This window comes from Acidimicrobiales bacterium, assembly GCA_040219085.1.
In the GTDB taxonomy this organism is placed as follows: Bacteria; Actinomycetota; Acidimicrobiia; order Acidimicrobiales; family JAVJTC01; genus JAVJTC01.
The window spans coordinates 57,240-99,375 of record JAVJTC010000038.1 but is presented as its reverse complement, the minus strand read 5'-3'; the positions used below and the strand labels follow the sequence as shown (position 1 = coordinate 99,375).

General features: G+C 65.6%; 33 protein-coding genes (1 of these 33 running past the window's edge). 9 read left to right on the top strand and 24 right to left on the bottom strand.

Going from position 1 to position 42,136, the window contains the following annotated elements:
- Positions 1 to 127: 127 nt before the first annotated feature.
- On the bottom strand, positions 128 to 1,738 hold the full coding sequence (locus RIE08_16155; protein ID MEQ8719144.1) for an acetate--CoA ligase family protein: 1,611 nt from the start codon (positions 1,736 to 1,738) through the stop codon (positions 128 to 130).
- 194 nt (positions 1,739 to 1,932) lie between these two features.
- On the opposite strand from RIE08_16155, the gene RIE08_16150 reads away from it, so the two are divergent.
- The 3 genes from RIE08_16150 to RIE08_16140 all read left to right on the top strand — a co-directional run bounded on the left by RIE08_16150 (position 1,933) and on the right by RIE08_16140 (position 5,942).
- Positions 1,933 to 3,099 carry an acetyl-CoA C-acyltransferase gene (locus tag RIE08_16150; GenBank protein MEQ8719143.1) on the top strand — a complete coding sequence of 389 codons (1,167 nt, stop codon included), beginning with the start codon at positions 1,933 to 1,935 and terminating at the stop codon, positions 3,097 to 3,099.
- A gap of 181 nt (positions 3,100 to 3,280) precedes the next feature.
- Positions 3,281 to 4,036, top strand: coding sequence for a glucose 1-dehydrogenase (locus RIE08_16145; GenBank protein MEQ8719142.1), 756 nt, complete (start codon positions 3,281 to 3,283; stop codon positions 4,034 to 4,036).
- Positions 4,037 to 4,100: 64 nt separating this feature from the next.
- The gene (locus RIE08_16140) at positions 4,101 to 5,942 is read left to right on the top strand and encodes an amidohydrolase family protein (protein ID MEQ8719141.1); all 1,842 of its coding nucleotides are present in this window, start codon (positions 4,101 to 4,103) and stop codon (positions 5,940 to 5,942) included.
- 130 nt (positions 5,943 to 6,072) lie between these two features.
- Here the strand turns inward: RIE08_16140 and RIE08_16135 are convergent, their stop codons facing one another.
- From RIE08_16135 to RIE08_16115, 5 genes are all read right to left on the bottom strand, one after another.
- A complete protein-coding gene (locus tag RIE08_16135; protein ID MEQ8719140.1) occupies positions 6,073 to 7,035 on the bottom strand; it encodes a nitronate monooxygenase in 963 nt (320 codons plus the stop codon).
- 314 nt (positions 7,036 to 7,349) lie between these two features.
- Entirely contained in the window at positions 7,350 to 8,489 is a 1,140-nt protein-coding gene (locus RIE08_16130) for an acyl-CoA dehydrogenase family protein (protein ID MEQ8719139.1), read from the bottom strand.
- Between the two features lie 11 nt (positions 8,490 to 8,500).
- Complete coding sequence (locus tag RIE08_16125; protein ID MEQ8719138.1) at positions 8,501 to 9,691, bottom strand: acyl-CoA dehydrogenase family protein; 1,191 nt, start codon at positions 9,689 to 9,691, stop codon at positions 8,501 to 8,503.
- Positions 9,691 to 10,593 (bottom strand): SDR family oxidoreductase, encoded by a 903-nt coding sequence (locus RIE08_16120; GenBank protein MEQ8719137.1) that lies wholly within the window; start codon positions 10,591 to 10,593, stop codon positions 9,691 to 9,693. Before RIE08_16120 ends, RIE08_16125 begins: the two co-directional genes overlap by 1 nt.
- A gap of 96 nt (positions 10,594 to 10,689) precedes the next feature.
- Positions 10,690 to 11,166: a MaoC family dehydratase gene (locus tag RIE08_16115; GenBank protein MEQ8719136.1), complete on the bottom strand. Its 477-nt coding sequence runs from the start codon at positions 11,164 to 11,166 to the stop codon at positions 10,690 to 10,692.
- Positions 11,167 to 11,279: 113 nt separating this feature from the next.
- On the opposite strand from RIE08_16115, the gene RIE08_16110 reads away from it, so the two are divergent.
- On the top strand, positions 11,280 to 12,050 hold the full coding sequence (locus tag RIE08_16110) for an enoyl-CoA hydratase-related protein (protein ID MEQ8719135.1): 771 nt from the start codon (positions 11,280 to 11,282) through the stop codon (positions 12,048 to 12,050).
- Positions 12,051 to 12,109: 59 nt separating this feature from the next.
- Here RIE08_16110 and RIE08_16105 read toward each other — a convergent pair whose 3' ends face one another.
- The 13 genes from RIE08_16105 to RIE08_16045 form a co-directional block, all read right to left on the bottom strand.
- Positions 12,110 to 13,867 (bottom strand): thiamine pyrophosphate-requiring protein, encoded by a 1,758-nt coding sequence (locus RIE08_16105; GenBank protein ID MEQ8719134.1) that lies wholly within the window; start codon positions 13,865 to 13,867, stop codon positions 12,110 to 12,112.
- Positions 13,864 to 15,009: an NDMA-dependent alcohol dehydrogenase gene (locus tag RIE08_16100; GenBank protein MEQ8719133.1), complete on the bottom strand. Its 1,146-nt coding sequence runs from the start codon at positions 15,007 to 15,009 to the stop codon at positions 13,864 to 13,866. Before RIE08_16100 ends, RIE08_16105 begins: the two co-directional genes overlap by 4 nt.
- Before the next feature lie 116 nt (positions 15,010 to 15,125).
- Positions 15,126 to 16,157 (bottom strand): fumarylacetoacetate hydrolase family protein, encoded by a 1,032-nt coding sequence (locus RIE08_16095; protein MEQ8719132.1) that lies wholly within the window; start codon positions 16,155 to 16,157, stop codon positions 15,126 to 15,128.
- Positions 16,158 to 16,221: 64 nt separating this feature from the next.
- The gene (locus RIE08_16090) at positions 16,222 to 16,572 is read right to left on the bottom strand and encodes a DUF4286 family protein (protein ID MEQ8719131.1); all 351 of its coding nucleotides are present in this window, start codon (positions 16,570 to 16,572) and stop codon (positions 16,222 to 16,224) included.
- A 123-nt stretch (positions 16,573 to 16,695) separates the two neighbouring features.
- Positions 16,696 to 17,247: a hypothetical protein gene (locus RIE08_16085; protein ID MEQ8719130.1), complete on the bottom strand. Its 552-nt coding sequence runs from the start codon at positions 17,245 to 17,247 to the stop codon at positions 16,696 to 16,698.
- Between the two features lie 106 nt (positions 17,248 to 17,353).
- Complete coding sequence (locus RIE08_16080; protein MEQ8719129.1) at positions 17,354 to 18,571, bottom strand: amidohydrolase family protein; 1,218 nt, start codon at positions 18,569 to 18,571, stop codon at positions 17,354 to 17,356.
- A 362-nt stretch (positions 18,572 to 18,933) separates the two neighbouring features.
- Entirely contained in the window at positions 18,934 to 19,854 is a 921-nt protein-coding gene (locus RIE08_16075; protein MEQ8719128.1) for an alpha/beta hydrolase, read from the bottom strand.
- Positions 19,855 to 19,929: 75 nt separating this feature from the next.
- A complete protein-coding gene (locus RIE08_16070; GenBank protein ID MEQ8719127.1) occupies positions 19,930 to 21,030 on the bottom strand; it encodes a nitronate monooxygenase family protein in 1,101 nt (366 codons plus the stop codon).
- 132 nt (positions 21,031 to 21,162) lie between these two features.
- Entirely contained in the window at positions 21,163 to 22,560 is a 1,398-nt protein-coding gene (locus tag RIE08_16065) for an ABC transporter substrate-binding protein (GenBank protein MEQ8719126.1), read from the bottom strand.
- A gap of 116 nt (positions 22,561 to 22,676) precedes the next feature.
- Entirely contained in the window at positions 22,677 to 25,064 is a 2,388-nt protein-coding gene (locus RIE08_16060; protein ID MEQ8719125.1) for an acetyl-CoA acetyltransferase, read from the bottom strand.
- Positions 25,061 to 25,768: an ABC transporter ATP-binding protein gene (locus tag RIE08_16055; protein ID MEQ8719124.1), complete on the bottom strand. Its 708-nt coding sequence runs from the start codon at positions 25,766 to 25,768 to the stop codon at positions 25,061 to 25,063. Before RIE08_16055 ends, RIE08_16060 begins: the two co-directional genes overlap by 4 nt.
- Positions 25,769 to 25,845: 77 nt before the next feature.
- A complete protein-coding gene (locus RIE08_16050) occupies positions 25,846 to 28,608 on the bottom strand; it encodes a branched-chain amino acid ABC transporter permease/ATP-binding protein (GenBank protein ID MEQ8719123.1) in 2,763 nt (920 codons plus the stop codon).
- A 34-nt stretch (positions 28,609 to 28,642) separates the two neighbouring features.
- Positions 28,643 to 30,268 (bottom strand): NAD(P)/FAD-dependent oxidoreductase, encoded by a 1,626-nt coding sequence (locus tag RIE08_16045; GenBank protein MEQ8719122.1) that lies wholly within the window; start codon positions 30,266 to 30,268, stop codon positions 28,643 to 28,645.
- A 385-nt stretch (positions 30,269 to 30,653) separates the two neighbouring features.
- On the opposite strand from RIE08_16045, the gene RIE08_16040 reads away from it, so the two are divergent.
- The 5 genes from RIE08_16040 (at position 30,654) to RIE08_16020 (ending at position 36,776) form a co-directional block, all read left to right on the top strand.
- Complete coding sequence (locus tag RIE08_16040) at positions 30,654 to 32,762, top strand: acetate--CoA ligase family protein (GenBank protein MEQ8719121.1); 2,109 nt, start codon at positions 30,654 to 30,656, stop codon at positions 32,760 to 32,762.
- Complete coding sequence (locus RIE08_16035) at positions 32,759 to 33,865, top strand: nitronate monooxygenase family protein (GenBank protein MEQ8719120.1); 1,107 nt, start codon at positions 32,759 to 32,761, stop codon at positions 33,863 to 33,865. The genes RIE08_16040 and RIE08_16035 overlap by 4 nt, the downstream gene beginning before the upstream one ends.
- A gap of 175 nt (positions 33,866 to 34,040) precedes the next feature.
- The gene (locus RIE08_16030; protein ID MEQ8719119.1) at positions 34,041 to 34,508 is read left to right on the top strand and encodes a MerR family DNA-binding transcriptional regulator; all 468 of its coding nucleotides are present in this window, start codon (positions 34,041 to 34,043) and stop codon (positions 34,506 to 34,508) included.
- 33 nt (positions 34,509 to 34,541) lie between these two features.
- Positions 34,542 to 35,693 (top strand): amidohydrolase family protein, encoded by a 1,152-nt coding sequence (locus RIE08_16025; GenBank protein ID MEQ8719118.1) that lies wholly within the window; start codon positions 34,542 to 34,544, stop codon positions 35,691 to 35,693.
- A gap of 39 nt (positions 35,694 to 35,732) precedes the next feature.
- A complete protein-coding gene (locus RIE08_16020) occupies positions 35,733 to 36,776 on the top strand; it encodes an alcohol dehydrogenase catalytic domain-containing protein (GenBank protein MEQ8719117.1) in 1,044 nt (347 codons plus the stop codon).
- On the opposite strand, the gene RIE08_16015 is transcribed toward RIE08_16020, so the two are convergent.
- The 5 genes from RIE08_16015 to RIE08_15995 all read right to left on the bottom strand — a co-directional run.
- The gene (locus tag RIE08_16015; protein ID MEQ8719116.1) at positions 36,766 to 37,563 is read right to left on the bottom strand and encodes an SDR family NAD(P)-dependent oxidoreductase; all 798 of its coding nucleotides are present in this window, start codon (positions 37,561 to 37,563) and stop codon (positions 36,766 to 36,768) included. The two genes, RIE08_16020 and RIE08_16015, sit on opposite strands and share 11 nt — an antisense overlap.
- A complete protein-coding gene (locus RIE08_16010) occupies positions 37,560 to 38,600 on the bottom strand; it encodes an alpha-ketoacid dehydrogenase subunit beta (GenBank protein ID MEQ8719115.1) in 1,041 nt (346 codons plus the stop codon). Before RIE08_16010 ends, RIE08_16015 begins: the two co-directional genes overlap by 4 nt.
- A gap of 5 nt (positions 38,601 to 38,605) precedes the next feature.
- Complete coding sequence (locus RIE08_16005) at positions 38,606 to 39,619, bottom strand: thiamine pyrophosphate-dependent dehydrogenase E1 component subunit alpha (protein ID MEQ8719114.1); 1,014 nt, start codon at positions 39,617 to 39,619, stop codon at positions 38,606 to 38,608.
- A gap of 158 nt (positions 39,620 to 39,777) precedes the next feature.
- Positions 39,778 to 40,797 carry a cyclase family protein gene (locus RIE08_16000; GenBank protein ID MEQ8719113.1) on the bottom strand — a complete coding sequence of 340 codons (1,020 nt, stop codon included), beginning with the start codon at positions 40,795 to 40,797 and terminating at the stop codon, positions 39,778 to 39,780.
- Between the two features lie 195 nt (positions 40,798 to 40,992).
- On the bottom strand, positions 40,993 to 42,136 hold the 3' portion of the coding sequence (locus RIE08_15995) for an amidohydrolase family protein (GenBank protein MEQ8719112.1). 44 nt of this gene lie beyond the right edge of the window; 1,144 of the gene's 1,188 nt are visible here — the last part of the coding sequence; its start codon lies beyond the right edge, outside the window — the gene reads right to left on this strand; it ends in the stop codon at positions 40,993 to 40,995.

The following is a 42,136-nucleotide window of genomic DNA, read 5'->3' as shown; positions in this document are numbered from 1 at the left end:
CACGATCTTGAGCAGACGATTCCCCTCATCGTTGGTGATCTCTCGAACCCGGACGCGTTCAGCCATACCCACATCCAACGCGACTTCGACACTCAAGTGGTGGACGCGCCACCCCCGACGTTGCCGGTCACGGCACTAGCTTGACCGCCCCGACGTCGGACTTGTGAGCGAGGTCGTCGCCGTTTGCCTTCACCACCACCGGAAACCCCGTGGCCGAGGCGGCATCGACGGCAGCTTCCGTGTCTGCGGCGTGCACGGCCGGAACCATCGGCACGCCGAAAGCGTCGAGCAGCGCACGCGAACGCGCCTCGCTCCAGGTGCCCGTGCGGCCCTCTTCGATCACGGCCCCGGCGGACGGGCGGGCGGCCTCGCGCATACCGGTCTGCGCAGGTCCCAACCGTGAAGACCACCAGGCGGCGTGGCCGAGGGCGGGAACAACCTGCTCGATGCCGCCGAGGTGGATGTGTTGGCCACCTTCGCCGAACCGTTCACGCACGCCGGGGAGATCACTCGTGACCGCACCGGCGACGACTGCGGGGACAGGAAGTGCGGGGAGACGGTCGAGCATGGACTGGAAGACCTCGGTGAACGTGACCAGCTCGTTCGGGATGTCGTGCTGGACCAGCACCACATCGGCTTCGGCTCCGTCGCCCACGGCGGCAACCACTTTCGCGAACAACGACCGGTCGGAAACGGAGTAGATGGCTCCCGTCACGTCCAGCGGGTTGTTCACACCACCGAAGTCGGGTTGCATCGTCCGCAGCGCAGAGACCGTGCTCTCCGAGAAGGGCTGCAGCTGGAGTCCCACGTCGGTCGCGCGGTCGGCGATGACATCGCATGCGCCACCGGAAACGCCGACGACGGCGAGCCGGCTGCCATCGATCGGGCCGGTGTGTGCCAGGAGATCGGCCGTCGTGACCAGCTCCTCGAGGGAACCCACGCGGATCGCCGCGTGCTGACGCAGCACGGCATCGATCACGCGGTCGTCGCCGACGAAGGCTCCCGTGTGGGCCGCTGCTATTCGCGCCGTCACCTCGTGTCTGCCGACCTTGAGCACGATGACGGGTTTCGATCTCGCCCGGGCGAGCTCCAGGGCGGCTATGAACTCGGCAGGTCGACGGATGGCTTCGAGAAAAACACCGATGGCCCGGGTGTCATCGTCCTCGGCCAGGTAGGCGATCAGATCGGCCGCATCGACCACCGCCTCGTTCCCCACACCGACCGCCTTGCTGACGCCGACTGCGTGCGCGTAGCAGTAGTCCAACAAGTTGGTGTTGAGAGCGCCACTCTGCGAAACGAGGCTCACGTGCCCGCGCGGCAGAGGGCCGGGCAACATGTTGGGCTGGAAGTTGATGTTGCACTCCGTGTTCACGAAGCCGTACGTGTTGGGTCCGATGATCGCGAGGTCCGCCTCGGCGGAGAGTCTCACCATCTGCTCCTGGGCGGCCGCCCCCCGGCCGCCGGTCTCCGAGAAGCCCGCCCCCAGCACGAGAGCGTTTCGCACGCCGGATGCGGCGGCATCTTCGAGAACTGGTAGCGCGGCTTCGCCCGGGACGATGACGTACGCAAGGTCGACGGGTTCAGCGAGGTCGGACAGATGGGCTACTGCGGACCGACCGAAGACCTCCCCACCCCGGCCGTTCACCAACTCGATCCGACCCGCGTATCCGCTCCGCTCGAGCGCCGAGAGCGTCGCTGCCGACCAGGTGGACCGTTCGGAGGCCCCGACGATGGCCACGGACTCCGGTGCCAGGAGACGCCCCAGGCGTTCCGGTGCCCACCGGGTGGACGTTGCTTGGGCACTTTCCCGCTCAGAATCTGACATTTGACGTAAGATATGCTAGACCCCCACAACCGTCAAATCTGTGACCCCGCAACATCAGGAAAGAGGGGCCTCTCATGGGGGCAGGAGACTCAACTAAGCCTCGCCGCGTGTCCGAACCTGTGATCGTCGACACTTTGCGCTCACCCATCGCCCGCTCCTTCAAGGGGTCTCTCGTCGATGTCCGGCCTGACGACCTCGGAGCGTTCGTCGTGTCCGCTCTCCTCGATCGCCATCCGGAGATCGACCCCGGCCTGATCGACGACGTGATCGTCGGCTCCGCCAACGGTGTCGGCGAGCAGTCGATGAACCTGGGACAGAACGTCGCAGCACTCGCCGGACTTCCCGACACGGTCCCGGGAACCACTGTCAATCGCTTCTGCGCGTCTTCGCTGGAAGCGATCCGCATGGCCGCACACGCGATTACTGCCGGCGAAGGGGACGTCTTCGTCGCGGCCGGCGTCGAGTCCGTGAGCCGAACCGCAGCCGTCGGGTTCGACGAGAGCGACATGAATCCACGCTTCACAGACCATGAGCGCGATGACTTCGTCAGCGAGATGTTCATGCAGATGGGCATGACGGCCGAGATCGTCGCCGACCGCTGGAACGTGTCCCGCTCGGACATGGACGACTTCGCCGCGCTGTCCCAGACCCGAGCCGCGACAGCGAATGCTGCCGCTTTCTTCGAGCGCGAGATCGTCCCGGTTCCACTTCCGGACGGGTCCGTCTTCACCGAGGACGAGTCGATCCGACCCGGGACCGCAATCGACGCCCTGGCCCAGCTCGAGCCCGTGTTTCGCGAAGGTGGCCGGGTGACCGCCGGCAACGCCTGCCCGCTCAATGACGGCGCGGCCGCTGCGATCATCATGTCCAGCGAGAAGGCGTCCGAACTCGGGCTGACCCCGCGAGCGCGCATTGTCGGGTCAGCGGTCGCGGGAGTGGCGCCCGAAGTCATGGGAGTCGGACCGATCCCCGCCGTTCGCAAACTCCTCGACAGGCTGGGGATGTCCATCGGCGATATCGACGTCGTCGAGCTCAACGAGGCTTTCGCCGCCCAGGTGCTTCCCGTCTGCTGGGATCTCGGAATCGAGATCGACCACCAGCTGAACCCCCATGGCGGCGCGATCGCGCTGGGTCACCCGTTCGGCATGACCGGCGCCAGGATCCTCGGCACCCTCCTCAACGACCTGGAGACGCTCGACGCGACACTCGGCCTCGAGACCATGTGCGTGGGCGGAGGGCAGGGGGCAGCAATGCTCATCGAGCGGATCGCGTGAGGACCGACTCGTGGAAGATCCACGAAGGAACGCCACGGGTGCCCGCTCCGACGGCCGGACGGTCGGCACATTTCTCACGTTAGACGTCAGATCGCAGGGTCTCAGCACATCAGCTAGCGTCGCTGTCCGAGGTCAGATCTGATAGCAGACCTGGACCGCCGCGCACGGAGGGGGTAGTCACGTGTCACGTCTGGAAGGGCGCAAGGCGCTCGTCACAGGAGCAGGCCAGGGAATCGGGGAGGCCATCGCCCGCCGCCTCGCCGAAGAGGGCGCAACGGTCGTCGTCTCGGACATCAACCGGGCCACTGGCGAGACGGTGGCTGCGTCCATCACCGAGGGTGGTGGCGAGGCCGTCTTCATCGAGCTCGACGTCACCGACGAGCAGGCGTGGATCGATTGCATCGCCGAGACCCTCGACCGGTTCGGGGAGCTCGGCATCCTCGTGAACAACGCCGGCATCGGAGAGATGGCCAGCATCGAGGAATGCTCGCTCGAGGAGTACCAGTCGATAATCGCCGTCACCCAGACCAGTGTGTTCCTGGGGATGAAACATGCGGCGGACGCGTTGAAGGCATCCGGGCACGGCTCGGTGATCAACATCTCCTCGATCTTCGGTGCGAGCGGCGGCCTGGGAATCTCGCCCGCCTACCACGCGGCGAAGGGCGCTGTTCGCCTCCTCACGAAGAACGCCGCTCTCCTGTGGGCGACAGGAGGCATCCGGGTCAACTCGGTCCACCCGGGATTCATCGACACCCCGATCTTCGATCAGGTGCGCGACGACCGGGAGGTCATGGACCTCGTCATCGGCCTGACACCGATGGGCCGCCTCGGACTACCGGTAGAGGTCGCCGCAGCGGTCGCGTTCCTCGCGAGCGATGACGCAACGTTCTGCACGGGCTCCGAGCTCTACGTCGACGGCGGCTACCTGGCCCGCTGAGGTTCCAGGACACCGGCGAGGACCTTGCAGGGAAGAAGCGACCCGTCAAACGGGGGGAGAACCAATGGATGACATAGTGATAACGGGCGGACTCGTGATCGACGGCACCGGCCAGCCCGGCCGTGTCGCCGACGTCGCCGTCTGCGACGGGGTGATCACCCGGGTGTCGGATGCGGGCACGACCGGCGCAGGGACCCGCGCCCATCGCGTGATCGAAGCCGACGGCGCAATCGTGACGCCCGGCTTCGTCGACATCCACACCCACTATGACGGTCAGGCGACCTGGGACGATGCCCTCGAGCCTTCGGCGAGCCACGGCATCACCACCGTCGTCACCGGGAACTGCGGGGTGGGTTTCGCGCCGGTGATGCCCAGTCATCACGACGCGCTCATCGAGCTCATGGAAGGCGTCGAGGACATCCCGGGCACGGCGCTGCACGAGGGCATCGACTGGCGGTGGGAGACCTTCCCGGAGTACCTCGATCTACTCGCCACGAAGAAGTGGTCGATGGACGTCGGGACGCAGATCGCCCACGGCGCGCTACGGACCTACGTGATGGGCCAACGGGGCATCGCGAACGAAGCCGCGAACCCCGATGACATCGCCCAGATGTCACAGCTCACGGCACAGGCCCTCGCAGCGGGCGCACTGGGGTTCTCGACCTCGCGCATCCTGGGGCATCAGTCGGTCGGGGGTGAACCGGTACCCGGAACGTTCGCCCACCGCGACGAGGTACTCGCCATCGGACGAGCGATGCAGCCCTACGGCGCCGTGTACGAGCTGGTGCCCGGTGGATCCATCGGGCAGGGCGGCCTGACCCTGGGTGAAGGGGAGGCCCTGCTGCACCAGGAGCTCGAATGGATGGCGCAGCTGTCCCGGGAGACGGGTTTGCCGATCACATTCCTGATCGTCGAGTTCGGTGAGGACCCCGATGCCTGGAGGGCGGCCATGGACTTCGTGGTCGAAGCCAACGCCCAAGGAGCGCAGCTCTTTCCGCAGACGGCCTCGCGGCCGGCCGGGGTGCTGCTCTCGTGGGAGTCGAAACACCTGTTCAAACGCCGTCCCTCCTATGTCGCGATAGAGGAGCTACCGCTGCAGGCGCGGCTGGCTGAGCTCCGTCGGCCCGAGGTGCGGCGCGCCATTCTCGAAGAGACGAACCTGCCCCCCGCGTCGGAATCCGTCAACGACGTCATGCACGTCATGATCGCGAACAACCTTGAAAACGTGTTCCCACTCGGCCTTCCACTGAACTACGAGCCGGGCCCGGAAGACTCCGTCGCAGCCGGGGCGAGACGTGCCGGGATCCCGGTGGAAGCCGCCATGTACGACCAGATGCTCGAACACGACGGAGCGGCGATCCTGATGATGCCGGTGCTCGGCTTCGCGCGCGGGAACTGCGACGCCATCTACGACATGCTGGCTGACGCACACTCGGTTGTCGGCCTGGCCGACGGCGGCGCACACTGCGGCCTGATCTGCGACGCCTCGAGCACCACTCACCTCCTGACCCACTGGGTGCGCGACCGCCCGGGGCCGCGGTTGGGCCTGGAGTATGTGATCAAGAAGCAGTGCGCCGATACCGCGTCGTTGTACGGACTGGGCGACCGGGGCGTCATCGAGCCGGGGAAACGGGCGGACATCAACGTCATCGACTTCGACAACCTGTCGTTGGGAATGCCCTATGTCAGCCACGACCTGCCAGCCGGTGGCAAGCGCTTCCTGCAGCCGGCGAGTGGCTACTGGGCGACCCTGGTGGCCGGCGAAGTGGTGCGGGACCACGACGGGGACACCGGCGCACGCCCCGGTCGCCTCGTGCGCGGCAGGCGCCAAGACCACGACCGTGGAGACAATGCCCGGACTCCACAGAGCCGAGGGAACCCGTCCGCCCGCAGACATCTGGCATGACGCAATGACGTTCTCAGCTCGAGTCTGGACGAATTACGATCCACGTCAGCCCCAAGCTTCGACCTCGTAGATCGGCACCGCCACATCGGTGAGCCGAGCGCAGCTACGTTCGTACCGTTCACACCGACGCTCATCGATCTGACCCGAGGTATTTGGTAGCGAGCTCGTCCATCACGGCGAAGAACTGCTCGGCACACTCAGCGATGATCGCTCCGACCGGTTGGATCTCGTCGATCCGGCCCATCACCTGACCGCCCAATGCGATGGCTGCCTCGATGTCACCGCCGAAGTAGAGCGCCCTGGCGTCCCCGAAACTGCCAAACACGTCATGCTCTGCAAACCGGAGTTCATTGGTCAGATCGGTCTTGAGCGCCCGAAGCGCAGGAGAATGCCGCTGGTTGAGAAAAACGGTATCGGTCTCGCGGCTAGCGATGATCGCGTTCTTCCAGTTGTCGTGCACCGGACTCTCGGTGGCCGACAACATCCTCGTGCCCATCTGGATCGCCTCGGCCCCGAGTGCGAACGCTGCCGCCATCGTTGACCCGTCGACCATTCCGCCAGCGGCCACGATGGGGACTTCGACCTTGGATCGGACGAGGGGGAGCAACACCATCGATGCCACAGGATCGGGGTTCTTGAAACCGCCGCCCTCGCCCCCTTCGACGATCAAACCATCTACTCCGGCGTCAACTGCCTTCTGCGCTCCACGCAATGTCGGGACCACGTGGTAGACGATGAGGCCGGCCTCCTTGAGCTGGGCGGTGTAACGGGTGGGGTCGCCCGCCGAGGTCGAAACGAAGCGAACGCCCTGGTCGATCACGAACTGGACCATGTCAGGATCGCGAACGAAAGCCTGAGCGACGTTGACTCCGAAAGGCTTGTCGGTGAGGTCATGCATCTTCCGGATCTCCTCACGGATGGCATCGAGCTCGCCAGATGACGTCTCGATGATGCCCAGCCCACCTGCGTTGGAGACCGCCGATGCGAGCGGGCTGCGGGCGATCCAGCCCATCGGTGCCTGGATGATGGGGACCTCGATGCCAAGCTCGCGTGTGATGCGGTTGTCGAAGGTGGGGGTGGTCGTGCTTGTCATGTGGTGAGGATAGCGATAAAGGGGATAAGTCGTCCGAGGTCGGTCACCTTCGCCGTGGGTGAAAGGGGGAATTTCCTACCGCCTTCGCGTTGACTCTCGGAGGGCGCCTTCTGGGCAAGGGCCGCTGCAATCTGGCTCAACAGAAGCGCGTGCCGCAGTTCAGATATCTGCCATTCATTCCGGTGACGTTGGCGGAATGATGAGCCGCTATCCAGGGCTACGAGTGTCGATGAGCGAAGCTGGAGCCGGTTGGCTCTCCAACGTCCCTGTCGCATGGATCTGCGCCTAGTGCTTTATCTTTCGACACCGGCGCTTCAGTAGCTATTTAATCGGGCGAAGCGGTCCAAGTGGTAGCTGTAATCGCCGTACGTCTGCTGTGCCACCCGAGCCCGTTTGATGAACAGACCGATGTCGGCCTCATCGGTCATGCCGATGCCACCGTGCATCTGGATCGCCTCGGCGGTGACCAGCGTCGCCACCTCACAGAGCTTCGCCTTGCACGCACTCGCCAGGGCGCTCAGCGAGTCGTCGGCACCGTCGATCGCCTGCAGTGACGTGAGCACGATGGAGCGTGCCAGCTCCAGCTCCGCGTACATCTTGGCAGCGCGGTGCTGCAGAGCCTGGAACGAACCGATGGGAACACCGAACTGCTCTCGCACCTTCAGATATTCCAAGGTGCGCTCGAAGGCCTCAGCGGACAAGCCGAGCAGTTCTGCCGCCATGCCGACGTTGGCGATGTCCAGTACCCGCTGGAGCGGCGCGTAAGCCCCGCCCTCGGAACCGAGCAGACCATCGGGGCCGACCTCGACACCGTCGAAGCTGACGTTGGCGCTGTTGCGGCTGTCCACCATGACCACCCGCTCCACCAGCACCCCGTCCGTGTCGGCATCGACGACGAACACGGAAAGCCCGGTCTCGTCACCGGGCCGACCAGCGGTGCGGGCCACGACGATCATCTTGTCCGCGGTGTGGCCATCGAACACGAGGACCTTCCGCCCCTGCAGTACCCAGCCGTCACTCTGCTTCAGGGCGCTCATCGCCGTCTTGCGCGGCTGATGACGGCTGCCTTCCTGCAGCGCGAGCGCAAACGTCAGCTCGCCTCCCGCGACAGCCGGTAGCAAGCTCTCCTTCTGCGCTTCGGTCCCGAGCTCCGCCACAGCCGTAGCACCGACCAGAGCACTCGCCTCCAGTGGAGAGGCACTCAGGTTGCGGCCCACCTGCTCGAGGACGATGCCGAGCTCGGTGTAACCCATACCGAGGCCGCCGAATTTCTCCGGGATTGCGATCCCCGGCCAGCCCATCGTGGCCATCTCCTGCCACAGCTGCGCGCTGTAGCCCAGTTCGTCGTGCTCATCGCGCAGACGGCGCAACTGGGCGATCGGCGCCCGCTCGGCGAGGAACCTGCCCGCCGTGTCCCTGAGCATCAGCTGGTCGTCATCGAGTACGAGCGCCACAACTCCTCCGTTCAGCTCGGCAGACCGAGGACGCGCTTGGCGACGATGTTGAGCTGGATCTCCGAGGTCCCGCCCTCGATCGAGTTCGCCTTGGTGCGGAGCCAGGCTCGTGGCATCTCGCCATCGTCACAGTGCTCGCCCTCCCACGCGAGGGCCCTCTCACCGTGCAGGGACATCATGAGTTCGAAGCGGCGCTTGTTGAGCTCGGTTCCGCAGTACTTCACGATCGACGACGCTGCGCCGAGACCCTGGCCGGCCTTGGCCTCGTCACGAACCCGGTCCATGGTCGCAGCGAATGCCAGCAGGTCGACCTCCAACTGCGCCACGTCCCTTCTCAGGACGCCGTCTTCGAGACGGCCGTCCGCGCCGAGACCGATCTCCTCCGTGGCGACCTCCGCCAGCGTGCGGCCCGAGGAGTCCTGACCGAATCCGGAGATGGTCTCGCGCTCGTGGGTCAGCAGATACTTGGCGATCTCCCAGCCCTTTCCCTCCTCGCCCACCAGGTTCTCCTTGGGAACCCGCACGTTGTCGAAGAAGGTCTCGCAGAAGGAGGACTTTCCGGAGATCAGCTTGATAGGGCGGACCGACACGCCTTCGGAAGCCATCTCGACGAGCAGAAAGGAGATGCCCTCGTGCTTGGTACCGCTGTTGTCGGTGCGGACGAGGCAGAAGATCCAGTCCGCCTTGTCGGCGAAGGACGTCCAGACCTTCTGACCGTTGACCAGGTAGTGGTCGCCCGTGTCCTCGGCGCGGGTCTGCAGGCTGGCGAGGTCGGAGCCTGCACCTGGTTCGGAATACCCCTGGCACCAGGTGATCTCGCCCCTCACGATCTTCGGCAGGTGTTCCGACTTCTGGTCCTCGTTGCCGTACTCGAGCAGCGCCGGACCGAGCATCGAGATGCCGAAGCTGTTCAGAGGGCTGCGCGCACCGATCGCACTCATCTCGTCGCGCAGGATGGCCGCCTCCTCCCTGGTCAGCCCGCCGCCGCCGTACTCACTGGGCCAAGTAGGGGTCGTCCATCCCTTCTCCGCCATGAGGTCCGCCCACCGCTTCTGGTCGGGGTGGCTGAACTCAGGATTGCTGCCTCCGAGGTAGTAGTCGGCGTCGGAAAGAACCGGCGTGCGCATGCTCTCCGGGCAGTTGGCGCCGAGCCACCGACGGACTTCGTGACGGAACTCCTCGAGGTCACTCAGCGACACCATCAGAGGTCGGCCATTGTGGTTCTCGGCCTGGCCTGCGCGAGCAACGTCGGCACCAGATCACCGACGACCACCGGATCCGTGGTTGGTGCCGCCTGAGGGCCACGGCGCCATCCTTCCGCAACGGCAAGTGTCTGGCCGGACGCCTCGAAGACCTGGCCGGTCACCTCGGCCGAGAGCGGCGACGCCAACCAGACGACGACGGGAGTGATCCATCCAGGGTCGAGAAGGTCCGTGATCTCCTCGGGAATGCCGAGATCCGCCGTCATCCGGGTGAGGGCGACGGGTGCGATCGCGTTGGCCGTGACGCCGTACCTGGCGAGCTCCTCGGCTACGACCTGGGTGAATGCGGCGATCGCAGCCTTGGCCGCTGCATAGTTGGACTGACCGACGTTGCCGTACAGACCCGAGCCGGAAGTGGTGTTGATGATTCGGGCGTCGTTCTCCTCGCCCTCTTTGGCCCGGTTGCGCCAGTGCTGGGCCACGTGACGGGTGACACAGAAGGTCCCCTTGAGATGAACGGCGATGACGGCGTCCCAGTCCTCCTCCGACATGTTCACCAGCATGCGGTCGCGGATGATGCCGGCGTTGTTGACGACCACGTCGATGCGCCCGTACTTCTCCAGCGCGCCTTCCACCAGGCGCTGCGCACCATCCCATGTCGAGATGTCATCGGTGTTGGCCATCGCCTCGCCGCCGCCACTACGAATCTCCTCGACGATCTGGTTGGCGAGAAGGCTGTCGGCTCCTGAACCATCGCGTTCACCGCCGACGTCGTTCACGACGACGCGTGCTCCGTGCCCGGCGAGACCGAGGGCATGAGATCTGCCTATTCCCCTCCCGGCGCCGGTGACCACACAGACGCGGCCGTCACAGATCCGCTCGGCGGCTGCGTTCTTCGTCATCGTCTTCGCTCCTTCATCTCGGGATTCACGGGTTGTCGGCCCCGACAAGCCAGCGTCTACCTGGTGGCCCGGTTGCATGGGAGTCGCGTGGAATCCTCACTCGAAGACCATCCGCCCGATCCACTCCGCAACCAGCGCCGGCTTCTCCTGGCCTTCGATCTCGACCGTCATCGTCTGCGTCAGGTCGACGACGCTGCCCTTCAGTTCCACGTTGCTCACCTGGGCCACGGCACGAATACGCGAGCCGACGGGAACCGGGTTGATGAAGCGCACCCTGTTCATGCCGTAGTTGATGCCCATGGCCATGCCGTCCAGGCGAGGCATCTCCGTCGAGATGCTGGCCGAGAGGTGAACCAGCAGCGACAGGGTCAGGAACCCGTGGGCGATGGTCCCGCCGAAGGGAGCTTCGGCTGCGGCCCGAGCAGGGTCGACGTGGATGAACTGGTGATCGAGGGTGGCGTCGGCGAAGGCATCGATTCGATCCTGGGTGATCTCGAACCAGTCACCGGCCAGAGGCTCGAGGCCGATCCTCGCCTCGAGGGTCTCATGGGCTCGTGCCGCGTTCTCGCTCATCGTCGTGACCTTCCATGTATCGACATCGGGGGAACAACTGGTGGCCCGTCGTCGGGTCGTGGAGTCGACCCGGTCGTGCAACAGGCCTTACTCGCGCTGCCTAAGGTGAAGTGATGGATGACATCCTCGTGCAGCAGCAAGGCGGCGTTGCGACCGTCACCCTGAACAGGCCCCACGTGAAGAACGCTGTCAAACTCGAGATGTGGGGCGAGATCGCTCGCCATTTCCGCCGCCTCGGCGATGATCCCGCCGTTCGGGTCATCGTGTTCACAGGCGCCGGCGGTGACTTCAGCAGCGGAGCCGACCTCTCTGCTCCGGAGGGCCCCGAGATTCCGTTCTTCACGGCGATGCGGCAGGTGAACGAGGCGGCAAAGGCCGTCTACGAGGCCCCCAAACCCACCATCGGCCGTGTCGAGGGGGTCGCCGTGGGCGCCGGGGCCAACCTCGCGCTCGCGTGCGATTTCGTCATCGCCGCCGACACGGCGCGATTCGGCGAGATCTTCGCTCGCCGCGGGCTCGCAGTGGACTTCGGAGGGTCGTGGCTCCTGCCGCGCCTCGTCGGTCTCCGCAGAGCGCTCGAACTCGTCCTGCTCGCCGACATGATCTCCGGCACGGAGGCAGCCGACATCGGCCTGATCACCCGCGCCGTTCCCTCCGACGAGCTCGGCGACGAAGTCGGGCGCCTTGCCAAGCGACTCGCAGGCTCGGCGACCGTCGCCCTCGCCGAGTCGAAGCAGTTGTTGCGACGATCCTTCGACCGCACTCTCGACGAGGCACTCGAGGCGGAGGCGCACTCCCAGGCGGTCTGCTTGGCGAGCGAGGACGTGCGCGAGGCCATGGCGGCCTTCCACGCCAAACGCAAACCGGCCTTCAAGGGTTGCTGAGCCCGGTCGTCGCACTAGTGCCATCCGGTGGAGCTCCCGCGTGTTCGCTCCCTGAGATCTCACACGCACTCCACATTGAGTAGAGCCTGGCGCCCCTCATCGCGCACCGCGCGCACCGCCCGTTCCATTGCGGGCAGCAGTTCGGCACGCGTCGAGACCCGCTCGCCGAAACCACCCGATGCAATGCAATACGCCTCGAACGCCGGCGCCGGTGAAAGGTCGGACAACCGACGCTCGCTACCGGTGACCGCCGACCCCTGCGGGTACATGAGGCGGGTGGCGTAGTCGACAGCGCCCCAGGTCGCGTTGTTCGCCACGACCGTGAGGACCGGAAGGTCGTGTTTCGTCGCAGCGTGGTGACATGCCGCAGGGTTGGCAAAGAAGTACGCACCGTCTCCGACGGTCGCCACGACGGTCCGATCCGGAGCTGCATGCTTGGCGCCGAGTGCTGCCGGTAGCGCCCAGCCGAGCCCACCAGCCCGGGGAAGGAAGAAGTACGTGCCCGGACGTCTGCGGTTGAGCAGGTCAGGGCGTCCCCAGTACTCGTTGAAGACGATGTCATCCTCGTCCAGGACACAGGCGAGCGTTTCCGACATGAAGGCCATGGTGATGGGAGCGCCGGCGGGAGCTTGCTCGTCGCTCATGCGATCGGCGGCGGCGGCACGATTCGACGTGGCCCGTGCTGCGATGCGCTCGCGCCGGTCATTGTCGGTCGCTCCAGCGCGCTCGGTGAGCGCCTCGGTGAGCCTCGTGACCAGGGCCGCCGGGGTCGCAACGATGGTCAGGTCCGAGCGGTGTGTCCGCATCGGGTAGCGGACATAGAGCGGGTCGACTCCAACGTGGGCGACAAAGGTTCCAGCGCGAGGCGCGGCACACGCCTCTATCCACGGCACGTCCGACTCGAGCACGACGATGACGTCGGCCACTTCGAACACACCATCGAGCTGGTGGCCGAGGTGCAGATCGTGGCGAGGGTCGACGTTGACGAATCTCGGCGCGATCTCCGCGACGCCGATGGCGAACCGGTCGCACAGGTTGCCGAGCAACTCCACGGCTGTCGGGTCCACGCCCGCCGCAGAGGTGACGACGACGGGGAAGGACGCAGCGGCAAGCCTGTCCGCGAGCTCGGCGACCGCATCGGCGTCGGGTTCGATGGTTACGGGTACCGAAGTGACCGGAGTGACATGCGCGTCGGCGGGCACCGGCTCGGCGAGCACTTCGCGCGGGAGCGTCAGGTAGACGGGGCCCCGCGGGTGCGAGGTTGCGACGCTGAACGCCCGATCGACCACGGCGCCAACCTGTCGGGGATCGCGCAGCTCGTAGTCCCACTTGACCAGCTCTCGGAGCATCCCGGCCTGGTCGAACATCTCCTGTGCCCAGTGGATGCTCGTGTCGCGAGCACCGAGCGCACCGCCCTCGAGGATGGGGGAACGACCAGCGGTGACCAGAAGGGGCACGTTGTCTCGCGAGGCGTTGGCGACTGCGCAGATCGCGTTCGCCGTGCCGACGCTCACGTGGAACATGACCGCCTGGGGTCGCCCTGTCACCAGATAGGCGCCGTGGGCCATGCCGGTCGCGAGGTTCTCGTGGGCGCACACGACTGGTTCGGGCAATGGCACGTCGTGTTCACCGAGGGTGGCGTATGCCTCCACCAGCGGTGCGAAGTCGGTGCCGGCGTTGATGTAGAGCGCGCTGATGCCACGCTCGGCCAGGAGCGCGAGATATCGGCCTGCCACGGAGGTGGAGGCCTGCTGTTCATGAGAGCCTCCTGCGCCACGCGTGCCGAGTCGCCCTCGCTGATCTCGCTTCTGACTCACTCGTACATGAACACGCCGCGTATGTTCCGCCCAGCCAGCATGTCGTCGAAAGCCTGGTTGGCATCGTCGATGTCGTACTGAGCCGTCACCATCTCGGCGAGCTTCAGCTTGCCGGTCTCATAGAGGCCGATCAGGTGGGGAATCGCCTGGCGGGGGTTCAACGAACCGTACAGCGTGCCCTTGATCGTCTTGTTCGACATGGCGAAGTCGAGAATCGGCACCTGGACGTCCTTGTCCTTCCACGAGGCGGCGCCGGTTATCACGAGCGTTCCACCCTTGCAGATGGTCTGGTAGGCCTCGCCGATCATCGCCCCCGTGACCACACCCGGGGTCATGATGGTGACCTCGGCCCCCTGGCCGTTCGTGACGGCGTGGATCGGCTCGAGCACCTCCTCCATCGACTTTCCGTCGTTGTTGATCACATCCGTGGCCCCGAAGGACTGGGCGTACTCGAGCTTGAGATCGTTCGGGTCGACGGCGAAGATCCGCTTCGCTCCCGCCAACGCCGCACCCTGGATGGCCGAAGAACCGACTCCGCCGCAACCCCACACCACGACGGTGTCGCCGGGCTTGATGCCGGCCCGCTCCGCGGCTGACCCCCACCCCGTTGTGACGCCACACGACAGCAGGCAGGCGTGCTCGAAGGGGATGTGCTTCGGGATCTTGACGATCGACATCTCGGGCACGACGGTCTTGGTCGAGAACTCGCCGAGCATCCCCAGCTGGGTCACCGCGGTTCCGTCCTGCGTGTGGAAGCGGTGTGTGCCGTCCATCTGCGTGCCGCTGTAGAGCAACCTTCCGTTGTCGCACAACCACATGCGCCCCGTGGCACACCACTTGCAGTATCCGCACGAGGGGATGAAGGAGGTGGCGACGTGATCCCCCGGCTTCACGACGGTCACGCCGGGGCCCACGGCCTCGACGACTCCCGCCCCCTCATGCCCGAGGAGACAGGGGAAGCCGCCGCCCCCGACGTCCTCGGTGACCGGGACGTCGCCGGTTCGAGCGTGATCGTCGGAGTGACAGATCCCACATGCCTTCAGATCGATGAGGACCTCGTTGTCCTTCGGTGGATCGAGCTCGAGGTCCTGGACGACGAAGTCGCTGTGTTCGGCTTCGAGCACCGCGGCGCGTACCTGCATCTGACTGCCTCCTGAAAGTGGTCTACTGAGGGCCGATTGGTCGGTTCTCGTCGATGGGATCCCTGGCGTGCGCGTCGTCTGGGCGGAATGGACCGCCCGGAGCCGCACCAGGTCGATCAGTCATGGTCGGGATGCACCTCGGGCGACCCCTGGTAGCTGGCCAGCCCCACATCCGGCCGGTGATGCTCCTTGGCGCCCACCGGGTTCCGTAGTACTCCGACCCCCGACGCCTCGAGCTCGATGACGTCACCTGGCTGGATCCACCGGTCGAGCTCGTACCCACACCCGCCCCCGACCGTGCCCAGCCCGAAGAACTCACCCGGGTAGAAGTCCTCGTCAAGCGACGCCCATGCAAGAACCTCAGCGAAGGAGAACTGGCGATCGGCCGTGGTGCCCGATGCCCACAACTCGCCATTGACCCGGGCACTCATCTCGACCGACCACTCGTCGACCTCATCCATCGTCAGGACGCACGGACCCATGGCAGTGGAGAAGTGCTTTCCCTTGGACGGGCCGATCGTCAGACTCATCTCGAACACCTGGATGTCGCGTGCGCTGACATCGTTGAAGATCGTGACCCCTGCGATTCGCCCCTCCGCCTCACCGGGAGTCAGATTGCGGCCGCCGGTCGACGTGAAGAACCCGAGCTCGAGCTCGAAGTCGAGTTGATCCGTGTACGAGGGCCACAGCAGGGGCTCATCGGGCCCGACGATCGTCTCGGAGTTACACTGGTAGCAGATGGGCATCGCCTCGAACGCCGGCGGAATCGTCAGACCGCCACCGGTGGCGTGGGCCCGGTAGGTGAGGTAGTCACGCACCCGGCGTGGTCGGGGGACCGGCGCCAGCAGCCGTACCTCGTCGATCTCGTGCACGACCGGACTTCCGTCCGCGCCGACGAGGTGGTTCCCCGCCTCGCGCTGGGATCGAGCGACGTCGAGCGCTCGTCGTGCGTTGTCGAGTCCGGTTCTCCCGCTCTCGAAGAACGCCACCATCTCGTCGGCCACCACTGGCGCTCGCTCCGCGGCCGCCTCGCCGTTACGTGACCGCTCGTCGGCCCGGAGGACAGGTCCCGGCTCTACGACGACAACGTCGTCGAGAACTCCCAGGCGCGGCTTCACCGTGCCCGGCTGGAAGGTCACCAGTCGCATGTCGCCTCCAAGCGCCAGAAACCCCGAAAGTGCAGCCCGGCGGTCACGGGGCGGTCTCCCCAGGTCACTCCGGTGCGAGGACCGCGGGGCCTCGCGGCGCCCACAGCGAGCTGATCGTCGTCGAGACGTCGTAGCTGTCGCTCACCGGCATGCGCCCGTCCTCGCTTCGCGCCCCCATGTCGGCTGCGATCGCGTCCAGGTCCCCGTCGAACTCGTAGACGGCAAGGTACATGTGCGGGCTCGGCCCCCCGTGGGCCATCGGACTGTCCACGAGTTCGAAGCGTCGCGCCGCGTGGACGCCGTGGACCGCAACGACGTCGTGGAGGTGCCGGTTGTCGTACCAGTCGTTGAACTCATCTTCACGACCGGCCACGGGATTGCTGAAGACCAGCAACCGCATTCGCTTGTCATCCATGTTCCGCTCCTGCTCGGTTTTCCGTTGAACCTTGCTGATCGCTCTTGTTCGAGCCCTGCCGTCGCGCCTCATCGCGACCACGTGAGACCTCGACTGGCCCACGGCACGGCGCGGGTGCTGCTGTCAGCGCCAGGGCGTGAAGGAATCAGCTCGGAGGATCCGCGGCCCGTGCACCCACCGGTAGTACCGGTATGACAACTTCCACCGGTCCTCCTCGAAGCGGAACCGCTGGAGGCAGTCCACGATCGGCAGCGCTTCGACCGACTGCAGTTCATCCGGAGAATCCGAGGCGACCTGGACTCTGTTGTCGAAGTAGACCATCCAGTGAAGGCACTCGACTTCGGTGTCGGACAACATCTTCCACTGGAAGTTGGTCAGAGCATGAAGGCGCCAGTAGCGATGATCGGTGGGCAGCGTTTCCACCTCTCGCTCCTGTTGCGCCGTGTGCTCCTCAATTCCTTCAACTCGTCTCACGGTCGGCGGGTCTGCAACGTCGTCGACGATCTCGCGGACGAAATCATCGGTGACGTAGTTGAGCTCGTCGAGCACGCGGCGGTACTCGCCTAGGCGATACATCCCATTCAGAAGGTTGCTGCAAGCCGCGAACGCGCGCAGAGCGCGGTCCGAGGGCTCCTTACCCATATCCTCATGGGGCAACGCGAAGTAGTCACGCATATCTGTCATTGGAGAGCCAATCTTTCTATCAGTAATGAGCCGTCTTCAGGGAAGCGATACAACCGAGCTCTGCGTTCGCCGTACGGCGGACGTCTACTGCTCGACATCACGTTGACTTCGCACCCAAAGCCAAGAAGTCGTCATCGAGACCAAAACACCGCATCGCGTTGCGGTACAGGACCTTTTCCTTGTCCTCTGGGCTGAGCGACGTCATGCGGTTGTCGATCGCATCTTCGATCTCATCGCCGAACAGACACGTGGGATGCGGGTAGTCGGTCTCGAACATGAGGTTGTCAACGGGGAGAGTCGTTGCCGACTGATCCTGGAGCCGCTCGTACCAGGTGTTGACGAACATCTGGCGATGGAAGAGCTCGCTCGGCAACTCGTCGGACTTCATCTCCGATCGTGTCCGCCATGGCTCGAAGCGCTTGTAGTGCTCATCCAACGCTTCCAGAGCGAAGGGCACCCACCCCACGCCCGACTCCACGATCGCGAACCTCAGCTTCGGAAAGCGCTGCAGCACGCCCGACAGCAATATGTCGATGGCACTGATCGCGTTCCCCAGGAAGGCCTCGACCGTCGATGCGATCTGCATGATCGCAAATCCCATTATCCGCGTGTGGTATTCCCCGCGATCGAACTCTCCGCCGCCGGCATGGAAGCTGATCGACAGGTCGGCATCCTGCGCTGCCGCCCACAGCGGGTCCCAGGCGGTATCGGTGAATGCCGGGCATCCGTGGATCTCCGGCACGCCGCTCATCACGAGCCCCTTCATGCCGAGGTTCGCACAGCGGACCACCTCTTTCACGGCCATTTCGATATCCCAGTAGGGGACGTTCGCCAGGGGGATGAAGCGGCCCGGCTGCTCGGTGGCCCATGAGTTGACCCAGTCGTTATATGCAGCGACGACGGTGGCCTGATACTTCTTGTCGTCGTGGCCTCCCGCCATGTACACCTCGGGATTCACCAGGCCGAGGTTGGGATACGTCGCGGCAGCGCGGACGCCGAAGTCGTCCATCACTTTCGCCCGCTCGTTCGGATCGTACGACGATGGATGCTGCTCTTCGAACCGTCGCGGGAACAGGGCCCACGCTGAGTCGTCGCCTTCGACCGTCGAACGGCGCTCGTAGGATCCGTCTTCGGCCTTGTACACGACGCTGGCCGTGACCATCCAGACCTTCTTGTCGCCTACGAACCAGTAGTCAGCGTCCTCTTCGGGCACATACCTGATGTGCGGGATCAGGTCACCATATTTCGACGGCATCCGACTCGTGAATATGTCCCTTGGTTCGCAGATGTGACAATCAGCATCGATAATAATCATCGATATACCTTCCCATTGATAGAAGCCGCTCTCGGCGAAGCGTGGCTGGATGCGTTGACAGCTGTTGAGTAGATGGCGCGCGTGCAGTGCATCGAGGCGCTCCCCGTCCTCGCCCAGACATGGGCCACACCTTCTTGTCCCCCCGAATTCATGAGAAGCGTCCTCCCGAACTTGATCTGACGCTTAACGTAAAGGATAGAGGTCTGACAGTTGCGACGCAAGCGATCGACGCGGTCGGCTCCCCGACAGGAGTCGTGGCGTGAAGGTGGGCGGTCGGCGCAGACGGATCTGACCCCAGATCTGTCGCCGAACGTGAATATTGACAGGGCCAGCCTGAGCGGCGGGGCACGTTCGCCGAGCCACTACAGGGCTGCGTCGACGGCCTCGACGAACTCGTCCATCGCCCGTGCGCTCCCCGGCAACATCAACAGCGCGAAGTAGCCGTGCATCTGCCCGGCCTGACGGCTGAGCTCGACGGGAACACCGGCGGCCTTGAGCTTGGCAGCGTAGGCTTCCCCTTCGTCCCTCAACACGTCGTACTCTGCGGTCTGGACGTGCGCCGGCGGTAGACCGGACAGATCGGCCCGCAGCGGGGACGCCTCGGGCTCGGCCCGACGTGAGACATCCGGGCAATACAGGTCCCAGAACCACTCCATCCCCTCGCGGTTCAACATCAACTGATTCTCCTCGGCGGTGTATGAGGCGGTGTCGAGGCCGGAATCGGCCACGGGATAGATGAGGCCCTGCCAGGCGATCCGCGGTCCGTTGCGATCCCGAGCCCGGAGGGTTACGGCGGCAGCCAGGTTGGCCCCTGCGCTGTCACCGCACACCATCAACGGAACGTCGGCGCCCGCGACCGAATCGATGTTCGCTGCGGCCCACTCCAGCGCGGCGTAGCAGTCGTCGACTGCAGCCGGGTACGGGTTCTCGGGTGCGAGTCGGTAGTCGACGTTGACGACGGCACATCCGGTGCGGTTCGCCATGATGCGACAGAGGTGGTCGTAATCCGCGGCACTGCCGATCACCCAGCCGCCCCCGTGGTAGAAGACCAGGACCCCACGGACCGGCACGTCCGGGACGAGCAGAGTGACGCCGAATTCAACGCCGTCCGAGGAGGTGACGGTGTGGTCCTCAGAGCGGGCCACATCGGGCCCCGGTCCGAGCATCTCGGTCATGGCGCCTGCCATCTCCCGTGCCTCCGCCGGGGCGAGCTCGTGAAGTGGGGGTGCCCCGGCCTCGGCCATCTGGTCGATCAACTCGGTCGTCGCCTCGTCGAGCGGCATGTCAGTGTCCTTTCGTTAGCGGGCTGGATGAACAACCACGATCGACGATGTGACGCGGCACGGACATGGGACCTCTCATCGCAGCGACGAAGAGGTCCGGGCGAGGACGTCAGCGCACTCTTCGATCATCTCGGACATCACCTGACTCACGGACTTGAGCTCATTCATGGAGCCCACGACCTGCCCGACGTAGTAGGTGATCAGGTCGGCAGCGCCCGGGTGGTTCGGAGCAGCTCGTCGTATCCGTTCGCGCGCCTCCGCGGCAAGGGTCCCCTGAAGGGGCATGGGGAGCGCCCCGGGGGAATCGTCGCCGTCCCATGCCTCCGTCCATGCCGAACGCAGCTGGCGAGCGGGCTTGCCCGATGTCGAGCGTGATCGCACCGTGTCGCGAGACGTCGCGGCGAGGAACTTCTGCGTCAGGACCGGTTCTGTGTTCGCTTCGTCGGTCGTCAACCAGACCGAGCCGGTCCAGGCGCCCTGTGCGCCCAGCGTCAACGCCGCTGCAAGTTGTCGGCCACATGCGATCCCACCGGCAGCCAGTACCGGCAGGGGCGCAACCGCATCGACAACCTCCGGAACCAGCACCATCGTGGTGACTTCGCCCGTGTGGCCCCCGGCTTCGTGCCCCTGAGCGACGATGACGTCGACACCTGCGTCACGCTGGCGCTCCGCATGGCGCGTAGACCCGGCGACACCGGCAACGACAGCTCCCCGCTCATGAACCATGTCGACGAGTTCAGCGGGCGGGGCACCCATCGCACTCGCCACGATCCGCACGGGATGCTCGAGGGCCTGCTGGACCTGAGACACCGCGTGTTCCCGGCCGGGTGGCCGCGTCAGGAGAGGACCCACATCTGACAGCTGCGGCACGCCGTGGCTCTCGAGCAGATCCTCGACGAACCGGCGGTGCTCGGTGGAGATGAGGCCTTCCAGGGGGCGTTCGGCGCTCTCTTCGACCGTGATGGAGGGAAACAGGACGTCCACGCCATATGGGGCACCGTCGAGTTCGCCATCGATCCACGACAGGTCGGCTTCGATCTGCTCCGCTGTGAGCCCGGCGATGCCCAGGACGCCGCATCCTCCCGCACGACTCACGGCAGCGACGACATCGCGGCTGTGCGCGAAGGCGAAGACAGGTACCTCCATGCCTAGTTCCCGGCAGAGCTGTGTGCTCATGTAGACCGTCCTCTACTCGCGTTGAGGCATGGCGCTACCGAGCCTCGGTGTGACCGACGTGGGGCGGGCAGGCGCCCACCCCACGTCGACGTCCGGGGCGGAGGGGGTCCTCCCCGGGGGATCATGGGGTGATCAGCCGGCCTGCACTGCCTCGGTGCTGTCGAGGAACTCCCCGGTCGGCACGAACTCACCGTCTTCGATCAGATCGAAAGTGACCTCGAGGACCAGCACGCGGGGGAACCCGGGCATTGGACCCTCCGCGACCGAAAAGTCGATCACGGGCCCCCACATGCTCTGGTAGGCATCCTGCTGACGGAGCGTCTCGAGGAAGGAGTCTGCGGTGATCTCACCGTCGATCATCTCGACGATGTCGGTGAAGGCCACATACGCGGCCCAGGTCGACAGACCGGCGAGGCTGTTGAGCCGGGTGTCCTCGGGCACGCCGTACTCGTCGATCGCAGCCCTGGTTTCGTCCCAGACCCCATCGACGAGGTTCGGGTACGCGTTGAGCACTACGGCACCCTCGGTGAGGTCTGGGTACTCCTCGACGATCGAGGGGTCGAGGTTGCCCTGCGATCCGTAGATGCGCTGGTCGCCGCCGACGGTCCGGAGACCGGCGAGGAACGCCGCGAACGGGTCCTTACCCAACGAGACCCAGATGCAATCGGTGCCGTCGCTTGCAACAGCCGCCTGCGCGCTGAAGTCACCGGGATCCCCGGGGACGGAGGTGATGATCAGGTTGTCCTCGAAGACGCCGTAGTAACTCGTCGCCTGATTGGCGAGTCCGGTGAGGTAGTCGGTGAAGAGCTCCAGGTAGACGATGGCCGGGCTCTCACACCCGTCATCGGCCATCCTCTTGATTGCGGCGTGCTGCATGGTGTTCGTGGAACCGAAGATGAAGTTGTTGGGGCTCGAGAACTCCGCGGGCGTAACCGGGCAGCAGCTGCCGATCAGGGCGATGCCCGCCTCTTCGAGGATCGGGATGGCCACGGACATGTCGTATTCGAAGTGGCTCACGATGGCCACGACACCTTCGTTCACAGCCTCGCGAGCGCACGCGGCGGCCTCGTTCGGGTCACCCCTGCCGTCACAGGTGATGACCTCGAGCGGGCGACCGGCGACTCCGCCGCGGTCGTTGATGTACTGCTCGTAGACCCCCGCATAGGCGAAGATCTCAGGAGACGGGCCGAGGGTCGTCTCGACCGGGGTGATCGACATCACCTTGATCGGCTCACCGGAGGGCTCACCACCGTCGTCGCCAGCAGCCCCGTCGTCGCCAGCAGCCCCGTCATCGGCAGCAGCCCCGTCGTCGCCAGCAGCCCCGTCATCGGCAGCAGCCCCGTCATCGGCAGCAGCTCCGTCATCGCCACCGTCGTCGCCAGCAGCTCCGTCATCGCCACCGTCATCGGCAGCAGCTCCGTCATCGCCACCCGCACTGGTGTCGTCATCGTCGTCCCCGCATGCCGCCGCAATCAGCGACAGCGCGGCGAGCACCGCGATGAGCATCATCCATCCTCGTTTGGTCTTCACTATGAATTTCCCCTCTGGTTCGGTTCCATATTGTTCGTTCGACTGCTGGACTGCTGTATGCGCTCCGGATCGGGCATGAGCCCCGCGTCCCGTTCTGTTCGTTTCGCCGGCGCCCCTTACCGGTTCTGCCATTCGGGGGGTCGCTTCTCCGCAAACGCCTTCATCCCCTCGACCATGTCCGCCGACAACAAGAGGTTGTCGATCGCATCGTCGCCGGCGTCAATCGCGTCGATCGCGTCGACGGTCGTGTCTCCCGCCTTCATGGCCTGAAGCGAGACGCGTACCGACGTCGGCGAGACCGCCAGGATCTCCTCCGCCAGCTCACGTGCGGTCTCGAGCGCTTTGCCTTCGGGAGCGACCCTCGCGACGAGTCCGTGCCTGTGCAGCTCCTCGGCGCTGGCCGGGCGTCCGGTGAGGATCAACTCGTTCGCAAGGTGGCGCGGTATGGCCCTCGGGAGCCGCACGACGCCGCCGGCGGCGGCGAAGAGCCCGACCTTGACCTCGGACAGGGCGAAGGTGGCAGTCTCGTCGGCGACCACCAGATGACACGCGAGGGCCATCTCGAACCCGCCGCCGAACGCGAAGCCGTTCACGGCGGCGATGACCGGTTTCGACATCGACCGACGGCTGGTCAGACCCCCGAAGCCGCCCTTGGGGACCCAGACTGGCTTGCCGGATGCGCCGTACTTGAGATCTGCGCCGGCGGAGAACGCCCGGTCGCCCGCTCCCGTGAGGATCGCCACCCAGAGATCATCGTCCGCGAAGAACGTGTCGAAGATCTGCCCCAACTCCTCGTGCGCCTGTGGTGTGAGGGCGTTGCGGGCCTCAGGTCGGTCGATCGTCACTTCGAGAAGGTGGCCGTCGCGGCGCACCTGGACGTTCTCGTAGTCGTCGCGCAGCCTGAGCGGCTCGGGCGGATACTCGTGATCCATCCGCTCCGAAGTCGTGGTGACCCGGTTTCCCCGGCCGAACGACCGGACGTGGATCGGCGTGTCGAAGACGGACTCCGAGGTGAGCAGCTCGACCATCGTCTCGTCGTCGCGCAACGTCGTCGAGAGGAATCGGCCGCCGCTGCCGGCGAGGCGACCGACGACGATTCCCTTTGCCGTGTCCCGGGAGTGCACGACGGTGAAGGTCTCGACCAGTGCCTCGCCATCGGGGTGACGTACGAGCTTCTCCTTCTCGACGGTGTCGAGTCGGGCCTGCACGTCGGCGCTGCGATTCGCGTGCCATGGACGCGGCTGAGCGGAGTAGACGCCGACGCTGCATTTCGAAAGCACGCCACCGTTAGCGGCGACCACTGCCCTGGCGCCCTCGTGTTCGCGGACGAAGGCCACCGCCTCGGCGATGCCGTGGAGCGAATAGTTGTTTCCCGGACCCCCGAAGAACGGCAAGCCACCCGTGAGCGTCAAGCCGCGCGGATCGTCGATCGCGAGGCCCAGACCGTCGCAGAGGGCGAGGACGGGGGCCGGGAAACAGCTGTAGAAGTCGAAGGCCCCGACGTCATCGAGCCCGATGCCGGCTACCTCGAGAGCGTGCCGCACGGCAGCCACGCCAGCGGGGTACGCGCCGAGGTCGGGACGCTCGAGCAGCGGAGGGGAGACCAGGTCCGCGTGGCCGTGCAGAAAGGTCCATCGGTCGGGCGGAACGCCGAGTTCGCGCGCCCTGTCCGCAGACATCATCAGCACCGCCGCCCCCTGGTTCACCTTGTCCCTCGCGATGAGGTAACGGGTGTAGGGATGCGCAACCATCCGATTCTTGTCAGTCGCGGTGACGAGCTCGTCCGCCGATCGGCGGGTCGGCGCCGCAGAGTGGGGATTCGCAGCGGCGATCTCGCTGAAACGGGCGAACAGCTCGCCCATCTCACGAGCGAGTTCCTGAGACGACATTCCCTTCGCCCGACGGCGTGCGTTCTCGCACACCGCGTACATGGCTGGAGCTGTGTTGAGACCGTGCATCGTCTCCAGCCGGGACAGCATCCCGGCGATGCCGAACCCCCGATCCTCCAGCTGACCGCCGACCGTCTCGGCCCAGCTCGGCGGATCATCGAGGCTCTTCAGATGCGCGGCCGTCGAGATGGCCTCGGCACCAACAACCAGAGCGGTAGAGCACTCGCCGGCCGCGATACGGGCGGCGAGCTCGCTGACGAGGTGTTGCGGCGACTGGCCACCGGCGATCTCTTGGATCGCGTGGGCCGGCTCGGCACCGATTCGACCTGCGACAGCCCGTGGGTAGTTGTCCGCCCGACCAAGCGGGGCCACGGCCATCGGGTTGGAATTCTCGAACTGCCGCGTCGCGGCGATCACGGCTACCGAGCTGGCAGGAACACCGGCGTCGGTCAACGCCTCGCGAGCCGCATCTCCACCGAGGTCGGCAGGCGATCGAGAGCCGTAGTTCTCCTCGCCGATGCGCTCGGAGACCTGGCCGACACCGACGATCACCGGCGTCGACCCGGACGGGATCGTCGTGTCGGATCCGCTCGCGCCGTTTGGTGTCGCGCTCACTGGCCCGTCTCCTCGCTGTTCACGACTTCATCTGACTGCCGTGCTCCCGAAGCGAGATAGCTGGACTCGATCTCCTTGATGCGGCCGCGCAACTCGATGGCGGTTCCTTCCAGCACGACGCGCCCCTGGCGCAGGATGTAAGCCCGATCCGCGTACTTCAAGGCCTGCTGGACGTGCTGCTCGACCAACAAGACGCCGGTGGCGTGGTTGTCCGCCGCGGCGCGTACGGCCTCGAGGAGCCGCTTGACGATCAGCGGCGCGAGGCCCAACGACAGCTCGTCGGCCAACAACACCTTCGGGTTGCGACACAGCGCCCTTGCGACGCTGAGCATCTGTTGCTCACCGCCCGAAAGCTGCCCGCCTTTGAGGTCGATACGCTTTTCGAGCTCGGGAAACAACTCCATGGCGGTGTCGAGGTCCACGTCCGCGATCTTGAGATTCTGGCGGGTGGTGAGACTCATGAAGACCGACTTCTCTTCGGTCACGTAAGCCATCCCGGCGCGGGCACGTTGGAACAGTGGCGCAGAGGTGACCTCGTCGTGGAGACGTACCTCGCCCGCCATCGTGGGTAGCTCCCCGGACAGGGCCAAGAGCGTCGTGGTCTTGCCGGCGCCATTGGCGCCGAGAAGGGCGACCACCTCACCCGGACGGACCTCGAGACTGATCTCATGGATGACCGGCTCGGAGCCGTACCCAGCAGTGATTCCGCGTGCATCCAGGACGGGCCTCGCTTGACCCGGTCCGGGTGAATCTTGGGTGTTCGCAGCGCTCGCTGTCGTAGTCATGACCTGACCGCCGACGCTGTCGTGATATCGGTCGACTCGGCGTCCTCTTCGGGCTCACCGAGATACGCAGAGATCACACGGGGATCCTGTTGGACCTCAGTCGGGGTCCCCTCGGCGATCTTGCGTCCGAAGTCGAGGACATGGATGTAGTCGCAGACATCCATGACGAAACTCATGTCGTGCTCCACGAGCAGCACGCCGATCCCCCATTCGTTCACGAGTCGGCGCAGGAGGTGGGCGAACTCAGCCGTCTGGGCCTCACCCAGCCCGGCGGTTGGCTCATCGAGGAGCAACACGCTCGGATTCGTCGCCACAGCTCGCGCGACGGCGAGCAGGCGTCGCTGGCCATAGCTGAGATCTTCGACGTTGCGATTCAGGTCGTCGCCGAGCTCGAACTCGGTGATGGCCGCCAGGACCTGCCCGGGGAGCGGGGGGTTGACCGGATACACGAGATCCCGCAGGTAGGACAGTCCGTCGCGGGGATCCGAAGCCGCTCGGAGGTTGTCCAACACCGTGGAGTCCTCGAACAACTCGAGTGATTGGAACGACCGCGACAGGCCCACCCGCGACCGTCGCGCTGCGCCGAGGCGTCGGACGTCCTCGTCGCCGAGCAATACGTCCCCGGTCGCCTTGGTGAACCCGGTGATCGCGTCGATCGCCGACGTCTTGCCAGCACCGTTCGGGCCGATCAGGCCGACGACCTGTCCCGGCTCGACGCTGAAAGAGACGTTGTCGACCGCCACGACCGCGCCATAGCGGACCGTGAGATCCCGCACGACCAGCGTCTTCGGCTCGACCGGCTCACGGCGGGCGTCGGACAGGTCGATAGCCGGAGACCTGACCTCGGGACCGGAACGACCACGGATGGCCCTGCGAAGCCTTCTGCCCACCGCATTGACCAGCTCACCGAAGTCGCTCGCCAATCCATTCTGGTGGAAGAGCACCAGGAAGATGACAGTGACACCGCCGATGAGCTGCACATACCCCGATATCGAGGAGAACAACGCGTCCGATATCCGCGTTCCGATCCCCCCCGCGGTCAACGTCGAGCCGAGAACCGGGCCGAATAGGAATCCGATACCGCCGACGAAAGCCCATCCAACGAAGGTGATGGACGTGAGATTGGCGAACTCGCTGCCGAAGGTGATCGTGTCCTTGCGGAAGGCCAACATGACCCCCCCGACCGCAGCGATCCCCGCCGACAGGCTGAAGGCGTAGAGCTTGGCCCCGACGACATTGATGCCGAGTGCAGCCGCAGCCCGCTCGTTCGTCCGTACCGCGATGAGGCGACGGCCGGAACGGCCGCGCCGCATGTTCGCCACACCCAGTGTCAGGACGACCAGGAGCCCGAGACACACGAGCGCGTACCGACCGGGGTGGGTGGTAGCCGTGATATCCCAGCCGAAGAAGGACGGCCGACCGACGACGGTCCCCAGGAAACCGCCCGTGTAGCTCGCGTTCTTGAACAGCATGAGCTCGAGCGCAGCGCCGAGACCCAGCGTCAACACTGCCAGGTTGATGCCCCGGGCACGTACCGCCGGGAGAGCGAAGAGCGCACCGAGTGGAACGGCGGCGAGGACACCCACAAGGAGCGCAAGAAGGAACGGCCATCCCTGAGTGTCGACGAGCCGCCCGGCGACCCATGCGCCGAAACCGGCTATGGCGAACTGCCCGAGCGAGAGCTGGCCCGCGAAACCGGTGAGCACCACGATCGACAACAGCACGATGGCCGTGGCGAAGGTGACCACGAGCGAGTCCTGCCAGACGAGCGGGACCGTGATCGTCAGCGCCACCGCACCGCCCACTCCGATCAGCAGGCCGACCCAGTTGACCCGCCCGGTACCTACACGGGGGAGTCGCTGCAGAAAGTGTCCCCGCACCGGGAGTGCCCGGCCACGGACGAGAAGGACGAGCACGATCACGGCGAACGGCAGGGATTTCGGGACACCAGGTTGATCCACGTAGCGAATCAGCCAGCTCTCGCCGACCCCGATCGCCATGCCGGCTCCGAGCGCGATCGGGAACGAGCGGAACTCGGCCACCAGCGCCGCCGCGAGGGCTGCGAGGACCACGTTGGTCATGCCCGAGACCGACAACGTGATGATCGGCGAGACCAGAACGGCTGCCAACCCGGCGAGCGCCGAGCCGAGAGCCCAGTTGATCGTCGCGACCTTGTCCGAGGAGAGCCCGATCGACGAAGCCGCCCGCTGGTTCTCCGCTACCGCCGAGGTCGCCAGACCGAAAATCGTGAAGCGGTACAAGGCCCACAGGCCGAGCGTCAACACGATTGCGATACCCACGAGGATGAACCGGTCCACGGAGATCGAGATGTCCCAGAACGACACGGGGTTGGTCGGCAGCTCCACCCGCGGGAACTCGACAGTGGACGAGTACCGGATGACGGCGGCGGCCTGGAGCGTGACGAGTATCCCGAGAGTCGCCACCACACGTGCGAGCGGCGCCGCCCTGCTGAGCTGACGCATCACGAGCAGGTGGGACAGCGCCCCGAGCGCCGCCGAGACGCCGACCCCTACTACGAGGGACAACAGGAACGGGTGCTCGCCCGGAAAAGGAGACCAGGTGTAGTTGTTCTCCGTTCGGACCTCCCATGCCGCGTAGGCACCGAACATCCCAATCGCTCCGTGTGCGAAGTTCAGCACACCCGAACCCCGGTAGATGACCATCAGGCCTTGGGACGCGAGCGAATAGAGCGAGCCGAGACCGAGGCCGAGAAGGGCGAACTGGAGGAGATCCCTCATCGCACGGGCGCTTTCGTCTTCGTCGGCTGCGCCATCATGCTTCCTGCGGCGCGCTGATCAGGTCGAAACCCCGGTAGTCGTCTCGAACGATCTCGTCGCACGTCTCCCGGTAGAAGCCGACGCCTCCCACATAGGGCATGAACACTCGAGGCTTGCCGGGGACGTTGGCTCCCACGTACCACGAATCTGTCTGTGGGAACAGAGTCATGTCGGCCAGTTCGGACACGTGGCTGACCCAGTCGTCCTGAGCAGTGGAGGTGGCCTCGATGCCCGCCTCGCCGGCCTTGTCGACGTAGGCGACACAGTCGGCGATCCACTCGACGTGCTGCTCGATGGACACGATCATGTTCGAGAACACTGAAGGACTCAGTGGGCCGGTGATCGTGAACATGTTCGGGAAGCCGGCGACGGACAACCCGAGATAGGTGACGGGACCGTTCTTCCACTCGTCGCGCAACAACGCACCGCCGCGGCCACGGATGTCGATCGCGTTCAGCGCTCCGACCATGGCGTCGAAGCCCGTGGCGAAGACGATCGCGTCGACCTCGTACGACCGGTCAGAGGTCTCGATGCCCTTCCCGGTTATGCGCTCGAGAGGAGTCTCCCGCAGGTCCACGAGCGTGACGTTGTCGCGGTTGTACGTCTCGAAGTACCTGGTGTCCAGGCACGGTCGCTTCGTACCGAACGCGTAGTCGGTTGGCGCCAGCTTGGCGGCCAGTTCCGGGTCATCGACGATCCCGGCGATCTTGTCTCGGACGAACTGCGCCACCGTCTCGTTCGCCTCAATGTCTGTGAGCAGGTCGGCGTACGGGAAGAACTCGGCGAATCCCCCCTTGTCCCAGGCCTGTTGATACTTGCGGTTGCGTTCCTCGGCGGCCACCGCCAGCGCGGATGGTTCCGGTGGCGGCGCCGGCACGCCGTAGGCCGACGCACGCTGTTCTTCGCGGAAGTGGCGGTAGTCCGCCTTGAACTCCTCGATCTCGTCGCCGGTGAGGTCTCGATTCTGCGCCGGGAGCGAGAAGTTTGGCGTCCGCTGGAACACGGTGAGGTGTTCCGCCTGCTTCGCGATCTCCGGGATCACCTGGATACCGGTCGATCCCGTTCCGATGACAGCCACCCGCTTGCCCGAGAAGTCCACCCCGTCCTTCGGCCATGACGGCGTGTGATAGGTCGGCCCCGCGAACGACCCCTTGCCCTCGATGTCGATTTCCTTCGGCTTGGACAGACAGCCCACCGCCGTGATCAACCAGCGACACGTCACGGACCGACCGGTGTCGGTCTCGATGGTCCACGAGGTCGTGTCCTCGTCGAAGGTCGCGGCCGTCACCCTCGTCTCGAGAGCTATGTCACGACGCAGGTCGTAGCGATCCGCCACATGGTTGAGGTACTTCTCGATCTCGGGCTGGGCCGGGTAGCGCTCCGACCACTCCCAGTCCTGCTCGAGCTCGGGGTCGAACGAATACGAGTACGCCAGACTCTCTACGTCGCAGCGTGCCCCCGGGTAGCGATTCCAGTACCAGGTCCCCCCGACACCATCACCCGCCTCGAACACCTGGGTCGACAGCCCGAGCTCGCGGAGCTTGTACAGCATGTACAGGCCTCCGAAGCCGGCGCCGATCACGACCGCGTCGACGTCAGTGTCAGAACTGCCCTGCGACATTCTCGAACCCCCTCGTTTCGTTGCCGGCGACGCTGGTCGCCGGCACTTCCCCCTCGGCGACGAAGCCACTGCGGCTCGTTCAGCTCAACCTACACGATCTTACGTTGGACGTTCAATCTATGCAAGCACGCGCCCGGCGGCTCGCCGTCCGGCCCAGGACAACCGCGATCTGCAACTGTCCGGCTGCGGACGGTTGCCTGGGAACCGCCCCTCTGGTAGTGCTAAGGGGCTGGATCTAACGTTAAAGAGTAAGTACTCACGTCGAGTAGGCCTCGAGCGAAAGGGCGCCTTGGTGCCACAGTACACACCGGCGGCAGATCCGAACTCGGTCAGGCGAGCAGCCCACACCGCGCACGGCCGCTGGTCTCCGCAACGGCTACAGGAGATGTTCAGCCCGGCGTCGATCGCACTGGTCGGCGCGTCCGAGCGGTCGGCCTGGACCGGCATCATCCTCCACGCGATCGAGATCGGACAGTTCGGGGGCAACGTCGAGCTCGTCAATGGCCGGGGCGGCGAGGTGTTCGGCAAGATGGCGAAGCCTCGGCTCACGGACCTGGATTCGCCCGTGGACCTGGCAGTGGTCTCCGTGCCGGGCGCGGCCGTCCTGTCGACCATCGAAGACGCAATCGCCGCCGGCGTGCGCAATGCCGTCGTTTTCAGCGCCGGATTCGCCGAGACGGGGGCCGAAGGGAGATCGGCCCAGGACGCCGTCGCCCGCCTCGCCATCGACAACGACCTCGCGATCCTCGGACCGAACACCCTCGGCTTCCTCAACACGTACGGCGGGATCAACGTCCATCCGAGCACTCTGTCCGAGCCACCCCGGCAGGGCCACCTCAGCCTCGTCTCCCAGAGTGGGGCACTCAACGGCTCCATGTTGGGCTACTGCCAGAACCACGGAATCGGCATCAGCAAGGTCATCAGCGTCGGGAACGAGGCGGTCCTCGACGCCGCTGACGTACTCACCTATCTCGCGGAGGACGAGGACACCCGGGCGATCGGCGTATTTCTCGAGGCGATCCGCCGACCGAGCGAGTTCGTGGAGGCACTGGAGGCGGCTCGGGCCCGATCGAAACCGGTGATCGTGCTCAAGGCTGGGCGGCACGAAGTCACCGCCCGCGTCGCCGCCGCACACACCGGGGCCTTCGTCGGCGACGATCGGGTGATCGACGCGGTGCTCCGCCAGTACGGCGCCATCCGGGTGAACTCGCTCGAGGAGCTCGTCAACACAGCCGACGTCATGATCCGCACGGGCGCCCTGGGCGGCAACCGACTCGTCGTTGCGGGCATCTCCGGCGGAGGCTGCGACATCATCGCCGACAGGGCGACAGACGCCGGACTCGATCTGCACCCCTTCACGGAAGGCACTGAAGCATCTCTTCGCTCAGTGCTCGCCGACTTCGGGGCAGTCAACAACCCTCTCGACGTCACCGGGGCCGCCGTGTCGGACCCGTCGATCTTCACCCAGGTGATCACCACCCTGGGTGGGCTGGAGGATGCCGACGTCATCATCGTCCAGTACGACGTCCCGACCAGCGAGGCAGGAGTCACCGAAGGCTTCCGGCAAATCGTCTCCACCATCAGTTCGCTCCCCAAGCCTGCGCTCCTCATCGGCAACCTCAGCTCCGAGCTGCCGTCGGGACGTGACCACCTCGGAGACGGCGGAGATTGCTGCCATCCCGGCGGGATGGAACAGGTGATCGCAGCGATCGGACGGGCCGCTTGGTGGTCGGCGCGCCTCGACCACGGCACGGAGGCCACGCCGAGCAGTGCTCAGCCGGACGACCAGGTCAGCAAGCCCGTCGGCTCCTGGAGCGAGGCCCGTGCCAGGGACCACGTCGCGTCATTCGGCGTTCCCGTCGTGCCTGCGGCACACGCACTCGACGCCGATGCTGCAGTCGCGGCAGCTAGCTCCATGGGTTTCCCCGTCGTCGTGAAGGCGAACGGCGCAGCGCTGGCCCACAAAACGGAACTCGGAGCCGTGGAGCTCGACCTCAGGACCGAAGACGACGTGCGAAACGCGTGCGAGCGCATTGCTCACGGCGTGCGCCATCTGTCGCCCGATGGCTTCCTGGTCGCACCCTTTCGACCGCCGGCCGTGGAACTGATCGTCGGCGTTGCCCGCACAGAAGCGTGGGGACCGATCCTCGCCGTCGGTTTCGGAGGGGTGCTGACCGAGATCCAGGCGGACACCTCACTGCGAAGGCTTCCCGTCGGCGCCGCCGATGTCGACGAGATGCTCGCCGAACTCACCAATGCGACGGTTCTCGAAGGTGTCCGCGGTCGACCGGCCGCCGACCGACAGCGCCTCATCGAAGTGGTCCTCTCGCTGGCAGACGCCGCGCTCGCCCTCGGCGACGACCTGGAGGCCCTGGAGGTCAACCCGTTGGCCGTCGACGGTGGCCGGATCGAAGCGCTCGATGCGCTCGTGACCATCACGAGACCCGATGGAACGAGCCCTGTCTCATCAGCGAAAACGGAGGGAAACCAATGAAGAACCAGCTGTGCGAACAGCTCGGCATCGAGTTCCCGATCTTCGCGTTCACCCACTGCCGCGACGTCGCCGCGGCGGTGAGCAGGGCGGGCGGCCTGGGCGTCCTCGGGATCGCCACCCACACGCCCGACCAGCTCGAAATCGAACTCGACTGGCTCGATGACGCTGTGGGCGACGCCCCCTACGGCGTCGACATCCTCCTGCCCACAGGTGCGTCGGACGCCGACGACGCTGACGACGTCAGGAAGCAGATCCCCGACGCGCACCGACACTTCGTCGAGGATCTGCTCGAGCGGTACGGCGTCCCTCCGCTGAAGGACGCTGCCAGAGAAGTTCAGACGGCTGTCGGCGAGGACAGGTCGGTGGGACTCATCGAGCAGGCACTCGCGCACAAACCCAGGCTCGTCGCGAGCGCCCTCGGCCCGCCGCCTCCCCGCCTCATCGAGGCGGCCCACGCGAACGGCGCACACGTTGCGGCCCTCGTCGGCACGACGACCCATGCCGAGCGACAGCAGGCCGCCGGCGTCGACATCATCGTCGCCCAGGGTTATGAGGCAGGTGGTCACACCGGCCAGATCGCGTCGATGGTTCTCGTCCCTGAAGTCGTCGACGCTGTTGCTCCGCTGCCTGTCCTCGCCGCCGGCGGTATCGCGAGCGGCCGCCAGATGGCAGCCGCGATGGCACTCGGCGCCCAGGGGGTATGGACCGGTTCGGTGTGGCTGACCACCCAGGAGGCCGAGACTCATCCCGTCGTGAAGCAGAAGTTCCTCGCCGCGACTTCCAGCGACACGGTGCGCACGCGGTCGATCACCGGGAAGCCGGCCCGGCACATCAAGTCGGCCTGGACCGAGGCGTGGGACGACCCGTCCGCACTCGACACGCTGCCCATGCCGTTGCAGTGGATCCTCATCCACGAGGCCTACGAGCAGATCGAACGCTCGGCTGCTACTCAGCCCGGAGCCGGCGAGCTGATCACCTACCCCGTCGGCCAGGTCGTGGGCTCACTCACGCAGGTGAAAGCTGCCCGTCAGGTCGTGTTCGAGATGGTGGAGGAGTACATCGCCGCTGCATCGACCCTCGCCTCGACGTTGGACGAGACGTGACCGGGGGTCAGGACGGGACCTCCCACTCGACTCGCAAACTGCGACATCATGGCGACGGCCTCGGCACGCGAAGGCCATACTGGCTCTGGCCGCTCGAGGCTTCTCAGTCGCCGGCGCACCGGGGGCCCCGCTAGCATGAACGAGGGTTGGTCAGTGGTGACGAGAAGGAAAGCCGATGTCTAGTGCTCGTACCGCTGCCGACCAGGACCTCGAGGGCGAACTCCTCAACATTGGCGAAGTAGCCCGTCGCGCAGGCGTCAGCAGCCGGACGATCCGGTACTACGAGGAACTCGGGATCCTGCCCGAGCCTCCGAGGTCGGAGAAGGGCACCCGGAAGTACCCCCTCGAATACGTGACGTATCTCCGATGGGCCCTGACCCTCAAGCAGCTGGATTTCCCGCTCGAAGAGGTACGGATCCTCGCCCCAGTTGGACGTGGGCGGGAGCTCGATGGCGATGCACGCGCAACGGCAGCATCTCTCATCGAGGAACGAATCGCCGACCTCGAGAGCAAGATCGACATACTCCGAATCCTGGCAAAGCTCGTCGACGGATCAGCCGTCGCCGACACGACGACCATAAACGTACTGCTCAGAGCCGCTGGATCAACGCAGACCAGCAATGAGGCCGTCGGCACAGCATAAGCGCGTCGGCCTCAGCTGAACGGGGGGGGAACCATGTACGAAGGATGCACTGTCGTCGATTCTGATGCGCACGTCATCGAACCGCGAGACCTGTGGGACACCTACATCGATGCGGAGTTCCATGATCGACGTCCGGTCCTCAACCCGAACAGGATCGTCGGTGTCACCGTCGACGGACGCTACATGCCCGCCGGCTACGTGGGGACCGATGGTGAGGCCACCGAGTTCGAGCTGAGGCTCGAAGAGAGATGGCGCGAGACTCTGTCGGAGGGCATCGAGCGGGACTGGTCCGCGGACTTCTACCTGGACGCGTTGGCTCAGGAGAACATCGACGCCATGGTCCTGAACCCGACGAACGGGCTGTACGCGACGGCGGTCGACGATATGGACCCACGGTTGGCCTCCGCCATCAACCGAGCCTACTCCCGGTGGGTCGCGGACTTCTGCTCAGCCGCCCCGGACCGACTGATCGCAAACGCACCTGTCTCCCTCCACGACCCGGCAAATGCGATATCCGACGTCGAATACGTCGTTAATCACATCGGCCTCAAGGCAGTCGTCATCTCGCCCAATACCGTGAATGGACGCCGACTCGATTCACCAGAACTCGATGACTTCTTCGGAACCGTCGCGGCTCTGGGTGTGCCGTTGGCACTTCACGACATCACTGGCGGCTACCTTCCCCAGTACGGATCCTCCCATCCGTCTCGTCTCGCCCGTCACGTCTTCTCTCATACGGTCGATCAGATGGGCGCCATGTACGCACTTACGGCCGGTGGAATCCTGCACCGACACCCAGGTCTGAGAGTCTCGATCTGCGAGACGGGCGCGGGCTGGCTTCCCTATTGGCTCGACCGCCTCGATCAGACCTTCGAGTTCCTCGACCGGATCGACGAAGGCGAGCGCCACAGCGAGGCTGCCGACCTCGATGAACTGCCGAGCGCCTACTTTCGTCGTCAGGGGTGGATAAACGTCGAACCGACCGAACCCAGTCTGCGGGCGACGGTCGACTATCTTGGCTCGGACAGGATCCTCTGGTCGAGCAAGTTCCCGGTCATGGATTCGGCATACCCCGGAATGGTCCGGAACCTGTTCATCGCCGAGAACGAGGGGCTCTCCAAGTCCGAGATGGCCCTGTACGCCGGCCTCAATGCCATGTCGCTGTACGGAGTGGGCGGGGCCTGAACCAAGAGGCGCGCCCAGCCGGCACGACAGGAGCCATTGATGCGAGCTGCCATATACCGGGGACCAGACTGGATCGAGGTAGGGGAATATCCAGACCCCCAGCCTGGACCCGGCGAAATCCTCATCGAGGTTCACGCGTGCGGCATGTGCGGATCCGACCTCCACGCGATCTCGGCGGGCTGGCCGCAGCCGGGCTCGGTGATGGGCCATGAGCCCGCCGGCGTCGTCACGGCGGTCGGGCGCGGGGTCGACCATGTCGGGCCCGGGGACCGGGTCGCTGTGGTCGCATCTGCGGCCTGCGGCGAATGCCGGTACTGCGAAGAAGGGGCGCGCAACCTCTGCACCGACCGGAAGGCACCCACGAACGGGGCGTACGCGGAGCAGATAGTGGTTCCGGCGGGATCCTTCGTCGTTCGCCTGCCCGACAACGTCACCTTCGAGGAAGGCTCGATCCTCGAACCGCTGTCGGTGGCGGTCCGAGCTGTCCGAATGGCTTCCCCGGGGCCCGAAGCCCGCTGCGCAGTCGTCGGCCTCGGCGCGATCGGGCAGTGCGTCGTTCAGGCGCTGCGAGCGGGCGACGTTCACGAGATCATCGGGATCGACATCTCCAAGCCGCGGTTGGATCTGGCACGCCGATCGGGAGCGAACCACGTAGTCGACGCTTCTTCGGTGGACACAGCCGAGGCGCTTCGCGACCTCGCCGGTTCCGGCAGTCACCGGGGCTACGAGTACGCGGATGTCGACTTCGTCTTCGAGTGTTCCGGCGCGCTCCCTGTGATGCGCGAGATCGCAACGACCTACGTCCGCCCTTCCGGCACGATCGTGATGGTGGCCCTGTTCGAGACGGATGTCTCCTTCGATGCCAACCCCATCGTGCGCAAGGAAGTCGTCCTACGGGGCAGCTACGCCTACGACGACGATGACATCCGGGTCGCGGCGGATCTGCTCACACAACGCCGAGTCGACCTGTCAGGTCTGGTCACTCACGTGGTGCCGCTGGAGTCCATCAGCGACGCGCTCGACTTCCAGCGAGACGCTGAGCTGTCCGTGAAGGTGGTCGTCGCACCAACCCCTAGTTCCTAGGCTTCCAACCCCCATCGACCGGCAGAACCGTTCCGGTGACGTAGTCGGACAGCTCGGTGGCGAAGAACTCGATCACCCTGGCGCAGTCCTCGGGCGTACCCGCACGACGTAGTGCGAAATCCCCGAGTTCCTGGTTCGATCGCGTCATCTCTGCGATCCTCGCCGTCTGGATCAGTCCGGGCGCGATGCAGTTTGCGGTCACGTTGTAGGGCCCGAGTTCCTGCGCGAGATAGCGCGTGTAGTGCGCAATCGCCGCCTTGTTCGCTCCGTAGTGGGCGTAGCCACCGTCCCGGCTCGTCTCGAGGGCGGCATATGACGCAACGGTGATGATCTTCCCGGACCGCTGCTCCTTCATGAGCGGCGCGACACCACTACAGCTGTACACGGTGCCGTAGAGGTTCATCCCAGTGACCTGCTCGAGCAGGTCACTGGAAACCAGCGTCGCAGTCGTCTCGGCCGGCGTGCCACGACCGCCACCTGCGTTCGCGACGAGAACATCGGCGCGACCCCACGACCGGGCCACATCCTCGACCATCGCGAAGGTTGCGTCGCGGTCCGAAACATCGAACTCGAAGCCGAGTGCGTCCACCCCACCTTCGATGATCTCATCGACAACAGTTTCGGCCCTCATCGCCTGCCGTTCCGCCTCGAACTCGGCATACGAGCGGAGGTCGAGGTCACAACAGGCGACCTTGGCACCCAATGATGCGAGTTTCAGTGCATATGCCCGCCCCAACCCCCGGGCTGCACCGGTGACGATCGCCACCTTCCCAGCGAGCTTCTTCATCGACTTCGCCGCTGCCTGTCCGATTCGACCTTCGGAGACCGACCCTCCAGTTGGCCACGAACCAACCGGGAGAGCTCCGCTGCACCTGGCAGCACGCGCTGGGCCTCCGCACCCAATGGGATCGGCAGGTCAGCTGCTGCACAACGGACCACGGGCGCACGCAGGGAGGGAAATGCCTTCTCCGCGATCAACGCAGCGATCTCCGCCCCGAAACCCCCCGTCCGATGTGCCTCGTGGGTGATCACCACACGGCCGGTCTTGGCGACCGACGAGAGGATGGTCGGTTCGTCGAGCGGCACGAGCGAACGGGGATCCACCACCTCGACGGAGATACCGTCGCGAGCTAATTCGTCAGCGACAGTCGTGGCGACCGGGACCATGGCGCCCAGGGCGACGACCGTGACATCGCTTCCCTCTCTGACGACATTCGCCAACCCGATCTCGACGAGGTGGTCCCCATCCGGTACCTCCTCGGGCTCCCCGTAGTACATGCCCTTCTGCTCCATGAAGATGACGGGGTCATCACAGCGCACCGCTGCCTTCAACAGCCCGAGGGCGTCGGCAGGCGACGACGGCATCACAACGATCAGGCCGGGAGAGTGACAGAACCAGGCCTCGTGGCTCTGGGAGTGCGCCGGGCCACCACCGCCCATGTAGCCCTGGCCACTGAAGTTCGCACCGAAGGGGAGCCGGACGACGAGGGGGAGCCGGAACTGACCCTTCGTGACCGCGTACTCCTTCGACATCGTCGTCATGATCTGGTCCAACGCAACGGTGACGAAGTCGGCCATCTGGATCTCGATGATCGGGCGGAACCCCTCACGGGCCAATCCGATGCCGGTGCCGACGTAGCAGACCTCCGAGATGGGGAACTCGATGACCCGCTCGGGACCGAAGCGGTCGAGCAGGCCACGGGTCGTGCCGAACAGACCTCCGAAGGCACCGATGTCGATTCCGAGGAGGAGGACGTCTTCGTCGCGCTCCATCTCCTGGAGGTGGGCTTCGCGGATCGCTTCCTGGTAGGTCAACTTGGCCATCGGCCTCACGCACCCATCCATGCCGGCGGAGGCGTGGCGTGAGCCAACCCCCAGGCTTCGGCCGCGCTGTAGCGAGGCGCGCCGTCTTCGACCACCTGTGCGGCCCGGGCGGCCCGCGCCTCATCGACGGCTTCATCGACCAGGGCTGTCATGTCAGCGAGCATCGCGTCGTTCATCGCGGGGTCGAGTTCGCCCGCTGCGATCGCGCGCTCCCTGGCCTCCGCGACGCAGTCGCGTCTGTTCGCCTCGGCAATCTGCTCCGGGGTCCGGGGGTCTTCGAAACCGACGGCGTGGGGCCCCGGCCGCAGCATCGTCAACTCGAGGAGCCCCGGGCGCTGTTCGCTGCGGGCACGTTCGACTGCCACGGACGTCGCCTGCTGGACTGCGGCCACGTCGTAGCCATCCGCCTGGGATGCCGAGATTCCGTAGCCTGCCCCCCGATCCGCCAGGCTCGCCACCCGGGTGGTGCTCGAGAAAGGGTTGCTGAGCGCGATCCCGTTGTTCTCGATCACGAACACGATCGGCAGTGACTTCACTCCCGAGACGTTCATGGCCTCGTGAATCGCGCCAGAGCTCGCCGTGCCGTCGCCGAAGACCGAGACGACCACGTTGGGCTGCTGTCGGAGCTTGAAGGACATGGCCACGCCGACCGCTGAGGGGACCTGGCCACCGACGATGCCCGAACTCCGGAGGATCCGCGCGCGACCGGGGTGCTGGTCCCGAATGCCGGGGATCAGGCCGAAACCCTGGAGGACCAGTTCGCGCACGGTCAGCCCCCGGGCGTGCATGATCGAGGCGCCGCTGCGATAGCTCGGCTGGACGACGTCATCGAACTCGACGGCCGAGCCGATACCGAAACCGATCGCCTCGTGCCCGAGGGCCGAGTGATGGCCGCTGAGCTCGCCCGACTCGGAGAGCTCGGTGATGCGCGCCTCCGCCAGGCGGGCACCGAGCACGCCCCGGTAGTAGTCCAGCGGCGACCTCGGCGTGCGCTCCGACGTCTCGAGATCAGCAGTCATGTCGTCTTCCCAGTAGTCCTGCAACTCGTCGACGTGCGAGCTGGCCGGAAACCGCCGGACCCCCTGCGCCGGCACCCGAACCCCCGGGTGCACCAACCTGACGCTTGACGTCAAGAGTAATCATCCACATGCGGGTCGGACAAGCGGGCGGCGGGCGGCTACTTCAGAGCGATCGGGTTGATCGGCGATCCGACGGCACCGGGGATCACGAGGGGCTGCGATGCCAACATGAACTCGTAGCGGCCGTCGGCCGCGCAGTCCTCGGCCAGTTCGTCGAGGACCCAGAACTCGCCGAGCGGGAGGCCGAGGTCGACCAGACATGCATGGTGCACGGGCATGAGCCGGCTCGGTTCGGCGGTCGGCCTGCCGACTTCCACGGCGATGGTGTCTGCAGCAACTGCGGAGATCCCGTTGTCGTGGAACCAGCCGACGCTGGCCTCGGTAAGGCCCGGCGTTGCGTAGAAGTACTCCAACTTCGCGGCCTCGCCCTCGATGCCCCACCACTTGTCGAGATACCCGGTGCGCAACAGGACGATGTCACCCGAGTGGATCTCGCAGCCCTGGGCCTCCACGCACGCCTCGAGCTCCGCGCGGCCGATCCCGGTCGCGTCGGGGAGGCAATCCACCCCCTGGGTCCGGGCGAGGTCCAACAGGACGCAGCGGCCGACGAAGGCCTTGCGCATGTGTTCCATCCCGAGGTTCCGGGCTCCACCCGCAGCGGTGATATCGCCTCCCCAGTAGCCGTTGTACATCGAGTCCTCGGCGCAGAAGTGCCCGAAGCCGTCCCATTGCGTGGACCCCTGCAACGGCATCTGCAACATGTCGTCGTTGAACTGGATCCCGGGCACCTCGGCCTGGGCGGGGGAGCCGACGATCAGGTCCGACCCGGCCATGATGAACCAGTGCAGCGGAGCAGGGCGATGAGGAGAACGCGGCCCGGCCGCGTCGATCTCGAGGGCGAGCGAGAACACCTTGCCCTCGGTCACCAACCTGGCCGCCGCGACGATCTGTTCGGGTCCGATGAGGTTCTGGGTGCCGATCTGGTCGTCGTCACCCCACCGGCCCCAGTTGTTCGGCTCGTGCGGCTCGTAGCCGCCCCGGACCTTCCCGTGCTCGTCGACGGTGTAGCTCGGCGGCGTCCAGCCGGCTGCGTAGTCCCCCGGTTGCGTCCGTCCCATGATGACTCCTTCTGTCTATGAGCTTGGTGTTCGACAACGGTTGAACTGTCGTGGCCCGGAGCGCTGCTCCCCGACGCGAGTCGGTCACCGCGTCGGCGGGACGCGGGCACGAGGCACCCATCCGGGATCGGCCGGAAGGACCCGATCTCCGGTAGCGGACCGGAGCTCACTGACGCCGCCCCCGGACGCGGGCCCTCAAACCGAGAGACCGAAGAGCCCCACCGCGTTCGCACGCAGGATCTTGTCCCGGTCGACCGGGTCCAGGTGTCCGAGTTCGGCTCGGGCCACGCTCTCAGACGACGGCCAGGTCCCGGTCTCGTGCGGATAGTCCGTCTCGAAGAGCACCTGATCGACACCGACCCGGTCCAACAGAGCGATGCCCACCGGGTCACTGAAGAAGCAGGAGAAGACCCTGTGGTGGTAGTAGGAGCTCGGTGGCTGATCGACGTTGTCCGGAAACAGCCATCGTTGGCGGTGGAACGTGTCGTCGGCGCGTTCGAGGACATAGGGGATCCACCCGATCTGTGCCTCGGCGTAGAAGAGCTTCAGGTCGGGAAATCGCGCGAGAACGCCGGAACACAAGAAGTCCACCATCGATGTCGCGCTGTTGTTGAAGATCATGACGGCCTGCACAGCGAAGGGCGCGTCGTCGGATGAGGTGATGATGCGACTGCCCGACCCTATGTGCATGGCGACCACGGTCTGCGTCTCGTCACACGCCCTAAAGAAGGGGTCCCAGAATCCGGAGTGGATACTCGGGACGCCCAGCCAGGCAGGGATCTCGCTGAAGGACACGGCCCGCACTCCGCGTTCGGCATTGCGACGAACCTCGGCTGCCGCCAGCTCCGCGTCCCACAGAGGGATGATGCACAGCGGGATGAGCCGTCCTCCGCTGTCGCCACACCACTCCTCCACCATCCAGTCGTTGTAGGCACGAATGCACGCAAGCCCGAGTTCCCGGTCGCGCCCCTCCGAGAAGAGCTGTCCGGAGAATCGCGGATAGTTCGGAAAGCACATCGACGCGGCGATGCCGTTGATGGTCATGTCCTCGAGTCGGGCGGCGGGTTGCCAGCAGCCGGGTCGGATCTCCTCGAAGCTCACGGGGGTCATGTCGATGGATGACGCCTCGAAGCCCGCTGAGGCCTCGTTCCGCTGCATCGGCTTGATCTTGTCCTCGTAGTGCCAGAAGGCCGCGGGCGGTGCCGTCCCGTCGCCGTGCAGCCGCCAGGAGTTCGCACCCTTGTCGTAGCTGGCGGCGTCACGGGGATGTTCGACCACGCGGGGCCCCTCCGCCCGGAGGCGCTGCGGCAGCCGTGACTGCCAGAGGTCCGGCGGTTCG

Bases quoted from the DNA above. Each gene is read 5' to 3' on its own strand.
- RIE08_16140 (MEQ8719141.1), top strand. From the start codon at position 4,101: ATGGATGACATAGTGATAACGGGCGGACTCGTGATCGACGGCACCGGC.
- RIE08_16135 (MEQ8719140.1), bottom strand. From the start codon at position 7,035: ATGACAAGCACGACCACCCCCACCTTCGACAACCGCATCACACGCGAG.
- RIE08_16125 (MEQ8719138.1), bottom strand. From the start codon at position 9,691: ATGGTGTCGCTGAGTGACCTCGAGGAGTTCCGTCACGAAGTCCGTCGG.
- RIE08_16120 (MEQ8719137.1), bottom strand. From the start codon at position 10,593: ATGACGAAGAACGCAGCCGCCGAGCGGATCTGTGACGGCCGCGTCTGT.
- RIE08_16115 (MEQ8719136.1), bottom strand. From the start codon at position 11,166: ATGAGCGAGAACGCGGCACGAGCCCATGAGACCCTCGAGGCGAGGATC.
- RIE08_16110 (MEQ8719135.1), top strand. From the start codon at position 11,280: ATGGATGACATCCTCGTGCAGCAGCAAGGCGGCGTTGCGACCGTCACC.
- RIE08_16100 (MEQ8719133.1), bottom strand. From the start codon at position 15,009: ATGCAGGTACGCGCCGCGGTGCTCGAAGCCGAACACAGCGACTTCGTC.
- RIE08_16095 (MEQ8719132.1), bottom strand. From the start codon at position 16,157: ATGCGACTGGTGACCTTCCAGCCGGGCACGGTGAAGCCGCGCCTGGGA.
- RIE08_16090 (MEQ8719131.1), bottom strand. From the start codon at position 16,572: ATGGATGACAAGCGAATGCGGTTGCTGGTCTTCAGCAATCCCGTGGCC.
- RIE08_16085 (MEQ8719130.1), bottom strand. From the start codon at position 17,247: ATGCGTGACTACTTCGCGTTGCCCCATGAGGATATGGGTAAGGAGCCC.
- RIE08_16080 (MEQ8719129.1), bottom strand. From the start codon at position 18,571: ATGATTATTATCGATGCTGATTGTCACATCTGCGAACCAAGGGACATA.
- RIE08_16075 (MEQ8719128.1), bottom strand. From the start codon at position 19,854: ATGCCGCTCGACGAGGCGACGACCGAGTTGATCGACCAGATGGCCGAG.
- RIE08_16070 (MEQ8719127.1), bottom strand. From the start codon at position 21,030: ATGAGCACACAGCTCTGCCGGGAACTAGGCATGGAGGTACCTGTCTTC.
- RIE08_16050 (MEQ8719123.1), bottom strand. From the start codon at position 28,608: ATGAGGGATCTCCTCCAGTTCGCCCTTCTCGGCCTCGGTCTCGGCTCG.
- RIE08_16045 (MEQ8719122.1), bottom strand. From the start codon at position 30,268: ATGTCGCAGGGCAGTTCTGACACTGACGTCGACGCGGTCGTGATCGGC.
- RIE08_16040 (MEQ8719121.1), top strand. From the start codon at position 30,654: ATGTTCAGCCCGGCGTCGATCGCACTGGTCGGCGCGTCCGAGCGGTCG.
- RIE08_16035 (MEQ8719120.1), top strand. From the start codon at position 32,759: ATGAAGAACCAGCTGTGCGAACAGCTCGGCATCGAGTTCCCGATCTTC.
- RIE08_16030 (MEQ8719119.1), top strand. From the start codon at position 34,041: ATGTCTAGTGCTCGTACCGCTGCCGACCAGGACCTCGAGGGCGAACTC.
- RIE08_16025 (MEQ8719118.1), top strand. From the start codon at position 34,542: ATGTACGAAGGATGCACTGTCGTCGATTCTGATGCGCACGTCATCGAA.
- RIE08_16020 (MEQ8719117.1), top strand. From the start codon at position 35,733: ATGCGAGCTGCCATATACCGGGGACCAGACTGGATCGAGGTAGGGGAA.
- RIE08_16015 (MEQ8719116.1), bottom strand. From the start codon at position 37,563: ATGAAGAAGCTCGCTGGGAAGGTGGCGATCGTCACCGGTGCAGCCCGG.
- RIE08_16010 (MEQ8719115.1), bottom strand. From the start codon at position 38,600: ATGGCCAAGTTGACCTACCAGGAAGCGATCCGCGAAGCCCACCTCCAG.
- RIE08_16005 (MEQ8719114.1), bottom strand. From the start codon at position 39,619: ATGACTGCTGATCTCGAGACGTCGGAGCGCACGCCGAGGTCGCCGCTG.
- RIE08_16000 (MEQ8719113.1), bottom strand. From the start codon at position 40,797: ATGGGACGGACGCAACCGGGGGACTACGCAGCCGGCTGGACGCCGCCG.